55 protein-coding genes (1 of these 55 running past the window's edge) are annotated in these 55,790 nt (G+C 70.5%); 29 read left to right on the top strand and 26 right to left on the bottom strand.

Annotation, left to right across the window (positions count from 1 at the left end):
* Positions 1-422: 422 nt before the first annotated feature.
* The 3 genes from ABZX02_RS34905 to ABZX02_RS34915 are packed head-to-tail and all read right to left on the bottom strand — an operon-like array spanning position 423 to position 2,603.
* Complete coding sequence (locus ABZX02_RS34905; protein WP_355304810.1) at positions 423-821, bottom strand: VOC family protein; 399 nt, start codon at positions 819-821, stop codon at positions 423-425.
* Entirely contained in the window at positions 818-1,618 is an 801-nt protein-coding gene (locus tag ABZX02_RS34910; protein WP_355304812.1) for a helix-turn-helix domain-containing protein, read from the bottom strand. The genes ABZX02_RS34905 and ABZX02_RS34910 overlap by 4 nt, the downstream gene beginning before the upstream one ends.
* A 10-nt stretch (positions 1,619-1,628) precedes the next feature.
* Complete coding sequence (locus ABZX02_RS34915) at positions 1,629-2,603, bottom strand: ROK family transcriptional regulator (protein WP_355304814.1); 975 nt, start codon at positions 2,601-2,603, stop codon at positions 1,629-1,631.
* A gap of 38 nt (positions 2,604-2,641) precedes the next feature.
* On the opposite strand from ABZX02_RS34915, the gene ABZX02_RS34920 reads away from it, so the two are divergent.
* The 9 genes from ABZX02_RS34920 to ABZX02_RS34960 all read left to right on the top strand — a co-directional run bounded on the left by ABZX02_RS34920 (position 2,642) and on the right by ABZX02_RS34960 (position 13,075).
* A complete protein-coding gene (locus ABZX02_RS34920) occupies positions 2,642-3,649 on the top strand; it encodes a Gfo/Idh/MocA family oxidoreductase (protein ID WP_355304816.1) in 1,008 nt (335 codons plus the stop codon).
* On the top strand, positions 3,646-4,116 hold the full coding sequence (locus tag ABZX02_RS34925; RefSeq protein WP_355304817.1) for a heme-degrading domain-containing protein: 471 nt from the start codon (positions 3,646-3,648) through the stop codon (positions 4,114-4,116). The genes ABZX02_RS34920 and ABZX02_RS34925 overlap by 4 nt, the downstream gene beginning before the upstream one ends.
* Before the next feature lie 359 nt (positions 4,117-4,475).
* The gene (locus tag ABZX02_RS34930; RefSeq protein ID WP_355304819.1) at positions 4,476-5,882 is read left to right on the top strand and encodes a family 2B encapsulin nanocompartment shell protein; all 1,407 of its coding nucleotides are present in this window, start codon (positions 4,476-4,478) and stop codon (positions 5,880-5,882) included.
* 5 nt (positions 5,883-5,887) lie between these two features.
* Positions 5,888-6,970: a hypothetical protein gene (locus ABZX02_RS34935; protein WP_355304821.1), complete on the top strand. Its 1,083-nt coding sequence runs from the start codon at positions 5,888-5,890 to the stop codon at positions 6,968-6,970.
* Positions 6,963-7,964 (top strand): hypothetical protein, encoded by a 1,002-nt coding sequence (locus ABZX02_RS34940; RefSeq protein WP_355304823.1) that lies wholly within the window; start codon positions 6,963-6,965, stop codon positions 7,962-7,964. The genes ABZX02_RS34935 and ABZX02_RS34940 overlap by 8 nt, the downstream gene beginning before the upstream one ends.
* A 21-nt stretch (positions 7,965-7,985) precedes the next feature.
* On the top strand, positions 7,986-9,386 hold the full coding sequence (locus tag ABZX02_RS34945; protein ID WP_355304825.1) for a family 2B encapsulin nanocompartment shell protein: 1,401 nt from the start codon (positions 7,986-7,988) through the stop codon (positions 9,384-9,386).
* Positions 9,387-9,389: 3 nt separating this feature from the next.
* Positions 9,390-10,436: a family 2 encapsulin nanocompartment cargo protein polyprenyl transferase gene (locus ABZX02_RS34950; protein ID WP_355304827.1), complete on the top strand. Its 1,047-nt coding sequence runs from the start codon at positions 9,390-9,392 to the stop codon at positions 10,434-10,436.
* 10 nt (positions 10,437-10,446) lie between these two features.
* Entirely contained in the window at positions 10,447-11,379 is a 933-nt protein-coding gene (gene ispH / locus ABZX02_RS34955; protein WP_355304829.1) for a 4-hydroxy-3-methylbut-2-enyl diphosphate reductase, read from the top strand.
* Positions 11,369-13,075, top strand: a complete 1,707-nt coding sequence (locus ABZX02_RS34960) for a 1-deoxy-D-xylulose-5-phosphate synthase (protein WP_355304830.1) — start codon at positions 11,369-11,371, stop codon at positions 13,073-13,075. Before ispH ends, ABZX02_RS34960 begins: the two co-directional genes overlap by 11 nt.
* Here the strand turns inward: ABZX02_RS34960 and ABZX02_RS34965 are convergent.
* On the bottom strand, positions 13,038-14,135 hold the full coding sequence (locus ABZX02_RS34965) for an acyltransferase (RefSeq protein WP_355304831.1): 1,098 nt from the start codon (positions 14,133-14,135) through the stop codon (positions 13,038-13,040). The two genes, ABZX02_RS34960 and ABZX02_RS34965, sit on opposite strands and share 38 nt — an antisense overlap.
* 533 nt (positions 14,136-14,668) lie before the next feature.
* Complete coding sequence (locus ABZX02_RS34970) at positions 14,669-15,787, bottom strand: citrate synthase (RefSeq protein ID WP_355304833.1); 1,119 nt, start codon at positions 15,785-15,787, stop codon at positions 14,669-14,671.
* 42 nt (positions 15,788-15,829) lie between these two features.
* Here ABZX02_RS34970 and ABZX02_RS34975 point away from each other — a divergent pair, with 42 nt between their 5' ends.
* Positions 15,830-16,942: a citrate synthase/methylcitrate synthase gene (locus ABZX02_RS34975; RefSeq protein ID WP_355304835.1), complete on the top strand. Its 1,113-nt coding sequence runs from the start codon at positions 15,830-15,832 to the stop codon at positions 16,940-16,942.
* Here the strand turns inward: ABZX02_RS34975 and ABZX02_RS34980 are convergent.
* Entirely contained in the window at positions 16,935-17,084 is a 150-nt protein-coding gene (locus ABZX02_RS34980; RefSeq protein ID WP_355304837.1) for a hypothetical protein, read from the bottom strand. The two genes, ABZX02_RS34975 and ABZX02_RS34980, sit on opposite strands and share 8 nt — an antisense overlap.
* A 71-nt stretch (positions 17,085-17,155) precedes the next feature.
* Between ABZX02_RS34980 and ABZX02_RS34985 the strand changes: the two genes are divergently transcribed.
* Positions 17,156-18,100: a helix-turn-helix domain-containing protein gene (locus tag ABZX02_RS34985; protein ID WP_355304839.1), complete on the top strand. Its 945-nt coding sequence runs from the start codon at positions 17,156-17,158 to the stop codon at positions 18,098-18,100.
* Here the strand turns inward: ABZX02_RS34985 and ABZX02_RS34990 are convergent.
* Positions 18,005-18,538, bottom strand: a complete 534-nt coding sequence (locus ABZX02_RS34990; protein WP_355304841.1) for a MarR family transcriptional regulator — start codon at positions 18,536-18,538, stop codon at positions 18,005-18,007. The two genes, ABZX02_RS34985 and ABZX02_RS34990, sit on opposite strands and share 96 nt — an antisense overlap.
* A 94-nt stretch (positions 18,539-18,632) precedes the next feature.
* Between ABZX02_RS34990 and ABZX02_RS34995 the strand changes: the two genes are divergently transcribed.
* Positions 18,633-19,190: a YceI family protein gene (locus ABZX02_RS34995; protein WP_355304843.1), complete on the top strand. Its 558-nt coding sequence runs from the start codon at positions 18,633-18,635 to the stop codon at positions 19,188-19,190.
* On the opposite strand, the gene ABZX02_RS35000 is transcribed toward ABZX02_RS34995, so the two are convergent.
* Positions 19,177-19,977, bottom strand: coding sequence for a universal stress protein (locus ABZX02_RS35000; protein WP_355304845.1), 801 nt, complete (start codon positions 19,975-19,977; stop codon positions 19,177-19,179). The two genes, ABZX02_RS34995 and ABZX02_RS35000, sit on opposite strands and share 14 nt — an antisense overlap.
* Before the next feature lie 84 nt (positions 19,978-20,061).
* Between ABZX02_RS35000 and ABZX02_RS35005 the strand changes: the two genes are divergently transcribed.
* The 4 genes from ABZX02_RS35005 to ABZX02_RS35020 all read left to right on the top strand — a co-directional run bounded on the left by ABZX02_RS35005 (position 20,062) and on the right by ABZX02_RS35020 (position 22,321).
* On the top strand, positions 20,062-20,712 hold the full coding sequence (locus ABZX02_RS35005) for a response regulator transcription factor (protein WP_355304847.1): 651 nt from the start codon (positions 20,062-20,064) through the stop codon (positions 20,710-20,712).
* 64 nt (positions 20,713-20,776) lie between these two features.
* Positions 20,777-20,926, top strand: a complete 150-nt coding sequence (locus tag ABZX02_RS35010) for a hypothetical protein (RefSeq protein WP_355304849.1) — start codon at positions 20,777-20,779, stop codon at positions 20,924-20,926.
* Positions 20,919-21,425: a sigma-70 family RNA polymerase sigma factor gene (locus ABZX02_RS35015; RefSeq protein ID WP_355304851.1), complete on the top strand. Its 507-nt coding sequence runs from the start codon at positions 20,919-20,921 to the stop codon at positions 21,423-21,425. Before ABZX02_RS35010 ends, ABZX02_RS35015 begins: the two co-directional genes overlap by 8 nt.
* Positions 21,422-22,321, top strand: coding sequence for a hypothetical protein (locus tag ABZX02_RS35020; protein WP_355304853.1), 900 nt, complete (start codon positions 21,422-21,424; stop codon positions 22,319-22,321). Before ABZX02_RS35015 ends, ABZX02_RS35020 begins: the two co-directional genes overlap by 4 nt.
* Here the strand turns inward: ABZX02_RS35020 and ABZX02_RS35025 are convergent.
* On the bottom strand, positions 22,314-23,885 hold the full coding sequence (locus ABZX02_RS35025) for a GAF domain-containing protein (RefSeq protein ID WP_355305111.1): 1,572 nt from the start codon (positions 23,883-23,885) through the stop codon (positions 22,314-22,316). The two genes, ABZX02_RS35020 and ABZX02_RS35025, sit on opposite strands and share 8 nt — an antisense overlap.
* Before the next feature lie 157 nt (positions 23,886-24,042).
* On the opposite strand from ABZX02_RS35025, the gene ABZX02_RS35030 reads away from it, so the two are divergent.
* Positions 24,043-24,693: a hypothetical protein gene (locus ABZX02_RS35030; protein WP_355304855.1), complete on the top strand. Its 651-nt coding sequence runs from the start codon at positions 24,043-24,045 to the stop codon at positions 24,691-24,693.
* An 83-nt stretch (positions 24,694-24,776) separates the two neighbouring features.
* Here ABZX02_RS35030 and ABZX02_RS35035 read toward each other — a convergent pair whose 3' ends face one another.
* Both ABZX02_RS35035 and ABZX02_RS35040 read right to left on the bottom strand, forming a co-directional pair.
* Complete coding sequence (locus ABZX02_RS35035; RefSeq protein ID WP_355304857.1) at positions 24,777-25,934, bottom strand: hypothetical protein; 1,158 nt, start codon at positions 25,932-25,934, stop codon at positions 24,777-24,779.
* Positions 25,935-26,015: 81 nt separating this feature from the next.
* Positions 26,016-26,579 carry a CGNR zinc finger domain-containing protein gene (locus ABZX02_RS35040; protein WP_355304859.1) on the bottom strand — a complete coding sequence of 188 codons (564 nt, stop codon included), beginning with the start codon at positions 26,577-26,579 and terminating at the stop codon, positions 26,016-26,018.
* Positions 26,580-26,660: 81 nt separating this feature from the next.
* Here ABZX02_RS35040 and ABZX02_RS35045 point away from each other — a divergent pair, with 81 nt between their 5' ends.
* Both ABZX02_RS35045 and ABZX02_RS35050 read left to right on the top strand, forming a co-directional pair.
* On the top strand, positions 26,661-27,095 hold the full coding sequence (locus ABZX02_RS35045; RefSeq protein WP_355304861.1) for a nuclear transport factor 2 family protein: 435 nt from the start codon (positions 26,661-26,663) through the stop codon (positions 27,093-27,095).
* 2 nt (positions 27,096-27,097) lie between these two features.
* Positions 27,098-27,778, top strand: coding sequence for an MOSC N-terminal beta barrel domain-containing protein (locus ABZX02_RS35050; RefSeq protein WP_355304862.1), 681 nt, complete (start codon positions 27,098-27,100; stop codon positions 27,776-27,778).
* Positions 27,779-27,979: 201 nt separating this feature from the next.
* Here the strand turns inward: ABZX02_RS35050 and icmF are convergent, their stop codons facing one another.
* Positions 27,980-31,213, bottom strand: coding sequence for a fused isobutyryl-CoA mutase/GTPase IcmF (gene icmF, locus ABZX02_RS35055; RefSeq protein WP_355304864.1), 3,234 nt, complete (start codon positions 31,211-31,213; stop codon positions 27,980-27,982).
* 145 nt (positions 31,214-31,358) lie between these two features.
* On the opposite strand from icmF, the gene ABZX02_RS35060 reads away from it, so the two are divergent.
* Positions 31,359-31,610 carry a hypothetical protein gene (locus ABZX02_RS35060; protein WP_355304866.1) on the top strand — a complete coding sequence of 84 codons (252 nt, stop codon included), beginning with the start codon at positions 31,359-31,361 and terminating at the stop codon, positions 31,608-31,610.
* Between the two features lie 11 nt (positions 31,611-31,621).
* On the opposite strand, the gene ABZX02_RS35065 is transcribed toward ABZX02_RS35060, so the two are convergent.
* On the bottom strand, positions 31,622-32,869 hold the full coding sequence (locus ABZX02_RS35065; protein WP_355304868.1) for a LuxR C-terminal-related transcriptional regulator: 1,248 nt from the start codon (positions 32,867-32,869) through the stop codon (positions 31,622-31,624).
* A 131-nt stretch (positions 32,870-33,000) separates the two neighbouring features.
* On the opposite strand from ABZX02_RS35065, the gene ABZX02_RS35070 reads away from it, so the two are divergent.
* The gene (locus tag ABZX02_RS35070) at positions 33,001-33,903 is read left to right on the top strand and encodes an NADP-dependent oxidoreductase (RefSeq protein ID WP_355304870.1); all 903 of its coding nucleotides are present in this window, start codon (positions 33,001-33,003) and stop codon (positions 33,901-33,903) included.
* Here ABZX02_RS35070 and ABZX02_RS35075 read toward each other — a convergent pair.
* The gene (locus ABZX02_RS35075) at positions 33,895-34,755 is read right to left on the bottom strand and encodes a polyprenyl synthetase family protein (RefSeq protein ID WP_355304872.1); all 861 of its coding nucleotides are present in this window, start codon (positions 34,753-34,755) and stop codon (positions 33,895-33,897) included. The two genes, ABZX02_RS35070 and ABZX02_RS35075, sit on opposite strands and share 9 nt — an antisense overlap.
* A 178-nt stretch (positions 34,756-34,933) precedes the next feature.
* On the opposite strand from ABZX02_RS35075, the gene ABZX02_RS35080 reads away from it, so the two are divergent.
* A complete protein-coding gene (locus ABZX02_RS35080) occupies positions 34,934-35,899 on the top strand; it encodes an aldo/keto reductase (protein ID WP_355304874.1) in 966 nt (321 codons plus the stop codon).
* Between the two features lie 180 nt (positions 35,900-36,079).
* Positions 36,080-36,478, top strand: coding sequence for a TOBE domain-containing protein (locus tag ABZX02_RS35085; protein WP_355304876.1), 399 nt, complete (start codon positions 36,080-36,082; stop codon positions 36,476-36,478).
* Between the two features lie 4 nt (positions 36,479-36,482).
* Here ABZX02_RS35085 and ABZX02_RS35090 read toward each other — a convergent pair whose 3' ends face one another.
* From ABZX02_RS35090 to ABZX02_RS35115, 6 genes are all read right to left on the bottom strand, one after another.
* A complete protein-coding gene (locus tag ABZX02_RS35090; protein WP_355304878.1) occupies positions 36,483-37,673 on the bottom strand; it encodes an acyl-CoA dehydrogenase family protein in 1,191 nt (396 codons plus the stop codon).
* Between the two features lies 1 nt (position 37,674).
* The gene (locus tag ABZX02_RS35095) at positions 37,675-38,505 is read right to left on the bottom strand and encodes a 3-hydroxyacyl-CoA dehydrogenase NAD-binding domain-containing protein (protein ID WP_355304880.1); all 831 of its coding nucleotides are present in this window, start codon (positions 38,503-38,505) and stop codon (positions 37,675-37,677) included.
* The gene (locus tag ABZX02_RS35100) at positions 38,502-39,239 is read right to left on the bottom strand and encodes an acetoacetate decarboxylase (RefSeq protein ID WP_355304882.1); all 738 of its coding nucleotides are present in this window, start codon (positions 39,237-39,239) and stop codon (positions 38,502-38,504) included. The genes ABZX02_RS35095 and ABZX02_RS35100 overlap by 4 nt, the downstream gene beginning before the upstream one ends.
* Positions 39,224-39,967 (bottom strand): crotonase/enoyl-CoA hydratase family protein, encoded by a 744-nt coding sequence (locus tag ABZX02_RS35105; protein WP_355304884.1) that lies wholly within the window; start codon positions 39,965-39,967, stop codon positions 39,224-39,226. The genes ABZX02_RS35100 and ABZX02_RS35105 overlap by 16 nt, the downstream gene beginning before the upstream one ends.
* Positions 39,964-41,112: a CoA transferase gene (locus ABZX02_RS35110; protein WP_355304886.1), complete on the bottom strand. Its 1,149-nt coding sequence runs from the start codon at positions 41,110-41,112 to the stop codon at positions 39,964-39,966. The genes ABZX02_RS35105 and ABZX02_RS35110 overlap by 4 nt, the downstream gene beginning before the upstream one ends.
* Positions 41,113-41,227: 115 nt before the next feature.
* Positions 41,228-42,136 (bottom strand): LysR family transcriptional regulator, encoded by a 909-nt coding sequence (locus tag ABZX02_RS35115; RefSeq protein WP_355304888.1) that lies wholly within the window; start codon positions 42,134-42,136, stop codon positions 41,228-41,230.
* A gap of 162 nt (positions 42,137-42,298) precedes the next feature.
* On the opposite strand from ABZX02_RS35115, the gene ABZX02_RS35120 reads away from it, so the two are divergent.
* Complete coding sequence (locus ABZX02_RS35120) at positions 42,299-43,537, top strand: FAD-binding oxidoreductase (RefSeq protein ID WP_355304890.1); 1,239 nt, start codon at positions 42,299-42,301, stop codon at positions 43,535-43,537.
* A 170-nt stretch (positions 43,538-43,707) separates the two neighbouring features.
* Here ABZX02_RS35120 and ABZX02_RS35125 read toward each other — a convergent pair whose 3' ends face one another.
* Positions 43,708-46,254: a BTAD domain-containing putative transcriptional regulator gene (locus ABZX02_RS35125; protein ID WP_355304892.1), complete on the bottom strand. Its 2,547-nt coding sequence runs from the start codon at positions 46,252-46,254 to the stop codon at positions 43,708-43,710.
* Positions 46,255-46,318: 64 nt separating this feature from the next.
* On the opposite strand from ABZX02_RS35125, the gene ABZX02_RS35130 reads away from it, so the two are divergent.
* The 3 genes from ABZX02_RS35130 (at position 46,319) to ABZX02_RS35140 (ending at position 49,303) form a co-directional block, all read left to right on the top strand.
* On the top strand, positions 46,319-47,941 hold the full coding sequence (locus tag ABZX02_RS35130) for a C39 family peptidase (protein ID WP_355304894.1): 1,623 nt from the start codon (positions 46,319-46,321) through the stop codon (positions 47,939-47,941).
* Between the two features lie 175 nt (positions 47,942-48,116).
* On the top strand, positions 48,117-48,581 hold the full coding sequence (locus tag ABZX02_RS35135; RefSeq protein ID WP_355304896.1) for a hypothetical protein: 465 nt from the start codon (positions 48,117-48,119) through the stop codon (positions 48,579-48,581).
* Entirely contained in the window at positions 48,578-49,303 is a 726-nt protein-coding gene (locus ABZX02_RS35140) for an alpha/beta hydrolase (RefSeq protein WP_355304898.1), read from the top strand. Before ABZX02_RS35135 ends, ABZX02_RS35140 begins: the two co-directional genes overlap by 4 nt.
* On the opposite strand, the gene ABZX02_RS35145 is transcribed toward ABZX02_RS35140, so the two are convergent.
* Positions 49,273-49,872, bottom strand: a complete 600-nt coding sequence (locus ABZX02_RS35145; RefSeq protein ID WP_355304900.1) for a TetR/AcrR family transcriptional regulator — start codon at positions 49,870-49,872, stop codon at positions 49,273-49,275. The genes ABZX02_RS35140 and ABZX02_RS35145 overlap by 31 nt on opposite strands.
* Positions 49,873-49,955: 83 nt before the next feature.
* Here ABZX02_RS35145 and ABZX02_RS35150 point away from each other — a divergent pair, with 83 nt between their 5' ends.
* Positions 49,956-50,900, top strand: a complete 945-nt coding sequence (locus ABZX02_RS35150) for a beta-ketoacyl-ACP synthase III (protein ID WP_355304902.1) — start codon at positions 49,956-49,958, stop codon at positions 50,898-50,900.
* 604 nt (positions 50,901-51,504) lie between these two features.
* On the opposite strand, the gene ABZX02_RS35155 is transcribed toward ABZX02_RS35150, so the two are convergent.
* The 4 genes from ABZX02_RS35155 to ABZX02_RS35170 form a co-directional block, all read right to left on the bottom strand.
* Entirely contained in the window at positions 51,505-52,884 is a 1,380-nt protein-coding gene (locus ABZX02_RS35155) for an FAD/NAD(P)-binding oxidoreductase (RefSeq protein ID WP_355304904.1), read from the bottom strand.
* Entirely contained in the window at positions 52,881-53,708 is an 828-nt protein-coding gene (locus tag ABZX02_RS35160; RefSeq protein WP_355304906.1) for a ferredoxin, read from the bottom strand. Before ABZX02_RS35160 ends, ABZX02_RS35155 begins: the two co-directional genes overlap by 4 nt.
* Before the next feature lie 176 nt (positions 53,709-53,884).
* On the bottom strand, positions 53,885-54,565 hold the full coding sequence (locus ABZX02_RS35165) for a DUF4142 domain-containing protein (RefSeq protein WP_355304908.1): 681 nt from the start codon (positions 54,563-54,565) through the stop codon (positions 53,885-53,887).
* Between the two features lie 98 nt (positions 54,566-54,663).
* The gene (locus ABZX02_RS35170; RefSeq protein ID WP_355304910.1) at positions 54,664-55,263 is read right to left on the bottom strand and encodes a hypothetical protein; all 600 of its coding nucleotides are present in this window, start codon (positions 55,261-55,263) and stop codon (positions 54,664-54,666) included.
* Positions 55,264-55,376: 113 nt separating this feature from the next.
* On the opposite strand from ABZX02_RS35170, the gene ABZX02_RS35175 reads away from it, so the two are divergent.
* A protein-coding gene (locus ABZX02_RS35175) for a sigma-70 family RNA polymerase sigma factor (RefSeq protein ID WP_030468711.1) crosses the window boundary here: on the top strand, positions 55,377-55,790 show its 5' portion. The gene runs 156 nt beyond the window's last position; 414 of the gene's 570 nt are visible here — the first part of the coding sequence; the start codon lies at positions 55,377-55,379; its stop codon lies off the right edge, out of view.

Below are 55,790 nucleotides of genomic sequence, written 5' to 3' on the forward strand. Positions count from 1 at the left end.
GCGATCGGGTAGGCAGATAACTGCCCCCGGCTCGCGGACTCCCGGTGCTGCTGCGGTGAAAACCGCAGTCTCGCCGGGAGTCTCGCTGTTTTCGGGGTCGAGCGCGTCCGACGTCATCGTGCGCGGCTTCGTCGGCAGGGGCCGTGGACTGGTTCCTGGAGGGCGACGCGATGGAACTCCGAATGTGGCAGGCGGACTCGCGGAGCCTTGTCGAGAGTTGTTGCCTCACAGTGCCTGATTGTTGATCGTGTGAGTACGAAACGGTCGAAGTTTCCAGGCGGGGGCCCCAGGCGGACTAGCGTCGCGCTGGTGGCAGAACAAGATCGAGCTCAGGTGGTTCGGGTTGTCCGCGCGGTTCAGCGGATGAACCTGACGATCGACAACCGGTTCGCTCTCATCGAGCCGGATCCGGCCGGGGTCGATCACGCCCCGCGATAGGTGCCGAAGCTCCAGCGGTTGCCCTCGGGATCGGCGACGGTGAAGCCGCGCGAGCCGTAGTCCTCGTCGCGCAGGCCGCGGATCTCGGTGGCCCCCTGCGCGAGCGCCTGGGCGTGGATCTCGTCCGGCCGGTCGGTCACGACGTAGACGGACGCGGCACCGGCGCGGGTCGCCTCGACCTCGCCGACCGAGCGCGCGACGGAGCCCAGCATGACGCCGCCGCCCTCGGGCCAGACCATCTCGCAGTGCACGACCTCGCCGTCGGCCTCCCCCGGCACGACGAGGTGCTCCTTGAACCCGAACGCCTCCACCAGGAAGCGGATCGCGGCGGGAGCGTCCTGATAGGACAGGGTGGGCCAGCAGGTGGGTGCGGGTGTGCTCATGTGGACGACTCTGCGCCCTGACCGCGTTCGCTGCCTTGTACGAATGGAAGCTCGGCCTCGACCCACTCGGTCGGGGTCGCCCCGCACAACGCCCGCCAGTCGCGGTTGAAGTGCGCCTGGTCGGTGTAGCCGCAGGCCGCGGCCACCTCCGTGAACGTGGGCCTGCGCTCGCCGCGCAACATCCGGTTCGCCCGCTCGAACCGCATCACGCGGGCCATCACCTTGGGCGTGAGCCCGTACTCGGCCGCGAACCGCGCGCTCAGGTGCTGCCGGCTCCACCCGACCTCGGCGGCGATCTCGCCGACCGGTGCCCCCGCCGCGAGCCGCTGCCACGCCCACGCCACCTCGACCTGCTGGCGCACCGGCCGCACCAGCGCACCGAGCACCGCGTCGAGGCGGGCGAACCGGTCGGCCCACGTCGGCGCGTCCTGCAGCTGTTCGCGCAGCAGCGCGGCCGGGGCGTCGAGCACGTCGAGGCCCACGGTGGTCAGCCGGAGCTCGCCGGCGGGCACGCCGAAGAACGCCCGCGCGCCGAGCGGCGTGAGATCGCACTGGACGCCGTGCTGGAACCCGTCGTGGGTGATGATCACGGCCTCGTCGTGCAACCCGCCGCACAGCGCGGCGAACCGGCCCTCGGCGAGGTCGACCGTGCCGTCGAGGGTGACAACGAGGGTCAGCGAGCGGGACGGCAGGCCGCGGTGGATGCCGGGCTCGGTGCGCATCCGATACCCGGAGTACCGCGTGACGAACGGTCGCAGCCGCGGGTGCGGCAGGCCGACGACGTGCTCGACGTCCACGACGCCGATGCTAGAACAACCGACCCAGGACCAGCAGTCCCGCGCCCACCGGCACCAGGTCGGGCCCGTACGACGTGACGCTCACGTCCACGTCCGGCATCGCCTTCAGGTACAGCTCGGGCGACTCCAGCACCTTCCGTCCACTCAGGACGATCTGGTCGAGGTCCAGCAGTTGCACCAGGTTCGTCACGGCGGCGGCGAGCACCCGCGCCGCCTCGGCGCCGGAACTGGCCGCGTGCACCGCCTCCACGCAGCCGCGCCGGCCGCACACGCACAGCGGCCCGTCCAGCTGGATCGTCGTGTGCCCGAACTCGCCCGCGCCCGACCGCGCGCCGCGGTGCACTTCTCCTCCGAGGAGCAGCCCCACGCCCAGACCGGTGCCCACGAACACGAGTGCCGCGTCGCGGAGCGGCCTGCGCCACGACTCGGCCAGCACGGCGGCGTTGGTGTCCTTGTCCACCACGACCGGCAGCCCGAGCCGTTCCTCGGCCAGCGCCCGCAGCGGGACCGAGGACCAGCCCGGCAGCCCGTTCGGCGAGACCACCCCGTCCGCGTGGTCCAGCGGACCGGCGATGCCGATGCCGAGGCCGAGCACCTTCTCCCCCGCCTCGACCAACGGCTCCAGGGCGGCGAGCACGTCGTCCGGCGAGAACATCGGCGGCAGCGGCACGACCGAGGACGACACCACCTCGCCGGTCAGGTCGAGGCGCACCACGCGCAGCTCGTCGCGGTCGACGTAGGCGCCGTACGCGCACGCCCCGCCGGGCACGAGCCGCAACGACATCCGGGGCTTGCCGCGGCCGCCGTCGCGCACGGCGCCGGTCTCCTCCAGCAGGCCGGCCGACATGAGCCGCGCCACGATCTTCGAGACCGCCTGCGGGGTCAGCCCGGTCTCCGCGGCGATGGACGCCCTGCTCAGCACCCCGGAGCGGACGAGCCCGAGCACGGTCCGGTCGTTGTGCGAGCGCAGCGAGGTGAGGTCCACGGTCGCAATTATTCAACAGCGTTGCTTTAATCGGAAGCATGACTCGAGTCGGACTTCTGGGCTACGGCATCGCCGGGCGCGTCTTCCACGCCCCGCTGATCGCCTCCACCGAGGGCATGGACCTCGCCGCCATCGTGACGGCGAACCCGGAGCGGCAGGCGCAGGCCCGTGCCGCGCACCCGGACGCGAAGATCGTCACCGCCGACGAGCTGTTCGACCTGGACCTCGACCTGGTCGTGGTCGCCACGCCGAACAGGACGCACGTCGAGTACGCGAAGCGCGCCATCGCGCAGGGCGTCGCGGTCGTCGTCGACAAGCCGTTCGCGCCGACGTCCGCTGAGGCCGCCGAGCTCGTGGCCGCCGCGCGGGCCGCGGGCGTGCCGCTCACCGTCTTCCAGAACCGCCGCTGGGACAGCGACTTCCTGACCGTCCGCGCGGTGCTCGGCCGGCTCGGCGAGGTGCGGCGCTTCGAGTCGCGGTACGAGCGCTGGGTGCCGGAGATCTGGGACAACTGGCGCGAGCTCGGCGACCCCGCGGAGGCGGGCGGACTGCTCTACGACCTCGGCGCGCACCTCGTCGACCAGGCCCTGCAGCTCTTCGGGCCGGTCACGACGGTGTACGCGGAGCTCGACCGGCGCCGCCCCGGCGCGCAGGTCGACGACGACGTGTTCGTGGCGCTGACGCACGCGAACGGCGTCCGCTCCCACCTGTGGGCGAGCGCGCACGCCGCCGGCAACGGGCCGCGCTTCCGCGTGCTCGGCAGCGAGGGCGCGTTCGAGGTCCACGGACTGGACGAGCAGGAGGACGCGCTCGCCGCGGGCCGCCGCCCGACCGGTGCCGACTGGGGCCGCGAGGACCGCACCGGACGGCTCGGGATCCTCGGCGACACCACCGAGGTCCCCGTCGAGCCCGGCTCCTACCAGCGCTTCTACGCCGAGCTGCAGGCCGGTGCCACCCCGGTCGACCCCGCCGAGGCCGTGACCGCCCTGCGCGTCATCGAGGCCGCCTTCCTGTCCGCGCACGAGAACCGGGTGGTGACCCTGTGAGCCCTACCAGTGACGAGCTGCTCGCCCAGGAGCGGCGACTGCAGTTCACCCGCTTCGGCAACGACGTCGCGATCGAGCTCGGGCTGCACCTGCTCGACGCCGCCCGCGAGCAGGGCCTGCCGATCGCGATCTCGGTGCGGCGGGGTGAGCACCGGCTCTTCCACGCCGCGCTGCCCGGCACCTCGCCGAACAACGACCGGTGGCTCGAGCGCAAGGCGCGCGTGGTCGACCTGTTCGGCCACAGCTCGTTCCAGGTCGGCACCGAGTTCCGCGAGAAGGGGACGACGTTCGAGGCCGAGTCGCGCCTCGACCCCGACCTGTACGCGGCGCACGGCGGCGTCTTCCCGGTGATCGTGCGCGGCACGGGCCCGGTCGGCACCGTCGGGGTCTCCGGACTCCCCCAGGCGGAGGACCACGCGTTCGTCGTCACCCAGCTGGAATCGTTCCTGAACGCACGTGAGGCGTAATACCCGAATAGTCGTCGGTACAAATTGATACGCACCACTTCGAGTGGTTTTCACCCCACTCGGAGTGGTGCCTTATATCATCTCGACAAGAGTGACCAATGTGCACGAAAGAGTGACCTTACTGGGCCAAACGAGTGCGCTATTCCATATTCTGACGAATAGCCGCTGATCACTCGCCCGCGTAACGGACGCCTGTTGCGTACGGCAGTGGTTGTACGCTCCGTAGCAACTTCAGGCGCAAACCACCCACCCGAATGTCGCCTTTTTGGCCCCTTCACAGTTCTCAACAGCGCGAACTAACGTCCGTTCCGGCTTATCGGTTTGGTCCATTAGCGCATTGAGATAGGTGGGTACCGGTTGTGACTGTGACGGATTCTGACCTCGATGAGGGCCGTCAGCAGCTGAGTTTGGGCACGGCCGCCGCACGAAATCTGGCCACTACCACCAAGTCCGTCCCGCAGATGCAGGGAATCACCTCCCGCTGGCTGCTCAAGGTGCTCCCCTGGGTGCAGGCAGCGGGTGGTGCGTACCGGGTCAACCGCCGTCTCACCTACACGCTGGGCGATGGCCGCGTCTCGTTCACCAACATCGGCGCGGAGATCCGCGTGGTGCCGCTGGAGCTCACCGAGCTGGCGCTGCTGAAGGGCTTCGACGACGAGGAGGTGCTCTCCGCGCTCGCCGGCCGGTTCCGGCAGCAGGAGTTCGGCATCGGCGACGTCATCGTCGAGAAGGGGCGCCCGAAGGACACCGTCGTGCTGATCGCGCACGGCAAGGTCGACAAGGTCGGCACCGGTGAGTACGGCGGCGAGACCGTGCTCGGCAACCTCGCCGACGGCCAGTACTTCGGCGAGACCGTGCTGGCGGGGCCGCAGGGCGAGTGGGAGTTCACCGCCAAGGCCGTCACGCCGGTCACCGTGCTCACGCTGTCGTGGCAGGACTTCCAGGCGCTCAACGGGGAAGCGGGCGGCCTGCGGGCGCACATCCAGCACACGTTCAACAGCCGCAACAAGCCGCAGGACGAGCACGGCGAGGCCGAGATCGGCATGGCGTCCGGTCACGACGGCGAGCCCGTGCTGCCCGGCACGTTCGTCGACTACGAGCTCACGCCGCGCGAGTACGAGCTGAGCGTCGCCCAGACCGTGCTGCAGGTCCACACCCGCGTCGCGGACCTCTACAACAACCCGATGGACCAGGTCGAGCAGCAGCTGCGGCTCACGATCGAGGCCCTGCGCGAGCGCCAGGAGCACGAGATCGTCAACAACCGGTCGTTCGGCCTGCTGCACAACGCGGACCTCAAGCAGCGCATCCACACCCGCTCCGGCCCGCCCACCCCGGACGACTTCGACGAGCTGCTGTCGATCGTGTGGAAGGACCCGGGGTACTTCGTCGCGCACCCGCGCACGATCGCCGCGTTCGGCCGCGAGCTCAACAAGCGCGGCCTGTACCCGCAGCACATCGACTTCAACGGCCAGCAGGTGCCCGCCTGGCGCGGCGTCCCGATCCTGCCGTGCAACAAGATCCCGGTCTCCGACACCCGCACGTCGTCGGTGATGCTGATCCGCACCGGCGAGCAGAACCAGGGCGTCATCGGCCTGCACCAGACCGGCATCCCGGACGAGTACCAGCCGGGCCTGTCGGTGCGGTTCATGGGCATCAACGACCAGGCGATCATCAACTACCTGGTCAGCGCCTACTACTCGGCCGCCATCATGGTGCCGGACGCGATCGGTGTGCTGGAGCACGTCGAGCTCGGCCGCGAGGGCTAGGACCGTTGGCCTCCTTCACCATGCCGGAGTTCTACGTGCCGCACCCGGCGCGGATGAACCCGCACCTCGACCGCGCCCGCGCCCACTCGACGCAGTGGGCGCGGGACATGGGGATGCTCGACACCGGGGTGTGGACCGACGAGGTCCTCGCGGGCGACGACTACGGGTTCATGTGCGCGTGGACCCACCCGGACGCGCCCGCGGACGTCCTCGACCTCATCACGGACTGGTACGTCTGGGTCTTCTACTTCGACGACGAGTTCTTCGCGGAGTTCAAGCAGGGCAAGGACGTGGCGGGCGCGAAGGCGTACCTCGACCGGCTGCCGGCGTTCATGCCGCTGAACGGCACGGACCCGTGGCCCAAGCCCGTCAACCCGACCGAGCGCGGTCTCGTCGACCTGTGGCAGCGGACGATTCCGCTGATGTCGCAGGACTGGCGGCGCCGCTTCACCACGAGCACCCACAACCTGCTGCTCGAGTGCATGTGGGAGATCAAGAACATCGAGAGCGGCACGGTCGCCAACCCCATCGAGTACATCGAGATGCGCCGCAAGGTCGGCGGCGCACCGTGGTCGGCGAACCTGGTGGAGGTCTCCGAGGCGGCCGAGGTGCCCGCGTCCGTCGCGGGCACCCGGCCGCTGCGGGTCCTGTCCGACACGTTCTCCGACGCGATCCACCTGCGCAACGACATCTTCTCGTACGAGCGGGAGGTGTTGCGGGAGGGCGAGAACTCCAACGGGGTCCTCGTGTTCGAGAAGTTCTTCGGCCACGACACGCAGACCGCCGTCGAGGCCGTGAACACCCTGCTGACCTCGCGGCTGCACCAGTTCGAGAACACCGTGTTCACCGAGCTGCCGCTGCTGTTCGCCGAGAACGCGCTGACCCCGGACGACCAGGCGCGGGTCCTGAAGTACGTGAAGGGCCTGCAGGACTGGCAGTCCGGCGGCCACGAGTGGCACCTGCACGCGGGCCGCTACACCAAAGTGGAGGGCGGTGGAGCGGGCAACTCCGCGTTCTTCCGCACGATCCTGCGCGGGCCGACCGGCCTGGGCACGTCCGCGGCGTGGCCGGGGGTGGCCCGTGGTTGAGGTTCCCGCGTTCGACATGCCGTTCGCGGCACGGCTCTCGCCGCACGCCGACCAGGTCCGCCGGCACACCAGGACGTGGGTGCGGGACATGGGCATGCTCGGCGGCACGCCGTGGACCGAGGCGTTCTTCGACGCCGCCGACTACGGGGGCTTCGGTCCGCTGACGCACCCCACGGCGTCGCTGGAGGACCTGCTGCACATCAACGACTGGCACACGTGGGGCTTCCACGTCACCGACGCGTTCCAGGTCTTCCTGCGCTCCCGCAACGTCGTGGGCGGCAAGGCGTTCGTCGCGGGCCTCAAGTCGGTGCTGAGCGGTTCCGCGCCGATGACCCCGTCCGAGAAGGGCCTGGCCGACCTGGTCTCGCGGTCCACTCTGGACGCCGAGGACGCCGGGCACCTGGTCGAGTTCTTCGACGCGTTGCTGTGGGAGCTGCACAACACCGCGCAGGGCAGGGTGCCCGACCCGATCGACCTCGTGGAGATGCGGCGCCGGTCGATCGCGACGGAGCTGTCCGCGAAGCTCGCGCGCAAGTCCGTCGGCGCCGAGCTGCCGGCGGAGTTGTTGCGCAACAGCACGATGAGGGCCCTCGTCGACTCGTTCGGCGACGTTCCCGCGCTGCGGCAGGAGATCGTCGGGTTCGACCACACCTACGCCACCGGTGCGAGCACGACCAGCGCGGTGCTCGCCGTGCGGCAGTTCTTCGGCTGCGAGACGCAGCAGGCCGTCTCGATCGTCGCCGACCTGATCGCGGCGCGGCTGCGGCAGATCGGCTCGATCATCGGCGAGCTGCCGTCGCTCGCCACCGAGTACGGCCTCGACGCCGAAGCCAAGGCCGCGCTGCACCGCTACGCCGAGGCCCTGAAGTCGTGGCTCGCGGGCGAACTGCTGTGGACGCAGCGGTCCGGCCGGTTCAGCTCCTCCCCCGTCCCCACCCGGAAGTCGTTCCACTCCCCCAGCGGACTCGGCACCGCCGCAGTTCTCGTTCGCTAGAGCAGATTGGCAGGATTCGCAGTGACTGTTACCGATCCGGGTCTCGGGGTCGAGGACCAGCAGCTCAGCCTCTCCAGGGCGGCGGCGCGCAACCTCTCGACGACCACCAAGTCCGCACCGCAGATGCAGGGGATCTCGCCCCGGTGGCTGCTGCGCATGCTGCCCTGGGTCGAGGCGAAGGGTGGCGCGTACCGGGTCAACCGCCGGCTCACGTTCGCGATCGGCGACGGCCGCGTCACGTTCACCGCCGTGGGCTCCGAGGTGCGGATCGTGCCGCAGGAGCTGGCGGAGTTCAAGCTGCTGCGCGGGTTCGAGGACGAGGCGGCGCTGACCGCCGTCGCGAACCGCTTCGAGCAGCGCGAGTTCCAGCCCGGCGAGGTGATCGCGCAGCGCGGCGAGTCGGTCGACGAGATCATCGTCATCGCGCACGGCAAGGTCACCAAGACCGGGCGCGGCGAGTACGGCGACGACGTGGCGCTCGGCACCATCGCGGACGGCGAGTACCTCGGTGACGAGCCGGTGCTCTCCGGGGTGGACAAGAACTGGAGCTTCACCGCCCGCGCCCTGACGCCGACGACCGCCGTGGTGCTGTCGCGGGCCGCCTTCGCCCAGCTCAACGGTCAGATCCAGCCGATGCGCGACCACATCGTGCAGCAGCTCGCGAACCCGACGAACGCGTCGAACAAGCACGGCGAGGCCGAGATCGACATCGCGTCCGGCCACGACGGCGAGCCGTCGCTGCCCGGCACGTTCGTCGACTACGAGCTGCGGCCGCGCGAGTACGAGCTGTCGGTGGCGCAGACGATCGTGCGCGTCCACACGCGCGTGGCGGACCTGTACAGCCAGCCGATGGACCAGGTCGAGCACCAGCTGCGGCTCACGATCGAGGCCCTGCGCGAGCGCCAGGAGTTCGAGCTCGTCAACAACAAGGAGTTCGGCCTGCTCGCCAACGCCGACCTCCGGCAGCGGGTCAGCACCCAGTCCGGCCCGGTGACGCCGGACGACATGGACGAGCTGATCTCGCGGCGCCGCAACACCCGGCTGATCCTGGCCCACCCCAAGGCGATCGCGGCGTTCGGCCGCCAGCTCAACAGCCGCGGCCTGGCCGTGCCGACGGTCGAGGTCGAGGGCAAGCAGCTGCAGTCGTGGCGCGGCATCCCGATCGCGCCGTGCGACAAGATCCCGGTCAACCGCAACGGCACCACGTCGATCATCGCGATGCGGCTCGGCGAGGAGAAGCAGGGCGTCGTCGGCCTGCGCCAGACCGGCATCCCGGACGAGTACGAGCCCGGCCTCAACGTCCGGTTCATGGGCATCGACGAGCACGCGATGCTCAAGTACCTCGTGTCGACGTACTACTCGGCGGCCGTGCTGGTGCCGGACGCGCTGGGCGTGCTGGAGAATGTGGAGATCGGTCTCTAGGCGATGACAGCGGAGACGACTGAACGACTGGCCGCCGGGCGGCCCTCCGGCGAGGTGCTCGCGTGGAGCCGGAGCCTCGTGCTCCCGGCTCTGCGCAAGGCCGTCGACCAGCTGCCGCCGGCGATGCGCACGATCGCGGAGTACCACCACGGGTGGCGCGACGAGCACGGCAACCCGGTGCTGGAGCACGGCGGCAAGGCGATCCGCCCGGCGCTGGTGCTGCTGGCGGCCGAGGCCGTCGGCGGGACCGCCGCCTCCGCCGTGCCCGCGGCGGTCGCGGTGGAGCTGATCCACAACTTCTCGTTGCTGCACGACGACGTGATGGACCGCGACACGACCCGGCGCCACCGGGCGACGGCGTGGACCGTGTTCGGCGTGAACGCGGCGATCCTCGCCGGGGACGCGTTGCAGGCGCTGGCGCTGGACGTGCTCGCGGCGTCCGGGCACCCGCGGGCGCTGGAGGCGATCCGGACGGTGAACGACGCCACCGTGGCGTTGCTCGAGGGACAGGCGGACGACCTGGACTTCGAGACGCGGTCGGACGTCCGGGTGGCCGAGGTGGAGCGGATGGCGCGCGGCAAGACGGGCGCGCTGCTCGGTGCCTCGACGGCGCTGGGCGCGTTGTACGGCGGCGGGTCCGACGAACAGGTCGAGGCGATGCGCGGCTACGGCACCGAGCTCGGGCTCGCGTTCCAGCACGTCGACGACCTGCTCGGCATCTGGGGCGATCCCTCGGTGACGGGCAAGGTCGCGCGGATGGACCTGGTGAACCGCAAGAAGTCCCTGCCGGTCGTGCACGCCCTGACCGCGGGCGTCCCGGCGTCCGCGGAGCTCGCGTCGCTGTACTTCGGCGAGCAGGAGATGAACGCGGAGACGCTCACGCGGGCGGCGCACCTGGTCGAGCTGGCCGGCGGCCGCGCGTGGAGCCAGACGCAGGCCGACGAGCTGCACACGCGGGCGTTGCTCCACCTCGGCGAGGCCTCCCCGACCGCCCGCGCGGCCGTGGAGCTCGGCACCCTCGCCCAACTGGTCACCCACCGAGACCACTGAAAGGCACTCGATGACGGAACATCCGCCGCGTTCGGTGCTGCTCGCGTCACCCCGGTCGTTCTGCGCCGGGGTGGAACGGGCCATCGAGATCGTGGAACGACTGCTCGACCAGCGCGGCGGGCCCGTCTACGTGCGCAAGCAGATCGTGCACAACGTCCACGTCGTGCGCGCGCTGGAGGCTCGTGGCGCCGTGTTCGTGGAGGAGCTGTCCGAGGTGCCTTTCGGTGCCACGGCGGTCTTCTCCGCGCACGGCGTCGCCCCGGCGGTGCGCGCCGAGGCCCGGTTGCGGGACCTCGACGTGCTGGACGCGACGTGCCCGCTGGTGACGAAGGTGCACTCCGAGGCGCGGCGCTTCGCCGAGCGCGGCGACACGATCGTGCTGATCGGGCACGCCGGGCACGAGGAGGTCGAGGGCACGCTGGGCGAGGCCCCCGACCAGATGGTGCTGGTGGAGACCGTGGCCGACGTGGAGGCGCTGGAGATCACCGGGCCGGTGTCGTACCTGACGCAAACGACGCTGGCCGTGGACGAGACGGTCGAGGTGATCGAGGCACTGCAACGGAAGTTCCCGCACGTGCGCGGTCCCGGTTCCGACGACATCTGCTACGCCACCACGAACCGGCAGGTCGCCATCCGCGAGGTCGCCGCGCAGTCGGACCTCGTGCTGGTGGTGGGGTCGCGCAACTCGTCCAACTCGGTGCGGATGGTCGAGCTCGCGTCCCGGACCGGCACGCCCGCCTACCTGATCGACGACGCCTCGGAGATCGACCCGGCGTGGCTCGACGGCGTGCGTTCGGTGGGACTCTCGGCCGGCGCGTCGGCGCCTCCCGAGCTGGTGGACGAGGTCGTGAAGGCGTTGGGAGACGTCACGGTGTCCACCCACACGACCGCCACGGAGACGATCGCGTTCACGCTGCCGCTGGCGGTGCGCCGTGCTGGCTGACATCACCTCGCCCGCGGACGTGCGGGCGCTCTCGTCGTCCGAGCTGTGCGCGCTGGCCGCGGAGATCCGGTCGTTCCTGATCTCCAAGGTGCACCGCACGGGCGGCCACCTCGGCCCCAACCTCGGCGCGGTCGAGCTGACGATCGGCGTGCACCGGGTCTTCACCTCGCCGGTCGACGTGGTGCTGTTCGACACCGGGCACCAGTCGTACGTGCACAAGATGCTCACGGGCCGGTGCGCGGACTTCGACTCGCTGCGGCAGGCCGGCGGCCTGTCCGGCTACCCGTCCGCGGCGGAGTCGGCGCACGACGTGATCGAGAACTCGCACGCGTCGACCGCACTGTCCTATGCGGACGGTCTGGCCAAGGCGTTCGAGCTCGGCGGCACCGACCGCAGGGTCGTCGCCATCGTGGGTGACGGCGCGCTGACCGGCGGCATGTGCTGGGAGGCGTTGAACAACATCGGCGGGTCGTCGCGCCCGGTCGTGGTGCTGCTGAACGACAACGGCCGCTCGTACGACCCGACGGCGGGCGGCTTCGCGGCGTCGTTGCTGACCGGCTCGGCGCGCGGGCTGTTCGAGGCGCTCGGGCTCGCGTACATCGGCGAGGTGGACGGGCACGACGTGCACGCCGTCGAGAACGCCCTGTGGGAGGCCAAAGCGCTCGGCCGCCCAGTAGTCGTGCACTGCAAGACGGTGAAGGGCAAGGGTTATCTCGCGGCGGAGGCCGACGAGTCCGACCGCATGCACGCGGTCGGCGCGTCCGGTGCCGCGGGCGGCCGGACGTGGACCGACGCGTTCTCCGACGAGATCGTGGCGATCGGTGCCGACCGCCCGGACGTCGTGTGCCTGACCGCCGCGATGCTGGAGCCGGTGGGGCTGCGGCCGTTCGCCGAACGCTTCCCTGGCCGCGTGTTCGACGTGGGCATCGCGGAGCAGCACGCCGTGACGTCCGCGGCCGGCATGGCGATGGGCGGCCTGCACCCGGTGGTCGCCGTGTACGCGACGTTCCTGTCGCGCGCCTTCGACCAGTTGCTGATGGACGTGGCGCTGCACCGCCTGCCGGTGACGTTCGTGCTGGACCGGGCGGGCGTGACGGGCCCGGACGGCGCGTCGCACCACGGCATGTGGGACGCCTCGATCCTGCCGGTCGTGCCGGGCCTGCGCCTGGCGGCCCCGCGCGATCCCGCGTCCCTGGCCGCGTTGCTGCGCGAGGCCGTCGAGGTCTCCGACGGCCCCACGGTGGTGCGGTACCCGAAGTCCTCGGCGGGCGAGGACATCCCGGCCGTGCGCCGCGTGAGCCACTTCGACGTGCTGCGCGAGGACCCGGACGCCGAGGTGCTGCTGGTGTCCGTGGGACCGCTCGCCGGACCGTGCCTGGCGGCCGCGGAGGAACTGGCCGCGCACGACGTCCGCGTCTCCGTGGTCGACCCGCGCTGGACCGCGCCGCTCGACCCGCACCTGGTGAAGTACAGCGGCCGCCACCGCCTGGTCCTGGCCGTCGAGGACACGACGTCCACCGGAGCCCTGGGCGCCCGCCTGGGTCAGGCGCTGGCCGGGTCGCCGACGTGCGTCGCGACGTTCGCGCTGCCCCCGCGCTTCCTGCCGCACGACTCGCGGGCCCGCATCCTGCGCGCGCACGGCCTGGACGCCGCCGGCATCACGACGAGCGTGCTGAAGCGCCTCGGCGTGAAGTGACGAACCACCCGACGGCGAACGACACCGCGATCGCCCCGGCCCCCACCAGCGGTGCCTTGACCTCCGCGGGCACGTCCAGCGGCCGCAACCCGGTGGCGAGCAGGAGCAGCACCGGTCCCTGCACGACGAACGCGACGTACGCGGACCGCGCCAACCCCTGCCGCAGCGGCCCTTGGCGCGTCAGCCGCCGTTGCGCGAGCCCGATGAGCCACAAACTCCCCGCCACCACGAGAACCCCCTCGACCACCGCCAGCACAGCGGCCTGCCACCGCCACCCGCCGAGGAACGGCTCGGCACTCTTCGCGAGGTCCAGCACCCCCATGAGCGCCGCGGCGACCGGCAACAACGCGATCGTCCCGACCACCACGGTGCGCGTCATCCGGTAGATCTCGTCGGGCACCCGCTCGGCCAGCTTGCGCCCGCCGATCGCCCCCAGCAGCACCATCCCGAGACACTGCGGCCACCACCACAGGTGCAGGTCCCCGACCTGCCCGCTGCGAGCCGGGAAGACCAGCCGCGTCAGGAAAGTCGTTCCCGCCACGACCACCGTCATGCCGACGACCGTCCGCGGCGTGATAGCCCGCTCCCTGATCGGCGGCGCGAGCGCGATCCCGACGCTGAAGACGAGCAGCACCCCCACGAACCACAACGACCCGCTGTCGAGGAACGGATCGCGCCCGGTGAACGCCTGCCACCACGTCACGTCCCGCCCGGCGCCGTTGTAGGCGATCCACACGAACGTCGGCCACACCACCAGCGCGCTGACGACCCACGGCGTGCCCAGCCGGACGAGCCGGTCGGCGATGAACCGGGCACGCCCTTTGCGCTCGATCGAGCCGGGCGTGAAGATCCCGGCCATGAAGTAGAAGGTCCCCATGAAGAAGAGGCCGGACGGCCCGATCACCGCGGCCAGCACCGTCTCGACGCCGGGGTGGAACGTGACCTCGTTGACCTCGTCGTACGGCCAGCCGCCGATCGCGGCGTAGCCGAGCAGCGCGTGGCCGCCGATGACCCACGCCACCAGGATCACCTTCAGGTTGTCCACTGCGGACAATCTCATGGTTTTCATGGTCCGCTTCGGGGGACGGTCGCGCCAGCGGCCAAGAGGAGTCGAGCGCGGCGCGGTCCGGCGGGGCGGTGGCGTGGACAGGTCGGCGCGACGGACCGGGCGCCAGGACGATCCGCAGGAGGGACGCGCGGGTGGGCGAGGCGAGGGGGCGGAGCGGGGCGAGCGAGGCAGGCAGGCGGCGGAGCGGCGCGGGCGAGGCAGGCGGGCGACGCGAGGCAGGCGGAGCGGCGCGGGCGAGGCAGGCGGGCGAGGCAGGCGGGCGGAGCGGCGCGGGCGGGCGAGGCGGGCAGGCGAGACGGGGCGAGGCGGCCAGGCGGGCGGGGCGAGCCGAACCTTGGCGGGCCGGCCAAGGAGCACCCAGCCTGGAACCGACCTGACCCGGTGGGCGCAGTGGTCGAGCAGGCGGCGGGCCGCACAGTCGGCTGAACGAGCCGCGCCGGCAGGCCACGCAGCGCACCAGCAGGTCACTCAAGCCTGAAGACCGCTGACCCCCGGTCACTGACGCCGCGCACCAACAGCACCGACTACGGCCGGTCCCCCGTGTACACGCCCATCGTCCGGAACCTCAGCCCCGGCTCCCGGTACTCCTCCATCGCGTGCGCGATCCACCCCACGATCCGCGCGATCGAGAAGATCGCCTCCCCCGCGGTGGGCGGCATCGAGAAGAGCAGGCCGAACTGCGCCAGCGCCAGGTCGATGTTCGGGAACGACTTCTGCGTGGCGATCACCTTGTCCACCACCAGGTCGCCCTGCTCGCGCAGCAACGCCAGCAGGTGGTCGGCCCTCGGGTCGCGCTCCTGGTACACGCGGTGGCCGAAGCCGGGGATCGGCCGGCCGGACCGCAGGTGTTCGGCGACGGTGCCCATCGGGTCCGTGGACGCCTGCGCCAGGAAGCGGTGCGCGATCGTCGCGGCGGCGCCGTGGCGCTGGCCCTCCATCGCGCCCAGGCCGGCCGACACCACGGCGTACGGGTGGGCGTGGGCTGAGGCGGCCACGCGGGCGGCCATGGTCGAGATCGCCAGGTCGTGGTCGGCCAGCAGGATGAGGGCGGCGTTCATCAGCGCTGGTTGCGGTGGTTCCGGGGAGAGTCTGGCCCACAGGCGGTCGGCTATGTCGGTGCCGGCGGGGCGGCCGAGGAGTGGGAGTGACTCGACCACGTCGGCGATCAGGGCCTTGGCGGTGGTGATGGCGCGGTCCAGGTCGAAGCGCAGCGGGTCGCCCGCGCTCGCGAGGGCCACGGCGACGCGGACTCGGTCGGTCAGGGTGGCGCTCTCCGGGAGGGCCATCCAGATCTCCTGGCCCTCGGGGAACTGCAGGCCCTCCGAGTCGATGCCCGTCCAGAGCCAGTGGGCGACGTCCTCGAAGCGCTTCGTGCTGGACAGGCCGGGGACCGAGCGGCCGCGGTAGTACAGGTGGTCCTTCTCCAGCAGGGAGATGCGGGTGCGGATGCGATCCGTCACAGCGGCGACTGCTCCGCGGGCACCAGTGCGTTGCGCCAGGGCCTCGACCTCGGCGACGTCGAACATGCTCTGGCGGTTCACCTTGGTGCTGGTCAGGAGTTTGCGGCTGACGTACGCGTAGACCGTCGCCGGTTTCACGCCCAGGCGGCGGGCTGCTTGATTCGTCGTCAACATTGATTCCATCAACGTTGACTGTACAAGACATGTTGACGGAGCCTGATGTCCATGTTGATTGATGCACCCAAAGGGCTTAAAGACGTCGTCGTCACCACCACCCTGATCGGGGACGTGAACGGCGCCGCGGGCTACTACCACTACCGCGAGCACGACGCGATCGAACTGGCATCCACGCGGTCGTTCGAGGACGTGTGGTTCCTCTTCGTCGAGGGCCGGCTGCCGGACGGGGAGGAGGCCGCGCGGTTCGCCGCGCAGACCGCTGAGCTGCGCACCTTGCCCGAGACGATCCGCGAGGTGCTGCCCGCGATCGCGCGGTCGGGGTGCACGGCGCTCGCCGGGCTCCGGACGGCCCTGTCGATGCTGCCCGCGCAGCCGATGTGGGACGCGCCGATGAGCACGCGCAAGGCGGACGCGCTGCGGGTCAGCGCGATGACGCCGACGATCCTCGCGGCACTGCACCGGCTCAAGTGCGGACTTGATCCCGTCAACCCCAGGGTTGATCTGTCAACGTCGGCGAACTGGTTGTACATGTTGACTGGACAGGTCCCGTCAACGTGGGAGAGCCGTGCCGTCGAGCAGTACTTGATCGCGACGATCGACCACGGGTTCAACGCGTCCACGTTCACCGCGCGCGTCGTGGCGAGCGCCGGGGCCGACGTCGTCTCCGCGGTGACGGCGGCGATCGGCACGTTCTCCGGGCCGCTGCACGGCGGCGCGCCGGACCGGGCGCTGGAGGCCCTCGACCTCATCGGCACGCCGGACAACATCGACGCCTGGGTGCGCGAGCGGATCGAGCGGGGCGACCGGATCATGGGCTTCGGGCACGCCGTCTACCGGACGGAGGACCCGCGGGCGCGGCTGCTCAGGGGCATCGCGCAGGAGCGGCCGACGGCGCTCACCGAGTTCGCGGTCACGGTCGAGCGCCGGGTCACGGAGCTGCTGGCCGAGCTCAAGCCCGGCCGGCAGCTGTACGCGAACGTGGAGTTCTACGCCGGCGTGCTGATGGAGCGGTGCGGCATCCCGCGGGAGATGTTCACGCCGACGTTCGCGTGCAGCCGGGTGGTCGGATGGTGTGCCAACGCGCTCGAGCAGTCCGAGGACACGAAGATCATCCGGCCGGTGGCCCGCTACACGGGTCCCGAACCCCGCATCGTCAGGTGAGGTACCGGAGGTCGTCGCGCACGCGGACGCGGTCGCGGTCGGTGACGTCGGACGAGCCCGCCAGACCGGCGGTGCGGTCGCGGTGGCGGTCGAGCCAGACGGAGAGGGCGGCTACGGCGAGGACGATCGCTGCAAGAGTCATGTCAGTAAGTTTGCGGCCAGCAATATCCCGCCAACAGTGGCAGATCTGACGCTGCGCGCTAATATCCTGCCATGCTGCGATCGGTGGCGGTTCCCCTCATCGACGGCGTCGCGCCGTTCGAGTTCGGCCTGCTCTGCGAGGTGTTCGGCATCGACCGGACCGAGGAGGGCGTGCCGCTGGTCGACTTCCGGGTGTGCGGGGAGATCCCGAACGAACCGGTGGCGACGAGCATCCGGGGCGTGAGCATCACGCCCGAGCACGGGTTCGACGCGCTGCAGAGCGTCGACCTGGTCGCACTGCCCGCCGCACGCGTGCGCGACGAGTACCCGGAGAAGCTCGTCAAGGCGCTGCGGGAGACCGGTGCGACGCTGCTCAGCGTGTGCAGCGGGGCGTTCGTCCTGGGCGCGGCCGGCCTGCTCGACGACCGGCACTGCACGACGCACTGGCGCGAGGCGCGGCAGTTCCAGGAGCGCTTCCCGAAGGCCCGGCTCGACGCCGACGTGCTCTTCGTGGACGACGGGAACATCATCACGAGCGCGGGTACGGCGGCGGGCATCGACGCCTGCCTGCACCTGGTCCGCCGTGAGCTCGGCACCAAGGTCGCCAACACGATCGCGCGGCGCATGGTCGTGGCGCCGCAGCGCGACGGGGGTCAGCGGCAGTTCGTGGAGCTCCCGATCCCCGAGTGCAGCGCGGACTCGCTGGAGCCGGTGCTGGAGCGGGTGCTCGACACGATCGCGGACAACCACACGGTGGCCACGATGGCGAAACTGGCTGTCATGTCCGAACGGACCTTCGCGCGCCGGTTCGCCGCGGAGACCGGCACCACCCCGAACAAGTGGCTGTCACTCCAACGGGTGCTTCACGCGCGCAGACTGCTCGAGGAGACCGACCTGGACGTCGACGCGGTCGCGACCAGGTCAGGCTTCGGGACAGCCGCTCTCCTCCGGCACCACTTCCACCGGGTCGTCGGCGTCGCACCGAGCGATTACCGCCGCACATTCTCCTGTCGTTAGGCGCGTGAAGATCTTCTCCGAGATCGACCCCAGCGCCTCGACCTCCTCGGGACCGAGCAGGTCGAACACCAGCTTGTGCACCGTCTCCGCGTGCGCGGGCGCGGCCTCCTCGATCGCCGAGCGGCCCTGGTCCGTCAGCACGACGAACGACCCGCGCCCGTCACTGCCGCAACTCTCCCTGCGCACCAGACCGCGCTTCTCCATCCGTGCGACGTGATGTGAGATACGGCTCTTCTCCCAGTGCAAGGACCGTGCGAGCTCCAGCACGCGCACGCGCTCATCACGCGTGTCGGTGAGCTGCACCAGCACGGCGAAGTCGGCCATCGAGATGTCCGAGTCGACCGACATCTGCCTGCTCAGATGCGCATTCAGCTCCCCCTGCATGCGGACGTACGCGCGCCACGCCCGCTGCTGCTCAGGTTCCAACCATCGTGTCACCGGTTCAGCATACGGGAATAGTTGACACATCATCCACGTTCGGGCAGGGTGGATGACACTTCAACCAAATCGAGCAACCGAAGGACTGAACACCATGACCACCGCCACCAACCTCTCCGAACTGACCGGCGACTACGTCATCGACGCCTCGCACTCCCGCATCGGCTTCGTCGCGCGCCACGCGATGGTCACCAAGGTTCGTGGTGCGTTCAACGAGTTCGACGGCAAGATCTCCATCGACGGCGACAAGCCGGAGAACACGACCGCCGAGGTCACCGTCAAGGTCGCCACGATCGACACGCGCAACGCGCAGCGCGACGGTCACCTGACCACCAACGACTTCCTCGACGTCGAGACCTACCCGGAGATCAAGTTCGTCTCGACCTCCGCGAAGCAGATCGACGACGACAACTTCGAGATCACCGGTGACCTGACCATCAAGGACGTCACCAAGAGCATCACGATCCCCTTCGCGTTCGAGGGCGTGGCCGTCGACCCGTTCGGCAACACCCGCGTGGGCTTCGAGGGCTCGCACACCATCAACCGCAAGGACTACGGCGTCACCTGGAACGCCGCCCTGGAGACCGGTGGCGTGCTGGTGAGCGAGAAGGTCGTCCTCGAGTTCGAGATCTCCGCGATCAAGCAGGCCTGACGACGGCGACCGGGCACGGGGCGTGGTGGACCAGGGCCTGCGAGGTGGATCCGAGCAGCATCCCGGCGAACCCGCCCCGCCCCCGTGACCCGACGACGAGCAGACCGGCCCGCTGCCCGAGCTCCAGCAGCAGCGGGATCGGCCGCTCCCCCGCCACGACGCGCTCGACGGCGACGTCCGGGTACTTGCGCAGCCACTCGGACACCCGCGCGTCCAGCGACGCCGGCTCGTCCGCCTCCGCCATCGCCGCCACCAGCGGCGCCCCGGAGGCCGCCGCCTCCTCGAACCCGAAGCCGAGAGCCGCGTCCGAGCCCGGCGAGAGATCGACGCCCACCACCACAGGCCCCTCGCTCTGTTGTCCGCGAACCACCACCACGGGGCACTCACCGTGAGCCGACAGCGCCACGGCCGTCGAGCCGATCAACGCCCCGGTGAACCCGCCAAGACCGCGTGACCCCACCACGACTTCTCGTGCGCGTGCAGACTCCGCGAGCAACACGGGCGTGGGGTGTTCCATCCGCAGGTCGTGTTCCACAAGCACATCAGGTGCTTCGGCCTGTGCGACATCAACGGCTTGAGAGAGCCACAGCCGTCCTTGGTCGTACATCGCCGATCTCAACTCACGCGCTGATGAGATGACCTCGGGGTATCCGCGCGTCGGCAACGTGTACGCGTGCACCAGCCGCAACGGTGCGCCGTGCCGCACGCACGCTCGCGCAGCCCACGCCACCGCGGCGAGCGCGGACGAGGACCCGTCGACCCCGACGACCACAGGCAGTGTGCTCATGATCCCAAAGTAAGCCCGATCGGCGCAGTGAGCCGCGTGCCGTTGGTCCCCTCGTGCCAGGGTCTTTGGGCTACCGTGACCTCCATGGCGACGCGTGTTTTCCTCGTCGACGACCACGAGATCGTCCGCCGCGGCATCGCGGACCTGCTCGGCGAGGAGTCCGATCTGCAGGTGGTCGGCGACGCCGCCTCGGTGGCCGAGGCCTTGGCCAAGGTGCCGGGCGCGCAGGCCGACGTGGCGGTGCTCGACATCAGGCTGCCCGACGGCAACGGCATCGAGCTGTGCCGCGAGCTGCGCAGCCGCATCCCCGGCCTGCAGTGCCTGATGCTCACGAGCTTCGCGGACGACGAGGCCCTGTTCGACGCGATCATGGCCGGCGCGTCCGGCTTCGTGCTGAAGCAGATCCTCGGCGCGGACCTGGTCAACGCCGTGCGGACCGTCGCGGCGGGACAGTCCCTCCTGGACGCCCGCACCACGTCCGCGCTGCTCAACCGGATCCGCCGCGAGCGCGAGGAGGGCGACCCGCTGCGCATGCTCAGCGAGCAGGAGCGCACGGTGCTCGACCTGATCGGCGAGGGCCTGACGAACCGGCAGATCGCCGAGCGCATGTTCCTCGCGGAGAAGACCGTCAAGAACTACGTCTCGCACCTGCTGGCCAAGCTCGGCATGCAGCGCCGCACGCAGGCGGCGGTGTTCGCCTCGCAGTTCCGCAAGGACGGCGAGAAGCCTCGCTAGCGCGTTCGAGTGAAACCGGGAGTCGCTCGTACACGTTCAGAAGGTGTTGGCGCCCCTACATCCCATGGACCTCACGGTGATCGTGTTGATGGGCGGGCTGGCAACGCAAGTGCTCGCCGTCGTCGCTTTGGCTCTGCGGCTTTCGCACCAGACGAAGAGGGCGCGGCGTCGGCAGGAGATCAGGGTGCGGATAACGCGGGACGGCGATGTCTGACGACCAGCCGGCGCGCACCAGCCCGGCTCGGACGAGTACCACCCACACCGAGTTCGCCGACTTCTACCGCAGCCACTTCACGTCCTTGACCGCGTTCGTGCTCATGCATGGTGCGACGCTGGTCGAGGCGGCGGACATCGTTCAGGACACGATGATCGAGGCATTCCGCTCCTGGGACCGCATCGACCACCCCAAGGCCTGGGCGTACCGCGTGAGCTCTCGATCCTTCGGCCGCCGGACGTTCTCAGAGGACCTGGTCGCTGAACCTCCGGAGCCCGCGCCACCGCTGCGTGGCAGCGACCTCGAGCACTGGGAGCAGCAGCACGACATGCTCCTGCTGCTGGCCGACCTGCCTCTGCGACAAAGACAGGTCATGGCGTGGACGCTGTCCGGATTCCGGCCCGCCGAGATCGCCGCGGAACTGGGGGTCACGCCGGAGGCGGTGCGTTCCAGCCTGATGAAGGCACGACGGGCCCTGAGCGGGCGAGGTGCACGATGAGCGTCGACCAGTGGCTGAACGAACAGCTCGCCTCGCTGCACTCCGCTCTAGACGAGGTGCTCGACCTGGACCGCGGGCTCGTGGACGCGTCGCTGCCCTGCTCGCACAGCGATCTGCTGAACCGGATCGGTGACGAGATGGACCTCGACGCAGGACTCGCGCGTGCTGTGGCCCCCCGGCGCTCGCCCACCGCTGAACCAGGTCTCGAGCCGTATCGCAGTCTTGCCGCGGTCGACGACGAGCTCTCCGTCCTGCCTCCCGCAGCGCGACTCGCCGCCCGCGCGGGTCTGCCCGATCGTTCGCTCCTCCAGGCGAGGACCCTCGCCGCCCACCTGCCACGCGTTCGCGCTCTCGCCGAAAAACTGAAGGCGTCGAGCACGCTCAACCACAACGCTCAAGCCGCCGCTACCGCAGTCGCGCAGGACCTCGTAAACACCCTCGATCAGAGCGACGCAAAGCACGTGAATATCTTCCACGAGGCACTCAAGCTCACGAAGTCGCTGGAACATCCGTCGGAGGTGTCCACACGCTGGGCGGCACAACACGCCAGTGCACTGGACCGGTTGTGCGAGAGCGGGCTTCGCGTCCTGCTTTCCGCATTCCACCACCGAGGAAGGAAGATCAAGCTCGGACATCCCGGGCTCCGTCTCACCATGGAGGAGCTGACCGACCTGGTCGCGTCGATCGGCAAGATCCGGACCACCCTGAACAGCATGGTCGGCGCCGACCTCACGACCGCCGACCTGACGGGGGTTCCGCTCGACGGTGTGCGCTGGTCACCGAGAACGCGGTGGCCCCGTGGCTGGCTGGAGTGGGTTCGGGCGAACTCGGTGCCCGTCTCCGCCGGCATCTTCGAGATCCGCCCGGGGAGCACCAGCAACCGCGTGCCTACGTGACAGGAAGCGGGACCCGCCACACCAGGCACGCGCCGCCGCCCTCGGTCGCCCGCACCGCGAGCGACCCGCCGAACTGCGTGGCGCGGTGGGCCAGGTTGCGCAGACCGCTGCGCACCGCGTCGTCCGGAATGCCGATCCCGTTGTCCTGCACGGTGATCACCACGTCCTCGCCGGCGTCGATCAGCACCGTGAGCTCGGTCGCGGCGGCGTGCCGCACGCAGTTCGTGACGGCCTCGCGCACGACGGCCTCGACGTGTTCGGCGAGCTCCGGCGGCACCGAGTTGTCGACCGTGCCGGACATGCGGATGGACGGCTTGAGGTGCGTCGCCTCGGTCAGGCCCGCCACCAGGTCGAGCAGTCTGCGGCGCAACGAGGTGGTGTCGGTCGAGTGCAGGTCGAAGATCGACGTGCGGATCTCGCGGACGGTCTCGTCGAGCTGCTCGACGGCGGTCCGCAGCCGGGCGGCCACCTCGGGCTCGGTGACGCGGCGCAGGGTGGCCTGCAGCGTGAGACCCGTGACGAACAGCCGCTGGATGACGTGGTCGTGCAGGTCGCGGGCGATGCGGTCGCGGTCCTCCAGCACGTCGAGGAGCCGCTGGGACCGCTGCTGCTCGGCGAACTCCAGCGCGACGGCGGCCTGGTCGGCGAACGACGCGAGCATCGGGACCTGGTCCGGCAGGAAGCGGGTCTCGCCGCCGCGCCGCAGCACCAGCAGCGCGCCCGTCACGCCCATCTCTGAACGCAGCGGCACGGCCAGCACGGGGCCGAAGGCCGAGCCCAGGTCGTCCACGAGCAGCGGGACGCCGGAGCGGACGACCTCGTCCACGGCGTAGTCGGCGGCGTCGAAGTCGTCGATCTTCACGCCCGCGCTCGCGGCGACCGACAGGGGCGTGTGCCGGCCGTCGCCCAGCACGACCAGGGCCGCGTCGGCACCGGCCAGTTCGACGGTGCGCTGGGTGATCAGGCGCAGCGCGTACTCGCCGGAGGCGCCGCCGAGCAGTTCCGAGTTGACCTCGCCGATCGCCTCCAGCCACCGCTCGCGCATGCGGGAGCGTTCGAACAGGCGGGCGTTCTCGATCGCGATGCCCGCGGCGGCGGCCAGGGCCTGCAGGACGGCCTCGTCGTCGGCGGTGAACTCGGACGCGTCGATCTTCTCGGTCATGTAGAGGTTGCCGAACACCTCGTCGCGCACGCGGACGGGCACGCCCAGGAAGCTGTGCATCGGCGGGTGGTTGGGCGGGAAGCCGACCGACATCTCGTGCTGCGAGAGGTCGCGCAGGCGCAGCGGTGTCGGGTCCTTGATGACCAGGCCGAGCAGGCCCTTGCCCTCCGGCAGGTGGCCCATCGACGCGCGCGTGGTCTCGTCCACCCCCACGTAGACGAACTCCGCCAGGTCGTCGCGGGTGCCGAGCACGCCCAGGGCGCCGTAGCGGGCGCCGACGAGGTCGACGGCGGCCTGGACGATGCGCTGCAGGGTCGAGTCGAGCTCCAGGCCGGACGCGACGGCGAGCACCGCGCCGAGCAGCTCCTGCATGTGGTCGCGGGTGGTCACGATCTCGTCCATGCGATCTCGGACCTCGTCGAGCAGCTCCTCGAGGTCGCGACGACCGGGCGCATCAGGCACGCCGCCTAGATTCGCACATTTTCCGCCAACGCACGGCCCTAGCAAGTGAGGACCTTCGACCGTGGCTGACCGGTCGCCCCGGCCGGAGAGTGTCATCATGACCATCGCCGTCCCGGACGCACTCGGCCTGGCGGGTGAGGACGTGCGCGGCGTCCTCGCGCTGGCGCGATCCGCGGTCGGCGGCGTGCGCTTCGAGGTGCGTCCCGAGCAGATCGAGCTGCACACCGCCTCCCCGCACAGCCGTGAGACCCGCCTGGCGTGCGGGGTCGCGCTGCTCAACGTCCGGCTGGCGCTGCAGGGGCACGGCATCCGCCCGCTGGTGACGCTGCTGCCGGGACCGAGCGCGAACGACGCCGCCGCGGCCGTGCGGCTCGGCGGGTACCAGGAGCCGAGCCCGGACGTGCTGGCGCTGCTGCACGCCCTGCGCTCGAACCGTCGCACGTGGACGACGTTCCCCGACCTGGCCTCGTGGCGCGGGCTGCTGTCGCGGGCGGCCGAGGTCGAACGGGCGTGGTTGCACGTCCGCGACGACGCCGAACTCGTGCTGTGCACCTTCAACCAGGGCGCGGCGGCGGAGATCCGGGCAGGACAGGCGATGCAGCGCGTCGTGCTGACCGCCGGCACGGTCGGGATGACCGTCTCCCCCGCGCTCGACCCCGTGAGCCTGTCCGCGTTGCGCGCGGACCTGCGCCCGTGCCTGGGCAACACGCTGGTGCCGCAGGTCGTCCTGCGGCTGGGCACGGGATAGCCCGTGCCCGTCCCACGCCGCGCGGGGGTCACCTGACTCGCGGCGCGGGACGGGCACGGCACCAACCGTCCACACGGGACCCGCTAGCGCGCGAGGACCGCCTTCCAGAGCAGCCGCGCCAGTTCCGGGTGGCAGATGTCGTTGTGCGCGCCCGCGATCCCGTCGATCCGGCGGATCACCGACGTGCAGTCGACGTTGTGCACCTGCCCGCGCGAGAGCTCGCCCGGTGCGCCGATCTTGTGCCCGTGCGCGTAGGTGCCCTGGACGCCGTGCGAGCCGATGCCGCCGTACTTGGGGTACGAGTCGAGGTCGACCTGCCGGCCCGACCGCGCGGCCAGCGGGTAGAACCGGCCGATCGCGTAGTCGTTCGACGACGTGGTGACGATGATCGGGCCGGGCACGCGGGCCAGCACGCCGCGGAAGTAGCCGTAGCCGGGTTCGCCGGGGAGCCGTTCCGCGAACGACCACAGCGACATGGCGCCCTGCACCAGGGTCAGCGTCGCGGCCGGCACCACGTTCGCCATCGCGGTGGCGGTGATGCAGCCGAAGCTGTGGCCCATCAGGTGGATGCGGGCGTGCGGGGCGGCCTGGGCGACGTCGCGGGCGATCCGCGCCGCGCCGCTCTCGCCGAAGACCTTGGCGCGCCGCTTCATCTTCCAGAACGTCAGGATCCGCAACGGCGAGAGGATCCCGCCGAGCGCCGGGTCCTCGAGGCACGCCCGGTAGAGCTGCTCGGGGTCGAACGCCATGCCGTCCTCGCCCGGCAGGTCCGGGACCGAGCGCTCCAGGTAGTCGTAGGCCTGTTTGACGGCGGGCGACATCCGGCACGGGTGCTGCCGCGCGGCCTGGACGATCGTGCGCACGGCGGCCGTGCGCGCGGCACCTCCGCCGAGCCGGTTCGCCTGGGCCTTGATGAACTCGTCCGACCGCACGTCCTCGTCGCCCCAGGCCTTCGAGGGCCAGTGGAGACCGACGAGCAGGGACTTGAAGCCGCCCGGAAGCCGGTGTGCCGCTTCACGTTCGGCCCGGCAGCCGGCCATCGTCGCGACCCACTGCCCGTACTGCTCACGGGCGGCCGGCACGTCGCCGTTCCACCCGTGGATGAAGAAGAAGACGTCGGTGACGCCTTGGCGGGCGTCGTACAGCACGTCCGCGCTGTCGCGCCCCCGCTCGTTGCCGGTCTCGTCGAAGCAGACGAGGTGATAGCTGATGTCGTGACCTGGCACGGATTCTCGGGACATCGCGGATCACCACCACACAAAACGCGCCCAACTGTTGTCCGTTTAATCGGAACCGGCGCGGCTCATGTTTACCCCCGCTGATCAGGAAAACCCGTTCGGACCAGGGGATTCACCCCGATTGCGCCGGTAGTGGCGGGCGGCGCGGACCCGGTTGCCGCACGACGGCGAGCACCATTCGCGGCGCGGGTGGTCCTTCACGAAGTACAGCACGCAGCCCGGTGCGTGACAGGCGCGCAGCAGCACGCGGTTCTCGCCGGTGAACAGCTCCACGGCCTCCGCGGCGATCGCGGCACGTTCCCGATCCGCGAGAGAGCCCTCGCTTTCGTTGTGCCGCAACAACTCGCCGTCCCGCACGGTCAGCTGCGGCCACTGCCGGGCGCTGCGCGCCGCACGGTTGACCTCGGCCACGGCCCGGTCGAGGTCGCGATCCCGCGCGATCTCCCGCGTGTCGCCGGTGAGCACGGCCGCCAGGTCCCGCAACGCCTGCCGCAGGGCCAGGAACGCGTCGAGGTCGGCCTCGTCCGCCGGCACGCCCAGGAACTCGCGGAGCCCACCGACAGTCGTCAGGTCGTCGTGCAGGCGCGACCGATTGGCCCAGATGGTGTTCATCAGGAGGACCGGGCGGGGCTCGTCGGGCGTCAGCACGACTAACGGTAACACATGCTTGCATCCGTTAGACACTCGTTCTAACGTTTGGTGGGCCACCCAACCGTTGGAAGGACCGCAGTGACACTCGCACCCCCGTTCACGACCGAGACCGCCCGGCTCAAGGTGCAGGCGGCCCAGGACGCCTGGAACTCCCGGGACCCGGTGCGCGTCGCGGGCGCATACACGCCGGACTCGGTGTGGCGCAACAGGTCCGAGTTCGTCCGCGGCACGGACGAGATCGTCGCGTTCCTGACGAGGAAGTGGGAGCGCGAGCACGAGTACGTGCTGCGCAAGTCGTTGTGGGCGTTCGGCGACGACCGCATCGCCGTGCGCTTCCAGTACGAGTGGCACGACGACGAGGGCCAGTGGTGGCGCAGCTACGGCAACGAGAACTGGGAGTTCGCGCCGTCCGGCCTGATGTCGCGGCGCGAGGCGAGCATCAACGACGTGCGGATCACCGAGGCCGAGCGCCGGATCGACCCCGCGTCCACCTACGAGATCCCGCAGGAGTGATCGTGCACGTCGAGGCGTTGTGGCGGTACCCGGTGAAGTCGCTGGGCGGCGAGCCGCTCGAGGAGGCGACCTTCACGTCCGATGGCGTGCAGGGCGACCGGCTGGTGCACGTGCAGGGGCCGCGCGGGGTGCTGACCGGGCGGACGCGGTACGGGCTGCTGACGATCCCCGCGTCCACCGGACCTGCCGGGCCGCTGGTGGACGGACACCCGTGGGACAGCTGGCAGGCGCACGAGAAGGTGCTGCCGTTCGGCGGGCGGCTGACGCGGTACGACGGACCGGAGCGGTTCGACGTGCTGAACGTCCTCGTGGCGACGGACGGGCAGGTGGAGGCCGCGGGGGTGGACGTGCGGCGGCTGCGGCCGAACATCCTGATCGGCGGGGTGGCGGCCGGGGAGGAGGAGTCCTGGCCGGGGCACGCGCTGGTGGTCGGGGACGTGGTGATCGGGATGTACCAGCAGCGGGCCCGGTGCGTGGTGACGACGATCGATCCCGACAGCGGGGCGCAGGACCTGGACGTGCACCGGCGGATCCGGCGGGAGTTCGGCGGGGTGCTGTGCCTCGACAGCTGGGTGGTCCGGTCGGGGGTGGTGCGCGTGGGTGATCCGGTCGAGGTGGTGCCGACCGACGAGCTGCCCGACCGCGTCGGCGGGTGGATCGTCGGCCGGCCCTACGCGGTCTAGAAGTGGATGTCCTCGGTGTGCACCCAGCCGACCAGGTTCCGGTTGGCGTTGTTGTGGTCGAGGATCACGATGCGCACTTCGGCAGCCCCGCTGCCGACGTCCACAAGCGTGCCGGAATCACACGACGCATGTCAATTAAGGTTAAACACCATTGGCCGCCCATCAACAGAGGTTGGTGGGCGGCCAATGGTGTTGCGCGGCCTAGATGTTGCGGCGGTACTGCCCGCCCACCTCGAAGAACGCCTCCGTGATCTGCCCCAGCGTGCACACACGGGCCGCGTCCATCAGCACCGCGAACACGTTCTCGTTCGTCTGCGCCACCTCCCGCAGCCGCGCGAGCGCCTTCTGCGCCTCGTCGCGGTGCGCCGCCTGGTACGCACGGGTGCGCTCGACCTGCGACTCCTTCTCCTCCTCGGTGGCGCGCGCGAGCTCGATCTTCACGACCTCGCGCGTGCCGTCCTCGGGCAGGAAGGTGTTGACGCCGACCAGCGGCAGCGAGCCGTCGTGCTTGCGCTGTTCGTAGAGCATCGACTCGTCCTGGATGCGGCCGCGCTGGTAGCCGGTCTCCATCGCGCCGAGCACGCCGCCGCGTTCGGAGATGCGGTCGAACTCCATCAGGACGGCCTCTTCGACGAGGTCGGTCAGCTCGTCGACGACGAACGAGCCCTGCAGCGGGTTCTCGTTGGCGGAGAGGCCCCACTCCTTGTTGATGATCATCTGGATGGCCATCGCGCGGCGGACGGACGACTCCGTCGGGGTGGTGATCGCCTCGTCGTAGGCGTTGGTGTGCAACGAGTTGCAGTTGTCGTACAGGGCGCACAACGCCTGCAACGTGGTGCGGATGTCGTTGAAGTCCATCTCCTGCGCGTGCAGCGAACGGCCCGAGGTCTGCACGTGGTACTTGAACTTCTGCGAACGCTCTGCGGCGCCATAGCGGTCGCGCATGGCCACGGCCCAGATGCGGCGGGCGACCCGGCCGATGACGCTGTACTCGGCGTCCATGCCGTTGGAGAAGAAGAACGACAGGTTCGGCGCGAAGTCGTCGATGTTCATGCCGCGCGCCAGGTACGACTCGACGTAGGTGAAGCCGTTGGCGAGCGTGAAGGCGAGCTGGCTGATGGGGTTCGCGCCGGCCTCGGCGATGTGGTAGCCCGAGATCGACACCGAGTAGAAGTTCCGCACCTGCTGCTGGATGAACCACTCCTGGATGTCCGCCATCATGCGCAGCGAGAACTCCGTGGAGAAGATGCAGGTGTTCTGGCCCTGGTCCTCCTTGAGGATGTCGGCCTGCACGGTGCCGCGGACGTTGGCCAGCGCGAAGGCGCGCAGCTTCGCGTACTCCTCGGCGGACGGCTCGCGGCCCTCGTCGGCGTGGAACCGGTCCACCTGCTGGTCGATCACGGTGTTGAGGAAGTACGCGAGGATCGTCGGCGCCGGGCCGTTGATCGTCATCGACACGGAGGTCGTCGGCGCCACGAGGTCGAAGCCGTCGTAGAGCGCCTTCATGTCGTCGAGCGAGGCGATCGAGACGCCGGACGTGCCGATCTTGCCGTAGACGTCCGGCGGGGTGTCGGGGTCGCGGCCGTAGAGCGTCACCGAGTCGAACGCCGTCGACAGACGCGTGGCCGGGTTGCCCTTCGACAGGTACTTGAAGCGGCGGTTCGTGCGGAACGCGTCGCCCTCGCCCGCGAACATGCGCGCCGGGTCCTCGCCCTCGCGCTTGAACGGGAAGACGCCCGCGGTGAACGGGAAGAAGCCCGGCAGGTTCTCCTTGCGCAGGAACCGTAGCAGCGAGCCCTCGTCGTCGTAGCGCGGCAGGCTGACGCGGCGGACCTTGTTGCCGGACAACGTCTCCCGCGTCAGCCGGGTGTGGATCTCCTTGTCCCGCACCTTGAACACGAGCTCGTCACCGGAGTACTGCTCGACGGTCGCGGGCCACGTGGCGAGCAGGTCGGCGGCGTCGCGGTCGACCTTGCGCTCGGCGTCGGACACGAGCTCCGCGATGTCCGCGACGCCCTTGCCCGCGGCCTCCAGCGCCTTCTGCGCGCCCGACAGCTGCGTGTGCGTGCGGATCGCGGCGACCTGCTCGTCGGTCTTGCGGTGGTAGCCGCGCACGGTGTCGGAGATGTCGCTGAGGTAGCGGGCGCGTGAGGCCGGCACGACCGTGGACGCCGACGTCGACGTCTTGCCGTCGACCGTCGCGAGAGAGCCTTCCTCCACGGCGAGACCGTGTTCCACCAGGCCGTCGCGCAGGAACTGGTACAGCGCCGTCACGCCGTCGTCGTTGAACGTCGCGGCGGACGTGCCGTAGACCGGCATGTCCTCCCACTTGGCGCCGAACGCCTCGCGGTTGCGCACCATCTGCCGTGCGACGTCCCGGCGCGCGTCCTCGGCACCGCGCCGTTCGAACTTGTTGATCGCCACGGCGTCGGCGTAGTCGAGCATGTCGATCTTCTCGAGCTGAGACGCGGCACCGAACTCGGGCGTCATCACGTACAGCGAGAAGTCGACGAACGGCACGATGGCCGCGTCTCCCTGACCGATACCGGGCGTCTCGACGATGACCAGGTCCGCGCCCGACGCCTTGCACGCGACGATGGCCTGCTCCAGGCCGTCCGGGATCTCACTGCCCGCACGGCGCGTGGCCAGCGAACGGAAGAACACGCGGTCGCCGTCGAGGCAGTTCATGCGGATGCGGTCGCCGAGGAGCGCGCCACCACCGCGACGGCGCGTCGGGTCGACGGCGAGCACGGCGATGCGCAGCTTGTCCTGCTGGTCGAGCCGGAAGCGGCGCACCAGCTCGTCGGTGAGCGAGGACTTGCCCGAGCCGCCCGTGCCCGTGATGCCCAGCACCGGCACCCTGCGGGTGGTCTCCAGCGGCTCGGCGGCGCCGGCCTCGATGTGCGTGATCGCGCGCGCCAGGGCCTCGTCAGCCCCCGTCAGCAGCGCGTCGTGGCTGAACGGCGCCGTGAGCGCGTGGTCGCACTCCTCGATCATCAGGTTGATCATCCGCGCCAGGCCGAGCGTCTGCCCGTCCTGCGGCGAGAAGATCCGCGCGACGCCGCGCGAGTGCAGCAGCTCGATCTCCTCGGGGACGATGACGCCGCCACCGCCGCCGTAGACGCGGATGTGCCCGGCGCCGCGCTCGTTCAGCAGCTCGACCAGGTACGAGAAGTACTCGACGTGCCCGCCCTGGTACGCGCTGATCGCGATGCCCTGGGCGTCCTCCTGGATCGCCGCGTTCACGACCTCCGCGACCGACCGGTTGTGACCGAGGTGGATGACCTCCGCCCCCTGCGACTGCAGGATGCGCCGCATGATGTTGATGGCCGCGTCGTGGCCGTCGAAGAGGCTGGACGCGGTCACGAAGCGCACCGGGTTCACCGGCTTGTGCAACGCGGGCGCGGGAGAGGTCCCGGAAGACGACGTCGTCATGAGAATAGTTTGACTTCCTACTATTGGACGTGCAACCAGGCGTGGTCCAGGTCTCTGTATCGAGCAGGAAGCGACATGGTCGCGCCCGCGGCCACAGGTTCGCTCGCGGAGCGCTCAGCGCAGGTAGCGTGCTCGCATGGCCTAGGTGGACGACTACCTCGCGGGGCTCGACGAGCCGGCCCGTGCGGCGTTCGAACGAATCCGCAGCGTGGCGGCAGGACTCGCTCCGGACGCCGAGCAGGGCCTGAGCCACGGGTTGGCGGCGCTGCGGCTGCGCGGCAAGCCGCTGCCGGGGTTCAAGGCCGCGAAAGATCACCTGGCCGTGTTCCCGTTCAGCCCGGCGGCGGTGGACGTGGTGCGGGACCTGGTGCGGCAGCGGATGGGTGAGATCGGGTAGCCGACCTTGCTCTAGCGCGTCGCGCCCCACTCGTGCGCAAGCGCCGCGGCTTCTCCGCGCGACCCCACCCCCAGCTTCTCCAGGATCTTCGCCACGTGGAACTTCACCGTGGACTCGCTGATGTGCAGCTCCCCCGCGATGTCCCGGTTGCGCCGGCCCCGCGCCAGGCCGCCCAGCACCTCGAGCTCGCGCGTGCCGAGCACGGTCAGCGGGTCCTCGCGCGGTGTCTCCGGCGGGCCCAGCGGCACCTGGATCGTCACGGTCGAGCCCCAGCCCGGCACCGCGTCCACCTCGACCTCGCCGCCGAGCGGGCCGAGGCGTTCCGGCACCCGGCGCAGGTCGAGGCTGCCGCACGACAACGTGCCAGGGCCGTCGTCGCGAACCGTCGCGCGCAGGACGGCACCGGTGATCTTCCAGCCGATGTGGACCCTGCCGACGCCGCCCTGGTCGTCGAGCATCGCGTGCACGGTCGAGCGGACCACGGCGGCGGCCGTCGAGGCGACCTCGGTCGGCACGATGCGGTCGGCACCCTCCTCCGCGCCCGGTGTGCCCAGGTCGAGGCGCACGTCCCGGCCGCGCAGGACGCGGCGCAGCGAGTCGGCGAGGCGTTCGAAGGCCTCGCCCGCGCGTTCCTCGGTCAGGGCCCGGTCCAGGTCGGCGCGGGAGCGGAGCTCGACCAGCGCGGTGACGGCCAGGTCCACCGCGCGGGAGCGGGCCGCGGCGTCCGTGACGTCGTGGTCGCGCAGCACGGACAGCAGTGCGGTGAGCGCGGCGCCATAGGCGTCGCCGAGGTCGGAGATCGCCACGGCGCGAGCCGCCGCCGCTGCGCGCGACACGGCGAGAGTGGCGGGCACGGCCTCGTTGCGCAGGCCTTCCATGTGCGCGGTGACGACATCCCACAGGGCATTCGCGGAAGTTAGAACCTCTAACGGGACGGGGGTGTCGTCGGCGCGCAGCAGGACGAGCATCGCGCTCGGCTCGGACACGGCGCTGACCAGGACGACCACCGGGACCTCGGCCCCGCCCAGGACCGCACGGCCCTGCCAGGTGCCCTGGGCGGGCACGGCCGAGCGGAGCGCGGCCAGGTCGGAGATCCTGACCGGCGGCGACTCGCCGCGGAACTTGAACGGCGCGAACGAGCAGTTGGACAGCTCGGCGATCGCCTGGTGCGGGATGCCGTCGGCGAGGGCGGCGGACAGGTGCAGCAACGTCTCGCTCAGCGGCGCCTGGATCACGCCGGCCGCCTTCTGCAGGTCCATGAACCGAGCGTAGACCGCCTAAACGGGTGACCGACTGGCCTTTCGGCCAGTGGGAACTAGCCGAAGTGAGGGGCACCCACACGCCGACCGTCGCTAGAGTTGACATGTCAACCAAACGACGGGAGCCAGAGATGAAGGCGATCACTTACACCGAGTTCGGCGGGTCGGACGTGCTGCGTCTGACCGAGGTCGAGGAGCCGCACGCGGGTCCGGGCCAGGTGCGGTTGAAAGTCGTCGCGGCGGCGGTCAACCCGCTGGACCACAAGATCCGCAACGGCTGGATGCCGCAGATGGCGCCACCGTTCCCGATCACGCCCGGCGCGGAGGTGGCGGGCATCGTCGACGAGGTCGGCGAGGGCGTCACCGGCGTCGCGGTCGGCGACCAGGTCCTCGGCTGGACCGGCGCGGGCTACGCCGAGTACGCGGTCTCGGGCGACTTCGCGCTCAAGCCCGCCGACCTCGACTGGGACACGGCCGCGGCCCTCCCCGTCGCCGTCGAGACCTCGGTCCGCGTGCTCGACGAGCTGAAGGTCGGCGAGGGCGACACGGTGCTGATCCACGGTGCGTCGGGGGTCGTCGGCGCCGTCGGCGTCCAGCTCGCGGTGGCCCGCGGCGCCACGGTCGTCGGCACCGCCTCCCCCGCCAACCACGACTACGTGCGGTCGCTCGGCGCCGTTCCGGTCGCGTACGGCGAGGGGCTCGCCGACCGGGTCCGCGCCGTCGCGCCGCAGGGCGTCGACGCCGTGTTCGACGCGGCGGGACAGGGCGACCTGCCGGTGTCGATCGACCTGCGCGGTGGCACCGACCGGATCGTCACCATCGCCGACCCGGCGGCCGGCGGCCTGGGCGTCACGTTCTCCGGGGGCGGCGCGCCGTTCGGCTCGCGGCTCGGCGAGTACGCCCGGCTCGCGGTCGAGGGCAGGCTCACGGTGCGCATCGCGCGGAGCCTGCCGCTGGCCGAGGCCGCGCAGGCGCAGGACCTCGTCGCGACCGGGCACGTCGCGGGCAAGGTCGTGCTGCGGCCGTCAGAGTGACGGTTCCGCCACCGCCTGGGTGGGCACGGCCGGCGCGCACCGGCCGGTCGTGACCTCCTCGGCGAGGGCGGACAGCTCCTCCGCCGCCCGCGCCAGCGGACCGCACTGCCGCAGGTGGTTCCCGGCGCGGGCGAGCAGCAGCTCGGCCTGCTGCGCGCACCACCTCCGCCCGCCGTCGACGGTGATCCCGGCCGCCGACGCCGCGGCCACCGGCAGCGTGCGGCGGTCACCGGACGGGGACAGGACGTCGTCCACGTGCTTGCGCGCGAGGCCCACGTCGTCGCCGAACTGCCGCAGGTGCGCGGCCTGGCTCGCGCTCGCCCCGGCGGCCAGCGCGCCGAGCTCGCACGCCGCCGCGGGCAGCGAGCTGTGCTTGGCCGCCGCCACGCCCAGGTGCTCGGACAGGTCCACGTCGTCGCGCTCGTCCATCTCGATCTCCTGGACGTAACCGTCCACAACGGACATCAGCGCGATGTTGAGGATCGTCGTCTGCGACCGGGAGAGCCGGGCGACGGCCAGCGACAGCAGGGCGTCGGCCGCCGAGACGACCCGGTCGGACCCGAACACCTCCCACGCGCCCGCGCGCAGCATCAGGTCCGCGTGCAGGCGTTCGTGCAGCTGCGCGAGCTCCAGCGCCGCGGCGAGCTCCGTCACGTCCGCCGCGCCGAACGCCTCCGCGGACAGCAGCACGAGCGCGGCCGTCGAGAAGTCCTGCCGCGCCAGCCCGTGCTCGACCACCTCGCGCGTCTCGTCCGGCAGCTCCGCCAACGCGGCCCGCAGCACCGTCGCGACCGCGGCGCGAGTGCGCTCCAGCACGTGCCGCTGCGGCGCGGCCACGTCGATGCTCGTCATGCGCTGTCCTCTCAGAACCCGGGAAAACGACGCTAAACCCGCTGATCGGACAATCACGGCCGATAGCCACCGAAGTGTCGAACAGAGGCACGATCCGGGGAGCCGCACTAGGTTCGGAGGTGAACGGGGTGTCGTCACGTCACCCGACCGTGATCGTCCTTTCCCTGAGGGGCTGACAGTGCGCTACACGAAGCTGGCCGGTATGGACGTGTCCGAGCTGTGCCTCGGCATGATGAGCTACGGAGATCCTCAGCGGGGTGGCCACCCGTGGTCGTTGCGGGAAGAGGACGCGCGGCCGTTCGTCAAGGCCGCACTCGACGCCGGCATCAACTTCTTCGACACCGCGAACGTGTACTCGGCCGGCTCCTCGGAGGAGATCACGGGCCGTGCGCTGCACGACTTCGCCCGGCGCGAGGAGATCGTGCTCGCCACCAAGGTCTACAACCGCATGCACGAGGGCCCCAACGGTTCCGGGCTCTCCCGCAAGTCGATCCTGGCCGAGATCGACAACTCGCTGCGCCGGCTCGGCACGGACTACGTGGACCTGTACCAGATCCACCGCTTCGACGGCACCGTCCCGCTGGAGGAGACGCTTGAGGCGCTGCACGACGTCGTGAAGTCCGGAAAGGCGCGCTACATCGGTGCGTCGTCCATGTACGCGTGGCAGTTCGCCAAGGCGTTGTTCACGCAACAGCAGAACGGCTGGACGAAGTTCGTGTCGATGCAGAACCACTACAACCTCCTCTACCGCGAGGAGGAGCGCGAGATGCTGCCGTTCTGCGCGGACCAGGACATCGCCGTGATCCCGTGGAGCCCGCTCGCCCGCGGCCGTCTGGTCCGCGACTGGGACGAGACGACCGCGCGCACCGAGACCGACGAGTTCGGAGCCACCCTGTACGTGGAGTCGGACCGCGCGATCGTCGAGCAGGTCGCCGCCGTCGCCTCCGCCCGCGGCGTGTCACGGGCCCAGGTCGCGCTGGCCTGGCTGCGGCGCAACCCGGTGGTGACGGCGCCGATCGTCGGCGTCACGAAGCCCGCGCAGCTCGACGACGCGGTGGCGGCGCTGGACTTCGAGCTCACCGACGACGAGGTGGCGCGGCTGGAGGCGGACTACCGGCCGCACCGGATCGCGGGCCATTCCTGACGGCACGAGCGGGCGGGCCGGAGCACCACCCGGCCTGCTCCGCGGCGTCCTCCCGGCGGGGCGGAGGAGCACCCTGCCCGCCGCGCGGTGTCCTTCGAGCGGTGCACACCCTCGAACGAAGCCGGAACACCGGCCCACGGCGGTTGGTGCCTCCGCAGGAGCGGACCTACACTCGCGTCCGTGCCGAACTTGCGGATCAGCGAGGCCGCCGCGCTGCTCGGGGTCAGTGACGACACCCTGCGCCGGTGGATCGACCAGGGCCGCCTCGCGTCGGTCGTCCTCGACAGCGGGCGCAAGGGCGTCAGCGGCACGGAGCTCGCCGCGTTCGCGCAGCAGATGGGCGACGTGGCCGAGCCCGGCACGACCGTCGCCGCCTCGGCGCGCAACCGCATGAAGGGCATCGTCACGCGCGTGGTCAAGGACGGCGTGATGGCCCAGGTCGACATGCAGGCCGGGCCCTTCCGCGTCACGTCCCTGATGAGTCGTGAGTCCGCGGACGAGCTCGGCCTGGAGGTCGGCAGCGTCGCCGTGGCCTCGATCAAGTCGACGCACGTGGTCGTCGAGATCCCCGAGGCCTGACCGTCTAGACGAAGGCGCTCTCGCCGGTGATGGCCTTGCCGACGATCAGCGTGTTCATCTCGCGCGTGCCCTCGAACGAGTAGATCGCCTCGGCGTCGGCGAAGAAGCGGGCCACGTCGTGGCCGAGCACGATGCCGTTGCCGCCGAAGATCTCCCGCGCCCAGGCCACAACCTCGCGCATGCGGGAGGTCACGAACGCCTTCGCGAGCGACGAGTGCTCGTCCCGGAAGATGCCCGCGTCCTGCAGCTTCGCGAGCTGCACGAGCATGCCCCAGGACGCGGTGATGTTGCCGAGCGCCTGCACCAGCTTGTCCTGCACCATCTGGAACCGCGCAATGGGGCGGCCGAACTGCTCGCGCTCCTTCGCGTAGGCGAGGGCGAGCTCGTAGGCGGCGACCATCACGCCCAGTGCCTGCCAGGCGACGCCGCCGCGGGTGGCGCGCAGGATCTCCGCCACGTCGCGGAACGAGTTGATGTTCTGCAGCCGGTTCGCCTCGGGCACGCGGACGTCGGTGAGGGTGATCTCGGCGTTCTCGACGATCCGGAACGCGATCTTGCCCTCGATCTTCTCGGCGACGAAGCCGGGCGTGCCCTTCTCCACGACGAAACCCTTGACCTGGTCGTCGTCGAGGTCGCGGGCCCACACGACGACGTAGTCGGCGAAGGTGGCGTTGCCGATCCACTTCTTGGCGCCGTTGAGCACCCACGTGTCGCCGTCGCGCTGTGCCGTGGTGCGCATGCCGCCGGCGACATCGGAGCCGCCGAGCGGTTCGGTCATCGCGAACGCGCCGATCTTGTCCATCGCGGCCATGGCGGGCAGCCAGCGGTCGCGCTGCTCCTGCGAGCCGCCCGAGTAGATCGAGTACATCGCGAGTCCGTTGTGGACACCGAAGAACGTGGCGACGGACGCGTCGGTGCGGGTCATCTCCATCGCGAGCATGCCGGTGAGCAGGTTGCTGACGGCGGCGGGGTGCTCGCCGTAGCCCTCGTAGGACAACGCGGTGAGGCCGGCGCCGCGGAACTTGCCGATCAGCTCGTGCGGGAACTCGCCCTTGGCCCAGTACTCGTTGACCATCGGCTTGATCTCGGTGGTCATGAACTCGCGGGCGCCGAGCAGGATCTTGCGCTCCTCGTCGCCCAGCAGCGCCTCGTAGTTGTAGAAGTCGGCGGTCAGCTGGTCTTCCAGGCGTTCCATGTCAGTCCTCCTCCAGTGCCGTCAGGACGGCGAGTTGCTTGCGGTCGCGCGTCTCGGCGAGCGCCGAGTACGTGGAGGAGCCGTAAGCGTCTTCCACGGCCTTGATCAGCCGCTCCGGGTCGTGCGACGGGGTGCCGAGCTCCAGGCCCCGCATGGACTTGCCGATGTGCTCCGCGAGGTGCCGGTAGCCGCCGGGGCCGCCACCGAGGTGGGCTCCGAGGAACGGCCCGACGGTCGCCCAGCGCAGGCCGAGCGAGTGCGTGACGACGGTGTCGAGGTCGGCGGGCGTGACGACGCCCTGCTCGACCAGGTAGGCGGCTTCGCGCGAGAGCGCGGCCTGCAGGCGGTTGCCGACGAAGCCGGGGATCTCCTTGCGCTCCACGACCGGCGTGCGGCCGACCGAGCGGTAGAACTCGACGGCCCTGGTCACGGACTCCTCGCTCGTCTGCTCCCCCGGCACGACCTCGACCAGCGGGATCACGTGCGGTGGGTTGAACGGGTGTCCGATGAGGACGCGCGAGCCGTCGATGCCCTCGGTGAACGCGGTCGACGGGATCGCGGACGACGAGCTGAGCAGCAGGGCGTGCTCCGGCGCCTCTCGCACCAGCTCGGCGAACAGGGTCTTCTTGAACGCCAGGTCCTCCGGGCCGTTCTCCTGCACGAAGTCCGCGTCCCGCACGGCTTCCGCGACGCTCGGCGCGATCTCCGCGCCGGCCGGGACGACCAGGTCGGGACGGGGATCCACCACGCGCACGGTCATCCCGTGCTCGGCGAACAGGCGGGCCCACGAAAGTCCGATGACACCCGCACCGATGACCGCGACGGTCGTCATGACGCCTCCAAGTAGTTGTGAACCGGCTTGGCGGGAGCGAGCGTCAGGTCGGTGATGACGTGGCTGGCGGAGAGGACCTCCAGCACGGGGAGGTCGGCGAGGGGCGCGAGGACGTGCTGGAACAGCTGCAGGCGCGCCGGGCCGGTGTACGCGGCCTTGACCACGACGTCGGTGATCTCCGTGCGCACGAGCTCCTGCACCCGCAACGATCCGTCATAGTGAGGGATCGTCTTCAGCATGAAGGTTGGAACCGTGATCTCCGCCTCAGCCTGACGGGTGTCCAGTTCGTACTGCTTGTACCCCATCGTGGCCGTGGCCACCCGCACGGTGCCGTAGTCGAGCGTGCCGACCAGGGCGCCGTTGTCGGCGTAGAGCCTCGGTGAGCCCATGACCTTCGGGTACGCGCTGACCTCGCGGCCGGACGCGGTGGCGGCGAAGCTGTCGAGGTACATCGCGTGCAGGTACTCGCCGCGTTCGCCGTCGAAGACGACCGGGATCGCCTGGCCCGCCTCGGTGTACGGCCCGTAGCCGGTGACGTCGTTCATCTTCATGACCTCGAACCGGACGAGCGGCTCGTCGAGCTCCAGCGGCACCGGCACGACGGCCCGCAACGCGTCCGGATCGGTCCGGTAGACGATGTTCAGGTACTCGCGGTCGAAGAACCGCGGCCGCACCGCGGGGAACGCGGGAGCGGTGAGGGGTGTGATGCCCAGCATGATCAGCGTCCTGTCCATTGTGGAGCGCGGCGCTCGGCGAACGCGGTCATGCCCTCGCGGACGTCGGCCGTGCTCATCAGGCGGGCGCTTTCGGCGCGTTGTGCGGCCCAGGGGTCCTGCGAGCGCACGACGGCCTTGACGGCGGCGAGTGCCAGCGGGGCGTTCTGGGCGATCTGTTCGGCGAGCTGGAGTGCGATCGCGGCGGTCTCGCCGTTCGGCACGACCCGGTTGGCGATGCCGAGGGTGCCCGCGCGGCGGCCGTCGATCGGCTCACCGGTCAGCAGGATCTCCATGGCGAGGTGGTGCGGGATCCGCTGCGGCAGGCGGACGACACCCCCGGCCGCGGCGATCAGGCCGCGCTTGACCTCGGGCAGTCCGAACCTCGCGTCCTCGGCGGCGACGATCAGGTCGCAGGCCAGGGCCAGTTCGAACCCGCCGCCCAGCGCGAAGCCCTCGACCGCGGCGATCAGCGGCTTGGTCAGCTCGGCCTCGGTGAGACCGCCGAGCCCGCGGTCGCCGACGACCGGCGACTCGCCCTTCAACGCGGCCTTGAGGTCCATGCCCGCGCTGAACGAGCCGCCCGCTCCGGTGAGCACGCCGACGCGCAGGTCCGGCGTGGCTTCCAGCTCGTCGAGCGCGGCGGAGAGCCGCGTCGCGACGGCCGCGTTCACGGCGTTGCGGGCCTCCGGACGGTCGATCGTGATCAGCAGTGCCGAACCGACGCGTTCGGTGCGCACCTCGTTCATGCCAGCTCCTTCAGGACTTCGGCGGTGTCGGCGCCGGGCAGCGGGGCCAGGCGGCGGACGGTGGCGGGCGTGGCGGAGAACCGGACGGGGATGCCGATCGACCGGATCGCGCCCTCGCTCGGGTGGTGCACGACGTCGAGCAGGTGACCGTCGCGGACGTACGGGTCCTCGTGCGCCTTGTCCAGCTCCAGCACCGGCCCGAACGGGATGCTGTGCTTCGCGCACACCTCCGCCCATTCCTCAGCGGACAGAGCTGGCGCGCACTCGTCGACCAGGCCCATCAGGTCGTCGCTGTCGCCGGGGTCGATCCGCTCGCCGGCCACGCGCGGGTCCTCGACCAGGTCGGGCCTTCCCGCAGCGGCGAAGAAGTCGCGGAAGTTCTGCGGGTTGTAGGGGACGACGCACGCGAGGCCGTCCTTGGTGTGCACGGCGTGGTGGCCCCTGGCCATCGAGAGGGTGAAGCCCGTCGGCCCCTCCTGCGGCACGAACGCGTGGCCCGCCAGGTGTTCGACGAGGTTGAACGCGATCATCGTGTCGGCCATGGGGATCTCGACCCGCTGGCCCTCACCGGTCGAGTTCCGGTGCACCAGCGCGGCGAGCACGCTGTAGGCGATGGTCAGCGACGAGACCTTGTCGCCGAGGATCGTCGGCAGGTAGACGGGCCGGCCGAGCGCCCGGTTCGCGATGTCGACCAGGCCGGACGCACCCTGGATCGTCTCGTCGTAGGCGGCGGTGCCCGCGCGGTCGGAGTCGCCGCGGAAGCCCTGGGCGTGGGCGTAGACCAGACCGGGGTTGCGCGCGGCGACGTCGGCGTGGGTCAGGCCGAGGCGGGCCAGCGCGCCCGGCCGCATGTTGGTGATCAGCACGTCGGCCGTGTCGATCAGCTTGAGCGCGGTCTCGCGGTCGGCCTCGTCCTTCAGGTTCAACGCGACGCTGCGCTTGTTCCGGTTGACGTTGAGGCTCAACGGGGTCATGCCCGGCGTGGTGCGGTAGCGGCCGTTGCGGACGGTGTCCACAGGCGACTCGATCTTGATCACGTCGGCGCCGAGGTCTCCGAGGATCTGGGCCGCGTACGGGCCCATCACCACGGTCGAGAGGTCGATCACGCGCACGCCGTCCAGCGGACCGGCGGTGATGTCCTTCATCGTTCGTCCTTTCGCACCTGATTCGTCTCTGCACCACCGAAGTTAGTGACGACCAACGGAAAAGGGAACGATCATGTCGCGAACAATGGTATGACCACAGCGGTCACACCATTCTCTATTTGATTATCGGTTCCGCGAAGACCTCGCGGGCACTGGTGACGAGCTCGTCGAGGTCGCCGCCCTCGCCCCGGTCGTGGCGCCAGAGCAGCCCGGTGTCGAGCTGCGCGCGGAAGTCCTCGAACGGCAGGACCGCCATGTTCTCCAGCTGGTAGCCGCGCATCGAGCTGTCCTCGTCGAGCATCGAGACGGAGAACCCGAGGCCGCTGGAGACGATCTCCGAGGTGCCCTGGTAGCCGGTGTTGCTCAGCTGGATGCGCTTCGTGATGCCCAGTTCGCGCAATTGCCGGTCGAGCTGCTCGAAATACGCGGGCATGATTTCCTCGGGTGACTTCGCATAGGCCAGATCGGTGAGATCGGCCAGTTTGACCGATTCCCGTCCCGCGAACCGGTCGGCCGGCACGACGGCGCCCAGGCGCTCCGACATGACGTGCAGGGTGTCGAGGGACGCCTCCTGCACGGGCAGCCGCGCCAGCGTGAGCGCGAGCTTGCCGTCCTTGACCGCGGCGACGAGGTCGGAGGTGGTGCCGGGCCAGCGCTTGACCTCGAACCGGTCCGCGACGAGGTCGGCGAGGCGCGTCAGCCGTTCCCGCAGCGCCGGGTGCAGCCCCGCGGGCACGCCGACGAACACCGTGGCGCGGTCCGGGCGCGTGGCCTGGTCGAGGCGCCAGCGGATGGACCCGACGCGGTCGAGGACGTCCCGCGCGATCGGCAGCAGGGCGGCGCCGGCGTCGGTGAGCGCCACGTGGTGGGTGCTGCGGTCGAAGAGCGGGCGGCCCAGCTCGTGCTCCAGGTCCTTGATGCGCCGGCTCAGCGGGGACGCGGCCATGTGCAGTTTCCGGGCGGCCGCCGAGAAGTTCAGCGTTTCGGCGACCGCGACGAAGTACCGGAGGTGCAGCAGTTCCACGTGATCCAGACTAGGCCGTTCGGAGCACCGGCTCGTCGCCGCGGCTGTCGGTGAGCAGCACGTCGAGGCGCCTGGTCAGCGGGACGACGCGGTAGCCCGCCTTGTCACCGGTTCGGGTGGTCCTGGCGCTCGACCGCGCTTCGTCCGCCTATCGTGCGCGGCGTGGTCCCCGAACAGCCCGCCGCCTTCCGCCCGCGCGCGATCGCCGACGTCCTGAGGCCTGCGAGCGCGGACGAGGTCGCCGAGATCGTCCGGTCCGGCAGCCGGCCGCTGCACCCGGTCAGCACCGGCTACAACTGGGGGCTCGGCTCCGCGCTGCCGGTCGTGGACGGCGCCACCGTGCTCGACCTGTCGGGCCTGGACCGCATCCGCACCCTCGACGTCGAACGCGGGTACGCGGTGGTGGAGCCCGGTGTCACGCAGGGCGCGCTCGCGGAGGCGTTGCGGGACACGCCGAGGATCTTCAACCTCACCACGTCCTCCTTGCACACCAGCGTCATCGGCAACGCCCTGGACCGCGGCGTCGGCCTGCACCGTGCCCGCGCCGAGGACCTGGCGGGCCTCGAGGTCGTGCTCGCGGACGGCGGCGTGGAGCGCGCCGGCTGGTGGCCGGACACCTCGTCGGGGTCGGCGCAGGTGTTCACGCAGTCGTCGTTCGCGGTGGTCACCGCCGCGGTCGTGCGGCTGTTGCCCCGGCCGGAGGAGGTGCGGGTGCTGCCGTTCACCTTCGCCGCCGACGACCTCGCCGACGCCGTCGACGCGCTGCGGTCGTGGACCGCGCAGAAGCTGGTCCCGCCGACCACCAGGGTCTACAACCCGGTCGCGGCGCGGACAGGCGAGTACCTCGCGCACGTGTGCCTCAGCGGCTCCGGCGAGGTGGTCGAGGCGCTCGGCTCGGTTCTTCGTGGTGCGGCAAGGAATTCACCGCTCGTCGAAGCGCCGTCGCTGGTGGACGAGGTGGTGCGCGCGCACTACGCCGGCGACGCGGACCCGGCCGACACCTGGTTCGTCCGCCGCACGGGCTGTCCGGCCGGCCGGGTCGACGCCGAGCTCGGGATGCTGATGTTCCTGCCCACGGTGCCGTTCTCCGGTGAGGCGACCGCACTGGCCGCGAAGCTGGTGCGCGACTGCTGCCCGGAGGACCCCGCGGTCACGATCACCGTGCTCGACAGCGACACCGCCGCCCACGTGGTGGCGATCGGCTTCCCGGCGCACGATCCCGCGGCCGTCGCGGAGGCCCGGGAGTCGCTCGACCGGCTGCACCAAACGTTTGCGGCGCAGGGTTTTCTGCCGCACCGGCGCGACGTCGACCGTCCCGCGCAGGCCACCGCGCCGCAGTCGAGGATCGGGCAGGCGCTCGACCCGGACGGGGTGTTCGCGCCGGGCAGGTACTCGGCCTGACGGGGGCCTAGTGGTGTGGCTCGGAACGTTGCCGGGGGAATCCGCGGTCAGACGGGTGCATCGCGGTTCTGCCCCCACGTCCTCGTACTGGTTGTACGGGGGCGTGGGGGCAGAACCGTGAGGTGCCCTGCTGAGCGTGGATCACCTCGCCAACGTTCCGAGACGCGCCACTAGCTCTCCAGCCCCGCCAGCCGCCGGGCCGCTTCCGTTTCGCCCCACCGGAACCCGATCCGCCGCGACAGCTCGACGGCCTCGCCGTAGGACGCCTTCGCCGCGTCCGCCCGGCCGGCCAGCTCGTGCACGATGCCCCGGTCGAGCAGCACGCCGGCCTCGATCTGCCGGTCCCCCACCGACCGCGCGAGCGCCAGCGCCTCGTCCGCCAGCTCCAGCGCGCGGTCGAGCGACCCGAGCTGCCGGTGGGCGTCGGCCATGTTCGCGAGCGCGTGCAGCTCGCCGGACCTGTCCCCGCAGGCGCGCAACGTCGTCAGCGTCTCCTCGTAGCACACCAGGGCGGCGGGGAGATCGCCCAGCGCGGCGTGCACCAGCCCCAGGTTGGTGCGCACGTACGCGGCGCCCTGGGAGTCGTCGAGCTCCTCGCGCAGCCGCAGCGACGCCTCCAGCGAGGTCAGCGCGGCGGGCAGGTCGCGGCGGCGCCAGTGCGTGATGCCGAGGTTGTTGAGGGTCACGGCTTCGAGCTGGCGGTCGTGCAGCGACCGGGCCAGCGCGAGGGCCGCCGTCCAGTGCCGCTGGGCCTCGGCGAACCGGAAGCCCCGCTCGCAGGCGGCACCCAGTTCCTTGAGCGCCAACGCCTCCGCGCGCACGTCGCCCAGGGAGCGGGCGGCCTCCAGGGCGAGGGTGTTCAGCGCGGCCCAGTCCGCCACCTCGGAGCGGCGGCGGAAGTACCAGGACAGGCCCTCGGCGAACGCGATCGCGGCGGCCGGGGACGCCTGGTGCGCGGCGGCGAGCAGGTTGTCGCGCTCCTGCGCGAGCCAGAGGTCGGACGGGGCGTCGGCCAGGGCCTCCAGGTAGTGCTTGTGCAGGCGTTCCAGGGCGAGCGAGCGTTCCTCGGACGTCTCCGAGGCGCGGCAGCGTTCGCGGGCGAACAGGCGCAGCAGGTCGTGCAGCGCGAACCGGCCGGGCACCGGTTCCTCGACCAGGTGCGCGTCGGCCAGCTCGGCGAGGAGGTCCTCGACGTCCGGCACGTCGGTCAGGGCGCGGGCGGCGGCGACCGCGAAGTCGGGGCCGTCGAGCAGCCCGAGCAGGCGGAACACCCGTGCCACCGCCGGGGAACCGAGTTCGGCGTAGCTGACCTCGAACGCCGAGCGGACCGCGACGTCGCCGAGCCGCAGCTCGTCGAGGCGGCGGGTCTCGTCGGCCAGCCTGGCCGCGAGCAGCGGCGCGGTCCACTGTGGACGGGCGGCGAGCCGGGCACCCGCGATGCGCAGGGCCAGCGGCAGTCCTCCGCACCAGCGCACGAGCTCAGCCGCGTCCGCCACCGCACCGGCGACGCCCTCCAGCAACCGGTAGGCGTCCTCCAGTTGCAGCGCACCGAGTTTGACGTACGACGCGCCGTGCAGCGAGGTGAGCGGGCGCCGGGACGTGATCAGGACGGCGGAGCCGGGACCGGTCGGCAGCAGGCGCTTGACCTGGCCCGCCGTCGCCACGTTGTCCAGCACGACGAGCAGCCGGCGTGACGCGGTGAGCGAGCGGTAGCGCAACGCCTCCTCGTCGCCGGGCCGTTCGCCGAGGGCGCGCAGGAACTGGCTGAGGACGCGCTCGGAGGCGCCGTCGGAGAGGTCGGCGTAGAGCTGGCCGTCGGGGAACCGCGCCGCGATCTCGTGCGCCGCCCGCACCGCGAGCGCCGACTTGCCGATGCCCGCCTGCCCGGTGATCACGCACACCGCGACCCGGTCCTGGCGGAGCTGCGCCCTGATCAGGTTCAGCTCGCGGCCGCGGCCGGAGAACGTGACGACGTCCGGCGGCAGCTGGCGGATCGCCGCCGTGCCCACGGGTTTCGCGCGCAGGATCTCGGTCTGCAGGCGCCGCAGCGCTTCCCCCGGCTCGACGCCGAGCTCGTCGAGCAGCACCCGGCGGCACTCCTGGTAGGCCGCGAGCGCCTCGGCCGAACGGCCTGCCCGGTGCAGCGCGACCATCTGCTGCTCGCGCAGCCGTTCGTGCAACGGGTGTTCGCGCACCCACTCGTTCAGGTCGGCGACGACCTCGACGTGCCGGCCGAGGTCCAGCTCCGCCTCGGCGCACTCGACCCGTGCGGCGAGCCGCAGTTCCTCCAGCTGCGCCACGACCCCGCGCAGCAGCCCGGACGCGGCCAGGTCCGCGAGCGCCGGTCCGCGCCACAACGCGAGCGCCTCGCGGTAGGCGCGCGGCGTGCGTTCCCGGCGGGCGACGTCGAGCAGGTCGGTGAACCGGGTGAGGTCGAGCTCGGCGGGGTCGATCGACATCAGGTAGCCCGGCGCCCGCGAGAGCAGCCGCGAGCCGACGATCTTGCGCAGCTGGTAGACGTAGACCTGGAGGTTCTTCAGCGCGGTCTTCGGCGGCGCGTCGTCCCACAGCACGCTGATCAACCGGTCGACCGACAGCACCCGGCCCGGCTGTGCGAGGAGCAGCGCGAGCACGGCCCGTTGCTTGGGCGGCCCAAGGCCCAGCCGCACGCCGTCGTCGGCGTAACACTCGACCGGCCCGAGCACCCGGAACTCCACAGCTCCCGATCGTAACCACCATCCACATACCGGACACATGCCACGCGCCAGCACGTTGGGCGCCATGACGAAAACCTCACTGGCACTGGTGGTGGCGCTGGGCACCCTGGCCGCCGCCGTGTCCCCCGCCCAGGCGGCCGAGCCCTACTCCTCGAACCCCGCGCAGTCGCTGACCGTCCGGTCGGGCAGCGGGTACGACGTGGTCGTCGGTGGTGTCAAGAGAGCCACCTTCGGCGTCAGCGACCCGGCCTACACGGTCCGGTCCACGTCGTCCGCCGACGGCGCGCACGCGGCCGTGATCTCCGACTTCGACGGCACGAGCGGCAGCACGCTGCACACCGTCGACCGCTACGGCAAGTCCCGTTTCGTGGCACGTGGCGCGATCACGTCCGCGGTGTTCCACGGGGCCACGCTGGCCTACGCCGACGGCGAGGACGTCGTGGTGGACGGCAAGGCGGTCGGCAAGCTCAAGGGCCGCGCGCCGCAGCTGCTCGGCTTCACCTCCGACGGCCGCGGCCTGCTGGCCGTGCAGCACCCGGACACCGCGGACGACAGCACGTACGTGGGCTCGCTGGTCCGGTTCGACCTCGGGTCCGGCGCCGCCAAGCCGTTGATCACCTCGGACGCGACCTCGCTGTACCGCGACTTCAAGCTCGTGGACGTCAAGGGCGAGCGGCACGTCAGCTTCATCAAGCACAACGAGATCTACCGCTGCGGCGGCGCGGACCCGCAGTGGCTGGGACTCGCGTCGGAGGACGGCCAGGTCCGGGAACTGATCGGCGAGACGCGGCACCACTACCGCAGCGCGGTGTGGGGCGCGGACGGCGCGAACGTGGCCTACGAGGTCATGGGGTGCGTGTCTGACAAGACGCTCGGACCGGACCAGTTCGCCGCGTTCAACGGCGTCTACGTCCAGGACCTGGCCTCCCGCAAGGCATCGCGGGTCGTCGAGGGCCTGTCGTTCAACTACGCACTGACCGGTGTCGAAGGCGCGGAGGCCGTGATCGGCAGCCCCGCCAAGGGGTATGTGAAGGCGACCGGCCTGCGCGCCGCCACCCTCGACGGCGGCGTGACCACGATGGGCCGCCTGAACCGCGCCGAGTACATCCACCAGCTCTGGGACACCCGCAACGAGTTCAACGGCAACTCGTCCTGCGGCCCCACCAGCGCGGTGATCGACCTCGTGACCTACCAGCTGCCGAACGAGTTCGGCGTGCAGGTCTCGCAGCCCTTCTCGCACTTCTCGAAGTGGGGCCGCTACATCACCGACGAGTTCAGCAACCGCGGCACGACGTTCAACCGCACGATGGCCGACTGGTCGCGCACCGGCAGCTGGAAGGGCGCGCACGGCTGGATCACCGGCTACTACTGCGGCGGCAACCCGGCCCGCCCCTGCGCCTCCTGGGAGTCCGAGCGCGACTTCCTGGCGCGCAACGGCGCGGCGGTGCAGCAGGGCAACTTCACGCCGGCGCAGGTCCGCGCGTTCCTCGACCAGGGCAAGTTCGTGATCATGAGCGGCACGTGGGGGTCGACCGCCGGCCACCTGTCCGTGGTGATCGGTTACCACGACAACGGCCAGTTCTACGTGCACGACACCTACGGGGCGGGCACGGACGGCAGCTACGACGGCGCGAACCAGCTCTACAGCTGGAACTACATCGCGCCCGTGCAGATGTGGGCGGCCTGACGCGCTGAACGGCGACCCTCCTACCCCGGGGCGGGAGGGTCGCCCGGCGACGGACTCGCATTGCGGCGCACGGTCATGCAGGAGGCCGGCTCGCACGCCGTTCTCGCCCACGTCCTGGAGCTGACGCTGCCGACTACTTGACGGAGCCCGTCAAGTACTTGATACAGTCTGTCAAGTGTCGACCCTCTCGGAGCACGTTGACCTGCGGAACGACCTGATCCGGCTGGTGACGAGCCGCCTGCTCGACCCGCTGGAGATCCTGCTGCCGCAGGCCGATCTCGACGGCCTGCGGCAGTCCGTCCGCGCCGACGCGGACATGTGGGCGGCCCAGCTGCTCGGTCCCCGCGACGAGGTGGCGAGGCAGGTCGTCGTCCGCCTGATGACGGTCCTCTACCCCGGCGACACCCCGTTCGACCCGCCGGAGAGCTGGTGGGCGACACCGCTGGGCCGCGTCACCGCGCGCCGCGCCGGTCACCCGAGCAGGGACCACGTCTCCCTGGGCACGGCCGGCGCGATGCTCGGCATCACCCGGCAGGGCGTGCACGACCTCGTCAACCGCAACAAGCTGCTGCGGCACCCGGACGGCGGCGTGGCCGTCGAGTCGATCCGTGCCCGGCTCGGCCTGAGGAGAGACCAGTGAAGCTCGCGGCGACCGACTTCGGCGGCGACGGCCCGTCGTTCCTGCTCCTGCACGGCCTGGGCGGCAGCAGGGCGACGTGGGAAACGCTTGCGCCCCAACTTCACGGCCGCGCGCTGGCGGTCGACCTGCGCGGGCACGGCGAGTCCCCGGACGCACCGTGGGAGTGGGAGGCGGTGCTGGACGAGATCGAGGCCACCGCCGTCCACTTCGGACTGGAGAACCCGGTCGTCGTCGGCCAGTCGCTCGGCGGCGTGCTCGCGGGGCTGTGGGCACTGCGGCACCCGGACTGCCCGGCGGCGGTGAGCCTGGACGGACACCGTTCCGCCACAACACGTCCCGAGAACTACGAGGGGCTCGCACCGGAGGCGGTCGCCGACGGCCTCGCCCGCCTGAACGCCCTCTTCGACGCCCAGCTGGAGATGATCACGCGCCCGTCCCGCGAGATCCTCTCGTTCCTGCGGACCTCACCGGAGCTCCTGGACGCCCTGCCGATCTTCGCGAGGGTGACCGTGCCGTTCCTGCTGGTGCTCGCCACCGAGAACATGCCGGTACCACCGGACCTGCTGCCGCTCATGGACGCCCACCGCGCCGGCCTGCGCCGCGACCTGCCCGCGAACGTGATCGTGCAGGAGATCGAAGCGACCCACGGCCTGGTCTCCACGCACCCGGACCAGGTCGCCGCGATCGTCAATCACTTCGTGAGCAACCGCTTCAACGCCTGACGCGCCCGCCGCGGCGCCGCGCTGTCGTGCTCCAGCTGCAGGAAGTGGTTGAGCGCCAGCATCACCCCGAGGATCTCGTAGATCAGCTGCTCGACGTCGGTGTCGGACTTCAGGTCCCCGTCGCTCACGGCCCGCCGGATGTGGATGCGCAGGTCCCGCCGCCACAACGCGTTCATGCCGGCCAGCGCGTCCCGCACCCGTCCGCTGCGGCCGTCGAACTCGGCCGTGGCGGCGGTGAAGAAACACCCGCCGGGCAACACCTCGCGTTCGAGGTAGGACACCCACGCCTCGCACACGTCGACCAGCCGGGGCAACCCGGACGGCATCTGCTTGACCTTGCGGGGAACCTCGCGCAGGAACACCTCGGCCGCCTGGTCCACCACCGCGAGCTGCAGGGCCTCCTTCGTCCCGAAGTGCCCCAGCAGCCCGGCCTTGCTCATCCCGAGCTCCGCGGCCAACCGCCCGATCGTCAACCCCTCCAGCCCCTCCGCCGACGCGATGGCGAGGCTCCGGTCGAGGATGCGCTGCCGCGTCTCGAGGGTGTCGGCAACAGAACGGCGCGGACTCATCTTTGTAGTCTACGTCTCTTTAGCTACCGACCGATCGGTTGCTATATTCGCCGCGTCGCTCAGGCCGAAGGAGAGAACTCACCTTGTCCGGTTCCCGTGTCGCGGCCCTCGGCCACTACCAGCCCGAACGCGTGCTGACCAACGCCGACCTCGAGAAGATGGTCGACACCAACGACGAGTGGATCCTCCAGCGCACCGGCATCGCCACCCGCCGCATCGCCGCTCCTTCGGAAACGGTCGCGGACATGGCCTCCGAGGCAGGCGCCAAGGCCCTGGCCGCCTCGGGCCTGTCCCCGTCGGACATCGGCCAGGTCATCGTCGCCACCTGCTCGGCCATCGACCGCAGCCCGTCCACCGCAGCACAGGTAGCGGCCCGCCTCGCCATCCCCTCGGCGGTGGTCTTCGACCTGAACAACGCCTGCGCGGGCTTCTGCACGGCCCTGGCCACCGCGGACCACACCATCAGGGCAGGCGCGGCACAACACGCCCTCGTCATCGGCGCCGAGAAGATGTCCGACCTGGTCGACTGGACCGACCGCTCCTCCTGCATCCTGCTGGGCGACGGAGCAGGCGCCGCGGTGGTCAGCGCCTCCGCCTCCCCTCACATCGGCCCGGCGACGTGGGGCTCCGACCCCACCCGAGCGAACGCCGTCCGCCTGGTGAACGAGTGGCAACCGCGCTTCGCACAAGAGGGCCAGTCGGTCTTCCGCTGGGCCACCAGCGAACTCCCGTCGATCGCACTTCAGGCCTGCGAGAAGGCGGGCATCGCCGTCACCGACCTCGCCGCGGTCGTCACGCACCAGGCGAACCTGCGCATCATCGAGGCCCTGACCCGCAAACTGGGCCTGAGCGAAACGGCGATCATCGGCCGCGACGTGGTGGAGTCCGGCAACACCTCAGCAGCCTCCGTCCCGCTGGCTCTGTCCAAGATGGCCGAACGGGGCGAACTCCCCTCAGGCCAGCCGGTGCTGCTCTTCGCGTTCGGCGGCGGCCTCTCCTGGGCAGGACAGGTGATCACCGCTCCGTAGCGGCAACGCTTTCACGCAATGGCGAAGCCGAGGCGTGTGAGCACTGGATGTCGCTCAAGTGGTGGTGACGCGACCACGACGGCGATTGGGGCTTGACTTTGGGTGCGAGGCCTTAAACTTGACCCTCGGCCGGGCTGTTCAGACCCGGCTTTTCTGGGCCGAGGAAGGCCTCGCAAGGGCCCCGAAGTCAAGCCCCAATCGCGATCGTCGCGAAGCGGCGATGTCCGGCACCAGCTCGGTACGAGCAGAGGTGACCACGCTGGAAGGTGACAGGTCGCGCGGCCAAAGGCGACCACCCTCGCACGGTGACCGGTCGCACGGCCGGTGACCACCCCGCTGGAACAGGCACCAGCCCACGCAAGTCGACCCGCACGCTCTCAACACCGCGCGGCCCCAACACAACCAATAGGCCGGTGTGGCGGCCCGGGAGCCCGCCGAGCCGCCACACCGTTGGTGACGCACGAGAAGGAGCACTCAAGCCACCGGCGCGGAAACGAGCGCATCGCCGCGTGACGTCATAGGTCCGCCACCTGGCCACGCGAGCGACGTCGGAGTTCGCCGTCCCCGCTTGCCCTGTACCGGCAGCCTGAGTCCTCCAACCTGGTTAGGGCCTCGCGCGTCCTCCGCCCGACCGCACCATCTCCGGCCTCGACCGCGAATGCCGCCGCCGCTGCAATGGCGGGGACATCGACGACGAGACGGACGGGGGAACGGATGATGCGTGGGCGGCGACCGGTTCGGGAACCGGGAGCATGGTCGTCGGGAGAACCTCCGGCTCGGCGACGGCGGCCGGTTCCTCCGGCTGCGTCCACACGGGAGTGTTCGTCTCGACCTGGTTCTGCCGGAACAGTTCCGGCGTCTCGGTGATGATCTTGCCCGGCTCTTCCAGCCCGACGATGCCGACGAGCTTGCCGTTGGCGATGAAGCCGGTGAGGCCGTTGACGTCGGTGGTGTCGGTGCCCAGGACGGGCAGGCCGGCGCCCTGCACGCGCATGCCGTACTGCTCGGTCCAGAACCGCGGCACGGGCGTGTAGGTCTTGGCGTGGTTGCGGCCCACCAGGAGGTTCTCGGCGGCGGCACGGCCGCCCTCGACCGCGTTGAGCCAGTGCTCGACGCGGCGCACCACGCCGTTGAAGCGCATGTTGGGCCAGCGGGCCACGTCTCCGCAGGCGACGAGGTTCTCGGCGCCGACGACGTGGTTCGTCGAGTCGCACAGGACGCCGTCGGAGATGTCGAGGCCGGAACCGCGCAGCCAGTCGACGGCCGGCGAGGCGCCGACGGCCAGCACGACGCACGAGGCGAAGAAGACCTGGCCGTCCGAGAGGTGGATCCCGATGCCGCCCGGCTGGCGCACCCAGTGCTTGATGCCGACGCCGGTGGCCAGGCGGACGCCGTGCTCGACGTGCGCCTCGGTGATCTTCTTGCCGATCTCGTCACCGACGACGCCGCCCAGCAACGCGGGCGAGCGCACGATCAGGGCCACGTCGCGGCCCATGTGACGAACCGAACACGCGAGCTCGCAGCCGATGAAGCCGCCGCCGATGACGGCGACGAGTCCCTGCGACTGGCGGATGTTCTTGCGGATCGCGACCGCGTCGTCCAGCGTCCGCAGCACGTGCACCCGCGGGTCGTGGCGCGGAGCCCCGCCCATCGCCCTGGCGTCGACGCCGGTGGCGATGATCATGCCGTCGTACTTGATCTCCTCGCCGCCCGGCACCCAGACCGACTGCTTCTTCGGGTCCAGGTGCAGGGCCGGGGAGTTCAGCCGCCACTCGGCGTCGAGGTCCCCGGAGAACGACAGCAACGAGTCGTCCGGGGTCCACTCCCCGGTGATGATCTGCTTCGACAGGCAAGGGCGGTGGTACGGGAGGTGCCGCTCGGCGGACAGGATCGTGATCTGCCCGTCGAAACCCATCTCCCGCAGCCGTTCCGCGGAACGGACTCCACCGAGTCCACCGCCGACGACCACGATCCGTTCGCTCACTTCACTCGCTCCCTGATCTCGATCGCGCGCATCGGGCACGCACGCTGTGCCGCACGGGCCTGGGCGAAGTGCTCCTCAGGCGGCCTGCGGTTGTAGGTCAGGCGGTTGTCTTCGATCAGCTGGAAGACGTCCGGGGCCTCCGCCTGGCAGGTGCCGTAGCGGTGGCACTTCTCGTTGTTCACGCTCACGTCCATCGCGTCGCCCTCGCCGACACCGGGCTCCTTGCCGCGCTCGGACTCGAGCATGCCGATGCGCATGAGCACCTCGGGCGGCAGGAACCGGGCCAGCGCCAGGGTCGCGGTGGGGACGAGGACGGTCAGGCCACCCAGCCAGAGAACGGACAGGTTGCCGTTGGCGATGGCACCGAACCAGGAGTGCACCACGGTGATCGCCACCGCGATGTACGCCGTTTGGTGGAACCGCAACCACTTGCGGTAGAAGACTTTGTGCCTCATCGAGGCGAGGACGGCGATCGCGAGCATGACCTCCAGGCCGAGGATGCCCAGCGCGTGCCGGAACAGGCCGCCGTCGACGAACGGGATGAGGAGCTTGATGAAGCCGAACGTGCCGGTTTGGATCAACGTGAAGGCGAACGCGTGGATGCAGCCGAACGCGATCGCCAGCGAGGCGAGCACCATGTGCCCGTTCTTCAGACCTTCACGGCCGGTGAGCTTCTCGGCCCATCCGGTCGCGATCAGCACGCCCCAGGACAAGGTGGCGCACATCAGGACGTAAGCCAGCCTGGCGGAGATCTGGGCCATCTTCTTGACACCCGAGTCGAACTCGGCTGACTGGGCCACCAGGAGCGGAATCTGGCTCGACAACAACTCTTCCTCCGGAAAACCACTGAGCGGGGAACCACCTCGCGGGAACCCGCCCGGCCCTGTCGTGCAGGAGTGGACACATCAGCGCCGGGCGGGTGGGAACAGGTCCGCGTTGGAGTGCCTCTGACCTTGGGACACCACCTCCGTTTCCCGTCGTGCAACGGGGTCTTGCAGAATCACCGCACCGGTCGTCGCGGGCGGAGTACTCGGAGCAGGAGCACCGTGAGGACGGCTCCCGCAGCGGTGACCGTGAGGATCACCCACATGTTCGGCCCCTCGTTGGAGGCCAGGGTCGCGTTGATGATGCCGCCGGCGGGCTGCGGTTCGGCGAACGACGAGTCGCCCGCGAGACCGGTGCTCTCCAGCAACGTCATGTGCTTCATCACCACGTCGATGCCCGCCTGGGCGAACCCTCGGATGACGTCGTTGCGGGTCCCCGAGCGCACCTTCGCGATGAAGGGGAAGATCTGGCCGTGCGCGGCGCGCAACCGGGCGACGAACGCCTGGTCGAACGCGTCGCCCTCGAGCGCGTTGATCTCTTCCATCCACGACTGCTGCGCCGGGTTCGGCACGTCGGGCGTGGTGAGCCCGAAGCCGGCCGCCGTCTTCTTCGTCAGCGAGTCCAGCATCATGTGGTCGAGCATGATCATCTTGCCGATCTGCTTGACTCTGGCGTTGGACGCCTTGGTGGCCGTCAGCTCGCCCATGGGCATCTCCCACAGGCCCGCGAGGCGCACCCGGTTGAGCAGTTCGCGGTCGTTCGCCGTCAACGGCCCCGAAGGGGTGTCCATCACTCCCCCGGTGTCCGCGGGCTGCGCGGCAGCCGTGGCGGTCAGGCCGGAGAAGAGGAACAACATCGCAAAGACGGTGGCGAGGGCTCTGGTCATCGTCTTGTTGTCCTCGTTGTCCAAAGGAAGTCGATAGGGGGTGGATGCGTTTCGCTCGAGCAGTGGGCTCAGTAGCCGGGCGCTGCCGGGGGTGGCGCGGACTGCGGCGTCTGCGCGGTTCCCGAACTGGGGGACGTGCTCGGCGTGCTGCTGCTCTTGCTGTTGTTCTGCGCTTTCCCGCCGGTGATCTTGGCGCCGTTGGGCGCGGTGACCCACCACACACCACCCTTGCCCTGGCCCTTCATGTCGCCGGCGACCTTGTCCTCGGCGAACGTGTACTGCGGCCAGCCCTGGATGGTGAGCTGCTTGGTGCCGTCCGGCCTGGTCAGGACCCCCATGGAGATCGGGTCCACACCGGTGGCCATCGGCGTCTTGTCCGCGAGGACCGGCTTCCAGGCCTTCGCGCACTCGCCCTCGCAGTTCGACTTGGACGGCTTGGGGACGTCCTTGTCGTACCGGTACATGGGCAGGCCCTCCTGGTCGATCACGAACCACCCCATCGCCTCGGTGTTCGCGATGAAGTAGTTGTTGTGACCCTCCAGATCAGCGGTTTTCGCCTGCAGGCCGCCGGGAGCGGCCTCCCCTCCGGGAGGGGTCTGGGTGCTGCCGCACGCGGTGAGGGAGAGAGCCAGTGCCGCCAGGGCGGTGATGGCTGGTCCACGTCGCATCGGCAGGTCCTTTCTCGGCGGGGTACCGAGGAGTACGGACACGATCCGGCAACGGTTCACGAACTTCGTGAGGAATATTTGCCTCTCGACTTCCGACGCTTGATGGGGCAAGGATGTCCCCCGTGGCGCGGCATAGACGTCAACGTGAGTTAGACGAACAATCACCAAGACCGGGGTCTCTCGAGGAAGAGTTGATCCGACGGCTGTACGAGGAATTCGGTAGTGCCCTGCTGGGACACTGCATGCGGTTGACGGGCCATGATCGACAGTGGGCCGAGGACATCGTGCAGGAGACCCTGGTCAGGGCATGGCGCAATGCCGAGAAACTCGAGCGTGACCCCGTACTGCTGCGGTCGTGGTTGTTCACGGTGGCAAGGCGGTTGGTCATTGACGACAGACGTAAGAGAAGCGTCCGTCCGCAGGAGTTCGAACTGACCCCTTCGGACGAGTCGCCCTCCGGCGGCGAAGAGGATCGCACCCTCGCGGCGATCGTCGTGGCGGAGGCGATGAACGGTCTCTCCGAGGAA

The sequence above is a fragment of the Lentzea sp. NPDC003310 genome (assembly GCF_040610935.1).
Classification (GTDB): Bacteria; Actinomycetota; Actinomycetes; order Mycobacteriales; family Pseudonocardiaceae; genus Lentzea.

Bases quoted from the DNA above. Each gene is read 5' to 3' on its own strand.
- ABZX02_RS35065 (WP_355304868.1), bottom strand. From the start codon at position 32,869: ATGGACCTGCAGAAGGCGGCCGGCGTGATCCAGGCGCCGCTGAGCGAG.
- ABZX02_RS35015 (WP_355304851.1), top strand. From the start codon at position 20,919: ATGTCTGACGACCAGCCGGCGCGCACCAGCCCGGCTCGGACGAGTACC.
- ABZX02_RS35105 (WP_355304884.1), bottom strand. From the start codon at position 39,967: ATGAACGAGGTGCGCACCGAACGCGTCGGTTCGGCACTGCTGATCACG.
- ABZX02_RS35130 (WP_355304894.1), top strand. From the start codon at position 46,319: ATGACGAAAACCTCACTGGCACTGGTGGTGGCGCTGGGCACCCTGGCC.
- ABZX02_RS35020 (WP_355304853.1), top strand. From the start codon at position 21,422: ATGAGCGTCGACCAGTGGCTGAACGAACAGCTCGCCTCGCTGCACTCC.
- ABZX02_RS35010 (WP_355304849.1), top strand. From the start codon at position 20,777: ATGGACCTCACGGTGATCGTGTTGATGGGCGGGCTGGCAACGCAAGTG.
- icmF (WP_355304864.1), bottom strand. From the start codon at position 31,213: ATGACGACGTCGTCTTCCGGGACCTCTCCCGCGCCCGCGTTGCACAAG.
- ABZX02_RS35170 (WP_355304910.1), bottom strand. From the start codon at position 55,263: ATGCGACGTGGACCAGCCATCACCGCCCTGGCGGCACTGGCTCTCTCC.
- ABZX02_RS35075 (WP_355304872.1), bottom strand. From the start codon at position 34,755: ATGACGAGCATCGACGTGGCCGCGCCGCAGCGGCACGTGCTGGAGCGC.
- ABZX02_RS34980 (WP_355304837.1), bottom strand. From the start codon at position 17,084: ATGACTCTTGCAGCGATCGTCCTCGCCGTAGCCGCCCTCTCCGTCTGG.
- ABZX02_RS35110 (WP_355304886.1), bottom strand. From the start codon at position 41,112: ATGAAGGACATCACCGCCGGTCCGCTGGACGGCGTGCGCGTGATCGAC.
- ABZX02_RS35095 (WP_355304880.1), bottom strand. From the start codon at position 38,505: ATGACGACCGTCGCGGTCATCGGTGCGGGTGTCATCGGACTTTCGTGG.
- ABZX02_RS35145 (WP_355304900.1), bottom strand. From the start codon at position 49,872: ATGAGTCCGCGCCGTTCTGTTGCCGACACCCTCGAGACGCGGCAGCGC.
- ABZX02_RS34975 (WP_355304835.1), top strand. From the start codon at position 15,830: ATGTTGATTGATGCACCCAAAGGGCTTAAAGACGTCGTCGTCACCACC.
- ABZX02_RS35070 (WP_355304870.1), top strand. From the start codon at position 33,001: ATGAAGGCGATCACTTACACCGAGTTCGGCGGGTCGGACGTGCTGCGT.
- ABZX02_RS35005 (WP_355304847.1), top strand. From the start codon at position 20,062: ATGGCGACGCGTGTTTTCCTCGTCGACGACCACGAGATCGTCCGCCGC.
- ABZX02_RS35000 (WP_355304845.1), bottom strand. From the start codon at position 19,977: ATGAGCACACTGCCTGTGGTCGTCGGGGTCGACGGGTCCTCGTCCGCG.
- ABZX02_RS34950 (WP_355304827.1), top strand. From the start codon at position 9,390: ATGACAGCGGAGACGACTGAACGACTGGCCGCCGGGCGGCCCTCCGGC.
- ispH (WP_355304829.1), top strand. From the start codon at position 10,447: ATGACGGAACATCCGCCGCGTTCGGTGCTGCTCGCGTCACCCCGGTCG.
- ABZX02_RS35165 (WP_355304908.1), bottom strand. From the start codon at position 54,565: ATGTTGTTCCTCTTCTCCGGCCTGACCGCCACGGCTGCCGCGCAGCCC.
- ABZX02_RS35030 (WP_355304855.1), top strand. From the start codon at position 24,043: ATGACCATCGCCGTCCCGGACGCACTCGGCCTGGCGGGTGAGGACGTG.
- ABZX02_RS34995 (WP_355304843.1), top strand. From the start codon at position 18,633: ATGACCACCGCCACCAACCTCTCCGAACTGACCGGCGACTACGTCATC.
- ABZX02_RS35100 (WP_355304882.1), bottom strand. From the start codon at position 39,239: ATGGACAGGACGCTGATCATGCTGGGCATCACACCCCTCACCGCTCCC.
- ABZX02_RS34920 (WP_355304816.1), top strand. From the start codon at position 2,642: ATGACTCGAGTCGGACTTCTGGGCTACGGCATCGCCGGGCGCGTCTTC.
- ABZX02_RS35090 (WP_355304878.1), bottom strand. From the start codon at position 37,673: ATGGAACGCCTGGAAGACCAGCTGACCGCCGACTTCTACAACTACGAG.
- ABZX02_RS35025 (WP_355305111.1), bottom strand. From the start codon at position 23,885: ATGGACGAGATCGTGACCACCCGCGACCACATGCAGGAGCTGCTCGGC.
- ABZX02_RS34905 (WP_355304810.1), bottom strand. From the start codon at position 821: ATGAGCACACCCGCACCCACCTGCTGGCCCACCCTGTCCTATCAGGAC.
- ABZX02_RS34985 (WP_355304839.1), top strand. From the start codon at position 17,156: ATGCTGCGATCGGTGGCGGTTCCCCTCATCGACGGCGTCGCGCCGTTC.
- ABZX02_RS34965 (WP_355304831.1), bottom strand. From the start codon at position 14,135: ATGAGATTGTCCGCAGTGGACAACCTGAAGGTGATCCTGGTGGCGTGG.
- ABZX02_RS35035 (WP_355304857.1), bottom strand. From the start codon at position 25,934: ATGTCCCGAGAATCCGTGCCAGGTCACGACATCAGCTATCACCTCGTC.
- ABZX02_RS34970 (WP_355304833.1), bottom strand. From the start codon at position 15,787: ATGGAATCAATGTTGACGACGAATCAAGCAGCCCGCCGCCTGGGCGTG.